Source organism: Paenibacillus lautus, assembly GCF_050482385.1.
In the GTDB taxonomy this organism is placed as follows: Bacteria; Bacillota; Bacilli; order Paenibacillales; family Paenibacillaceae; genus Paenibacillus_AQ; species Paenibacillus_AQ lautus_B.
The window spans coordinates 1-49193 of record NZ_JBCNHV010000039.1 but is presented as its reverse complement, the minus strand read 5'-3'; the positions used below and the strand labels follow the sequence as shown (position 1 = coordinate 49193).

Annotated in this window: 47 protein-coding genes and 1 pseudogene; 13 read left to right on the top strand and 35 right to left on the bottom strand. The window is 49.9% G+C overall.

Annotated elements, in window-relative coordinates:
• A partial coding sequence (locus ABEW73_RS33305) for a hypothetical protein (protein WP_430206428.1) occupies positions 1-180 on the top strand: 180 nt, incomplete at its 5' end.
• On the opposite strand, the gene smc is transcribed toward ABEW73_RS33305, so the two are convergent.
• From smc to ABEW73_RS33250, 11 genes are all read right to left on the bottom strand, one after another.
• Positions 177-3746 carry a chromosome segregation protein SMC gene (gene smc, locus ABEW73_RS33300; protein ID WP_430168479.1) on the bottom strand — a complete coding sequence of 1190 codons (3570 nt, stop codon included), beginning with the start codon at positions 3744-3746 and terminating at the stop codon, positions 177-179. The two genes, ABEW73_RS33305 and smc, sit on opposite strands and share 4 nt — an antisense overlap.
• 204 nt (positions 3747-3950) lie before the next feature.
• Positions 3951-4649 carry a ribonuclease III gene (rnc, locus tag ABEW73_RS33295; RefSeq protein WP_071220044.1) on the bottom strand — a complete coding sequence of 233 codons (699 nt, stop codon included), beginning with the start codon at positions 4647-4649 and terminating at the stop codon, positions 3951-3953.
• Between the two features lie 12 nt (positions 4650-4661).
• Entirely contained in the window at positions 4662-5900 is a 1239-nt protein-coding gene (fabF, locus tag ABEW73_RS33290) for a beta-ketoacyl-ACP synthase II (protein WP_076325026.1), read from the bottom strand.
• Between the two features lie 160 nt (positions 5901-6060).
• Positions 6061-6294: an acyl carrier protein gene (gene acpP, locus ABEW73_RS33285; RefSeq protein ID WP_006211375.1), complete on the bottom strand. Its 234-nt coding sequence runs from the start codon at positions 6292-6294 to the stop codon at positions 6061-6063.
• Between the two features lie 109 nt (positions 6295-6403).
• Complete coding sequence (gene fabG, locus ABEW73_RS33280) at positions 6404-7153, bottom strand: 3-oxoacyl-[acyl-carrier-protein] reductase (protein WP_430168482.1); 750 nt, start codon at positions 7151-7153, stop codon at positions 6404-6406.
• 46 nt (positions 7154-7199) lie between these two features.
• Positions 7200-8132 carry an ACP S-malonyltransferase gene (gene fabD / locus ABEW73_RS33275; protein ID WP_430168485.1) on the bottom strand — a complete coding sequence of 311 codons (933 nt, stop codon included), beginning with the start codon at positions 8130-8132 and terminating at the stop codon, positions 7200-7202.
• Between the two features lie 49 nt (positions 8133-8181).
• Positions 8182-9171 carry a beta-ketoacyl-ACP synthase III gene (locus ABEW73_RS33270; protein ID WP_430168487.1) on the bottom strand — a complete coding sequence of 330 codons (990 nt, stop codon included), beginning with the start codon at positions 9169-9171 and terminating at the stop codon, positions 8182-8184.
• Between the two features lie 8 nt (positions 9172-9179).
• Positions 9180-10166, bottom strand: a complete 987-nt coding sequence (gene plsX, locus ABEW73_RS33265) for a phosphate acyltransferase PlsX (RefSeq protein ID WP_430168489.1) — start codon at positions 10164-10166, stop codon at positions 9180-9182.
• Between the two features lie 24 nt (positions 10167-10190).
• Complete coding sequence (gene fapR, locus ABEW73_RS33260) at positions 10191-10802, bottom strand: transcription factor FapR (RefSeq protein WP_430168578.1); 612 nt, start codon at positions 10800-10802, stop codon at positions 10191-10193.
• A gap of 143 nt (positions 10803-10945) precedes the next feature.
• Complete coding sequence (gene rpmF, locus ABEW73_RS33255) at positions 10946-11119, bottom strand: 50S ribosomal protein L32 (protein ID WP_006211382.1); 174 nt, start codon at positions 11117-11119, stop codon at positions 10946-10948.
• A 53-nt stretch (positions 11120-11172) separates the two neighbouring features.
• Entirely contained in the window at positions 11173-11682 is a 510-nt protein-coding gene (locus ABEW73_RS33250) for a YceD family protein (RefSeq protein WP_430168492.1), read from the bottom strand.
• A 197-nt stretch (positions 11683-11879) separates the two neighbouring features.
• Here ABEW73_RS33250 and ABEW73_RS33245 point away from each other — a divergent pair, with 197 nt between their 5' ends.
• Positions 11880-13115, top strand: a complete 1236-nt coding sequence (locus ABEW73_RS33245; protein ID WP_430168495.1) for a nucleotidyltransferase — start codon at positions 11880-11882, stop codon at positions 13113-13115.
• Here the strand turns inward: ABEW73_RS33245 and ABEW73_RS33240 are convergent.
• A complete protein-coding gene (locus ABEW73_RS33240; protein ID WP_430168497.1) occupies positions 13105-14145 on the bottom strand; it encodes a SepM family pheromone-processing serine protease in 1041 nt (346 codons plus the stop codon). The genes ABEW73_RS33245 and ABEW73_RS33240 overlap by 11 nt on opposite strands.
• A gap of 113 nt (positions 14146-14258) precedes the next feature.
• On the opposite strand from ABEW73_RS33240, the gene ABEW73_RS33235 reads away from it, so the two are divergent.
• A complete protein-coding gene (locus tag ABEW73_RS33235) occupies positions 14259-15491 on the top strand; it encodes a nucleoside recognition domain-containing protein (protein ID WP_430168499.1) in 1233 nt (410 codons plus the stop codon).
• Here ABEW73_RS33235 and coaD read toward each other — a convergent pair.
• Together coaD and rsmD are read right to left on the bottom strand one after the other, a co-directional pair.
• Complete coding sequence (coaD, locus tag ABEW73_RS33230; RefSeq protein WP_430168581.1) at positions 15469-15984, bottom strand: pantetheine-phosphate adenylyltransferase; 516 nt, start codon at positions 15982-15984, stop codon at positions 15469-15471. The two genes, ABEW73_RS33235 and coaD, sit on opposite strands and share 23 nt — an antisense overlap.
• Positions 15974-16579, bottom strand: coding sequence for a 16S rRNA (guanine(966)-N(2))-methyltransferase RsmD (gene rsmD / locus ABEW73_RS33225; protein WP_430168502.1), 606 nt, complete (start codon positions 16577-16579; stop codon positions 15974-15976). Before rsmD ends, coaD begins: the two co-directional genes overlap by 11 nt.
• Before the next feature lie 452 nt (positions 16580-17031).
• Between rsmD and ABEW73_RS33220 the strand changes: the two genes are divergently transcribed.
• A complete protein-coding gene (locus ABEW73_RS33220; protein ID WP_430168505.1) occupies positions 17032-17238 on the top strand; it encodes a DUF5316 family protein in 207 nt (68 codons plus the stop codon).
• Positions 17239-17523: 285 nt separating this feature from the next.
• On the top strand, positions 17524-19497 hold the full coding sequence (locus tag ABEW73_RS33215; protein WP_430168508.1) for a stalk domain-containing protein: 1974 nt from the start codon (positions 17524-17526) through the stop codon (positions 19495-19497).
• A gap of 275 nt (positions 19498-19772) precedes the next feature.
• Here the strand turns inward: ABEW73_RS33215 and ABEW73_RS33210 are convergent, their stop codons facing one another.
• Both ABEW73_RS33210 and ABEW73_RS33205 read right to left on the bottom strand, forming a co-directional pair.
• On the bottom strand, positions 19773-19880 hold the full coding sequence (locus ABEW73_RS33210; RefSeq protein ID WP_430120129.1) for a YjcZ family sporulation protein: 108 nt from the start codon (positions 19878-19880) through the stop codon (positions 19773-19775).
• A gap of 205 nt (positions 19881-20085) precedes the next feature.
• On the bottom strand, positions 20086-20340 hold the full coding sequence (locus ABEW73_RS33205; protein ID WP_430168511.1) for a helix-turn-helix domain-containing protein: 255 nt from the start codon (positions 20338-20340) through the stop codon (positions 20086-20088).
• Positions 20341-20518: 178 nt separating this feature from the next.
• Here ABEW73_RS33205 and ABEW73_RS33200 point away from each other — a divergent pair, with 178 nt between their 5' ends.
• Positions 20519-21190, top strand: coding sequence for a tetratricopeptide repeat protein (locus ABEW73_RS33200; protein ID WP_430168514.1), 672 nt, complete (start codon positions 20519-20521; stop codon positions 21188-21190).
• An 83-nt stretch (positions 21191-21273) separates the two neighbouring features.
• On the opposite strand, the gene ABEW73_RS33195 is transcribed toward ABEW73_RS33200, so the two are convergent.
• From ABEW73_RS33195 to rpiA, 4 genes are all read right to left on the bottom strand, one after another.
• A complete protein-coding gene (locus ABEW73_RS33195; protein WP_430168516.1) occupies positions 21274-21909 on the bottom strand; it encodes a GDSL-type esterase/lipase family protein in 636 nt (211 codons plus the stop codon).
• A 128-nt stretch (positions 21910-22037) separates the two neighbouring features.
• Entirely contained in the window at positions 22038-22469 is a 432-nt protein-coding gene (locus ABEW73_RS33190) for a GNAT family N-acetyltransferase (protein WP_430168519.1), read from the bottom strand.
• A 30-nt stretch (positions 22470-22499) separates the two neighbouring features.
• On the bottom strand, positions 22500-22949 hold the full coding sequence (locus ABEW73_RS33185; protein ID WP_076325043.1) for a MarR family winged helix-turn-helix transcriptional regulator: 450 nt from the start codon (positions 22947-22949) through the stop codon (positions 22500-22502).
• A gap of 49 nt (positions 22950-22998) precedes the next feature.
• Positions 22999-23715 (bottom strand): ribose-5-phosphate isomerase RpiA, encoded by a 717-nt coding sequence (rpiA, locus tag ABEW73_RS33180; protein ID WP_430168522.1) that lies wholly within the window; start codon positions 23713-23715, stop codon positions 22999-23001.
• Positions 23716-23803: 88 nt separating this feature from the next.
• Between rpiA and ABEW73_RS33175 the strand changes: the two genes are divergently transcribed.
• Entirely contained in the window at positions 23804-24001 is a 198-nt protein-coding gene (locus ABEW73_RS33175) for a hypothetical protein (RefSeq protein WP_098747149.1), read from the top strand.
• A gap of 176 nt (positions 24002-24177) precedes the next feature.
• Here the strand turns inward: ABEW73_RS33175 and ABEW73_RS33170 are convergent, their stop codons facing one another.
• The 7 genes from ABEW73_RS33170 to ABEW73_RS33140 form a co-directional block, all read right to left on the bottom strand.
• Positions 24178-24753 carry a macro domain-containing protein gene (locus tag ABEW73_RS33170; protein ID WP_430168525.1) on the bottom strand — a complete coding sequence of 192 codons (576 nt, stop codon included), beginning with the start codon at positions 24751-24753 and terminating at the stop codon, positions 24178-24180.
• 69 nt (positions 24754-24822) lie between these two features.
• Positions 24823-25254 carry a hypothetical protein gene (locus tag ABEW73_RS33165; protein WP_430168528.1) on the bottom strand — a complete coding sequence of 144 codons (432 nt, stop codon included), beginning with the start codon at positions 25252-25254 and terminating at the stop codon, positions 24823-24825.
• A 57-nt stretch (positions 25255-25311) separates the two neighbouring features.
• Complete coding sequence (locus ABEW73_RS33160; protein WP_430168531.1) at positions 25312-25935, bottom strand: TraX family protein; 624 nt, start codon at positions 25933-25935, stop codon at positions 25312-25314.
• A gap of 230 nt (positions 25936-26165) precedes the next feature.
• Positions 26166-29390 (bottom strand): cellobiose phosphorylase, encoded by a 3225-nt coding sequence (locus ABEW73_RS33155; RefSeq protein ID WP_430168533.1) that lies wholly within the window; start codon positions 29388-29390, stop codon positions 26166-26168.
• 112 nt (positions 29391-29502) lie between these two features.
• Positions 29503-30513 (bottom strand): LacI family DNA-binding transcriptional regulator, encoded by a 1011-nt coding sequence (locus tag ABEW73_RS33150; protein WP_430168536.1) that lies wholly within the window; start codon positions 30511-30513, stop codon positions 29503-29505.
• Positions 30514-30667: 154 nt separating this feature from the next.
• Positions 30668-31876, bottom strand: a complete 1209-nt coding sequence (locus ABEW73_RS33145; protein ID WP_430168539.1) for an SLC45 family MFS transporter — start codon at positions 31874-31876, stop codon at positions 30668-30670.
• A 4-nt stretch (positions 31877-31880) separates the two neighbouring features.
• Positions 31881-32618, bottom strand: coding sequence for a glycerophosphodiester phosphodiesterase (locus tag ABEW73_RS33140; protein WP_430168541.1), 738 nt, complete (start codon positions 32616-32618; stop codon positions 31881-31883).
• A gap of 224 nt (positions 32619-32842) precedes the next feature.
• Between ABEW73_RS33140 and ABEW73_RS33135 the strand changes: the two genes are divergently transcribed.
• The gene (locus tag ABEW73_RS33135; RefSeq protein WP_430168543.1) at positions 32843-33307 is read left to right on the top strand and encodes a MarR family winged helix-turn-helix transcriptional regulator; all 465 of its coding nucleotides are present in this window, start codon (positions 32843-32845) and stop codon (positions 33305-33307) included.
• Entirely contained in the window at positions 33300-34538 is a 1239-nt protein-coding gene (locus ABEW73_RS33130; protein WP_430168546.1) for an MFS transporter, read from the top strand. The genes ABEW73_RS33135 and ABEW73_RS33130 overlap by 8 nt, the downstream gene beginning before the upstream one ends.
• A 191-nt stretch (positions 34539-34729) precedes the next feature.
• Here ABEW73_RS33130 and ABEW73_RS33125 read toward each other — a convergent pair whose 3' ends face one another.
• The 5 genes from ABEW73_RS33125 to ABEW73_RS33105 form a co-directional block, all read right to left on the bottom strand.
• Positions 34730-36010, bottom strand: a complete 1281-nt coding sequence (locus ABEW73_RS33125; protein ID WP_430168549.1) for an MFS transporter — start codon at positions 36008-36010, stop codon at positions 34730-34732.
• A gap of 110 nt (positions 36011-36120) precedes the next feature.
• Positions 36121-37824: a methyl-accepting chemotaxis protein gene (locus tag ABEW73_RS33120; protein ID WP_430168552.1), complete on the bottom strand. Its 1704-nt coding sequence runs from the start codon at positions 37822-37824 to the stop codon at positions 36121-36123.
• Between the two features lie 310 nt (positions 37825-38134).
• Positions 38135-40465 (bottom strand): RNA polymerase recycling motor HelD, encoded by a 2331-nt coding sequence (gene helD / locus ABEW73_RS33115; protein WP_430168555.1) that lies wholly within the window; start codon positions 40463-40465, stop codon positions 38135-38137.
• Positions 40466-40759: 294 nt separating this feature from the next.
• Positions 40760-41818 carry an FUSC family protein gene (locus ABEW73_RS33110; RefSeq protein WP_430168557.1) on the bottom strand — a complete coding sequence of 353 codons (1059 nt, stop codon included), beginning with the start codon at positions 41816-41818 and terminating at the stop codon, positions 40760-40762.
• A 107-nt stretch (positions 41819-41925) separates the two neighbouring features.
• Positions 41926-42615: a phosphatase PAP2 family protein gene (locus ABEW73_RS33105; protein WP_430168560.1), complete on the bottom strand. Its 690-nt coding sequence runs from the start codon at positions 42613-42615 to the stop codon at positions 41926-41928.
• 180 nt (positions 42616-42795) lie between these two features.
• Between ABEW73_RS33105 and ABEW73_RS33100 the strand changes: the two genes are divergently transcribed.
• Positions 42796-43440 carry an SDR family oxidoreductase gene (locus tag ABEW73_RS33100; protein ID WP_430168563.1) on the top strand — a complete coding sequence of 215 codons (645 nt, stop codon included), beginning with the start codon at positions 42796-42798 and terminating at the stop codon, positions 43438-43440.
• Positions 43441-43627: 187 nt separating this feature from the next.
• Here the strand turns inward: ABEW73_RS33100 and mnmH are convergent, their stop codons facing one another.
• Together mnmH and selD are read right to left on the bottom strand one after the other, a co-directional pair.
• A complete protein-coding gene (gene mnmH, locus ABEW73_RS33095; protein WP_430168566.1) occupies positions 43628-44680 on the bottom strand; it encodes a tRNA 2-selenouridine(34) synthase MnmH in 1053 nt (350 codons plus the stop codon).
• Between the two features lie 39 nt (positions 44681-44719).
• Positions 44720-45772 (bottom strand): selenide, water dikinase SelD, encoded by a 1053-nt coding sequence (gene selD / locus ABEW73_RS33090; RefSeq protein ID WP_430168569.1) that lies wholly within the window; start codon positions 45770-45772, stop codon positions 44720-44722.
• A 291-nt stretch (positions 45773-46063) separates the two neighbouring features.
• Between selD and ABEW73_RS33085 the strand changes: the two genes are divergently transcribed.
• The 3 genes from ABEW73_RS33085 (at position 46064) to ABEW73_RS33075 (ending at position 48937) form a co-directional block, all read left to right on the top strand.
• Positions 46064-47134 (top strand): permease, encoded by a 1071-nt coding sequence (locus tag ABEW73_RS33085; protein ID WP_430168572.1) that lies wholly within the window; start codon positions 46064-46066, stop codon positions 47132-47134.
• 134 nt (positions 47135-47268) lie between these two features.
• Complete coding sequence (locus ABEW73_RS33080) at positions 47269-48459, top strand: peptidyl-prolyl cis-trans isomerase (RefSeq protein WP_430168575.1); 1191 nt, start codon at positions 47269-47271, stop codon at positions 48457-48459.
• 133 nt (positions 48460-48592) lie between these two features.
• Complete coding sequence (locus tag ABEW73_RS33075) at positions 48593-48937, top strand: LytTR family transcriptional regulator DNA-binding domain-containing protein (protein WP_009590070.1); 345 nt, start codon at positions 48593-48595, stop codon at positions 48935-48937.
• 20 nt (positions 48938-48957) lie between these two features.
• Here the strand turns inward: ABEW73_RS33075 and ABEW73_RS33070 are convergent.
• Positions 48958-49193, bottom strand: a pseudogene (locus tag ABEW73_RS33070) (hypothetical protein); the annotation flags it as partial.

Sequence of the window (49193 nt, the reverse complement as noted above, 5' to 3'; positions counted from 1 at the left end):
GCCGAGTTGCTTCCTGATTCACTTCGTGTTAGATATAGAATTTATGAGTTATCAGTGGAACTGATGAAATTCTATATCGCAAGAAAACCTACCTATGCATCGCGGTCGCTCATCCTTGAAGTGGCCTCGATAGAGGTTTTCTTATCAAAAACGGGCTTTTTGAACAACCTCTTAAATTAGGCAATCTCCGCTTCCTCATTCTCAAGCTTGACGGACACCAGCTTCGACACGCCGCCTTCTTCCATCGTGACGCCGTACAGCACATCCGCCTCTTCCATCGTTCCTTTGCGGTGGGTGACCACAATAAACTGCGTTTGTTCAGAGAACTCCCGCAAATACTGGGCAAAACGGACCACGTTCGCTTCATCCAGCGCCGCTTCGACCTCATCCAGTACGCAGAACGGAACCGGCTTCACCTGCAAAATGGCAAACAGCAGCGCCATCGCGGTTAATGCACGCTCTCCGCCGGAGAGCAGCTGCAGATTTTGCAGCTTCTTGCCAGGGGGCTGTGCAACGATATCGATCCCCGTCTCAAGCAATCGATCCGGATCGATCAGGACCAGGTCGGCTCGTCCACCTCCGAACAGCTTCGTAAATACCGTGCCGAACTCGCGCCGGATCGCATCGAACGTCAGCTTGAAGCGCTTGGACATTTCATCGTCCATTTCCTTAATGACCTGGTACAGCGTTGTTTTCGCTTCAACGAGATCCGCCTTTTGCTCACTCAAGAACAGATATCTCTCATTGACACGCTGATACTCTTCAATGGCCCCAAGATTCACATCTCCGAGGGAAGTTATCGACCTTTTCAAGTCACGTACTTCGTTCTGAGCGGCAGTGATGTCTTCCGGAATCGGATAACGCTGCTTGGCAAGCTCATAACTCAGCTCATAGTCCTCGCTTAATTTCTTCAATATATTCTCAAGCTCAACATCGAGCCGGTTTACCCCAATCTCGGTCTGGCGAAGCTGATCATCCACGGACCGCAGCTGCGTGCGCTGTTCCTTGGTTTCGCTCTCTTCCAGCTCCAGCTTCCGGCTTAGCGCGGTGCGTGCAGCCCGTTTGAATTCAAGCTGCTGGGTCGCCTCTTCCTTCTTCAGCTTGTACTGATTCAGATCCTCGATCTGCTTCACGCTTTCGCTTTCGTTCTGATTCAGGTCGGCTTGAACGGAGGCCAGCATCGTGCGGTTCTGCTTCTGCTCCTTCTCATGGTTGTCGACATCCGACTGAAGGCGCTTGAGCTGTTCCTCCAGCGAGAAGGTTTCCTGATCCAGCTTTCCTTCGCGAACCTTGAGGTTCGTCAGCTGACTCTGAAGCTCTTCCTTCGCCGACTCGTTTGCTTTACGGGCAAATTCTGCAGCTTGAATCGCCAGATGGGTTGATTTCTCTTCCTCCTCCAGCTCGGTCAACAGCTTCTGGGCGCGCTCACGGCTTGCCTGAATCTCTTTGGCTTCCTTCTCTTGACTGCTCTTCTCTTCGCCTGCCAGCTCAGCTTGTTCGAGGACATGGCGCAGCTCATGCTCAAGCTGCTTGCGGTCCCCTGCAGCTTGCTGTTCCTCGATCCGCTTGTCGTCTCCAGCTTTACGAAGCTCGTCCAGCTTATCCTGAGATTCGATCATTTGATTCCGGACACTTTCAATGCCCTGCTGCAGCTTCTCCAGCTGCTTCTCGGTCTCCATGATTTCCTGATCCAGCTGCTCCAGCTGACGCTTGCGTCCCAGCAAGCTATTCGTTTTCTTGTGCTGACTACCGCCTGTCATGGATCCGCCTGCATTGACCACGTCTCCCTCGAGCGTGACTACACGGAAGCGATAGGAGAATCTTGCAGCAATCTTGTTCGCTTGCTCCAAGGTCTCGGCGATCACGACATTGCCCAGAAGGCTGCCGACGATGTTGCTGTATCTGGAATCATACTTCACCAGCTCGGAGCCAAAGCCTACAAACCCGGCTTCCCCTTCAGCCAAGTGCCGATCCGAAGCGGATACATTCCGTGGACGAATGACGTCCAAAGGCAGAAAGGTTGCCCGTCCTAACTGGCGCTGCTTCAGGAAGGCAATCGCCTGCCTGGATACGGATTCGTTCTCCATGACGATATGCTGAACCGATGCGCCAAGGGCGGTCTCCATCGCAAGCTCCAGCTTTTCCGGTACACGAATTAGCTCAGCTACCGCGCCATGGACCCCGTGGAGCACGGATTTGCGGGAAGCCTTCAGTACTTCTTTAACACCCAGCATAAATCCGTCAAAATCGTCCTGAAGCTCTTTCATGGTATCGCGGCGGGAAATTTGCGCTTCCCGCTTCTGCTCCCATTTCCGAAGGGCTCCCTGCGTCTCTTCCTGCAATTTCTGCAGGGATTGATATCGCTCGCTCTCGCTGATATAACCGCTGCGGAGGTCGGCAATCTCTTTACCGAAGCGTTCAACGCTTCGATCGATGCTCTCTTTGCGGCGGAGCAAGTCCTCTTTCAGGGCTTCCCACTTACCTGACTCTTCTTGTGCTCGATTCATCCGCCGGTCCAGCGCCTCCTGCTGCTGGTCCGCATACCGGATTTCATTCCGCGCTTGAGCCATTTGGTTCATAAGCTCCAGCAAATTCCCCTTCAAGCTCTCTTCCTGCTGCTGGCTGATTCCGCCGGTTACGCCCACCAGCTTCGCTTCTTCCGCAGACAGCTGATCCCGCACTTGGGTTAATTCCTGCTGGAGCTCTTGCAGCTTGCTCCTCATGCTCGCAAGCTCGCTTACGCGCGCTCCCAAACGGTGATCGCCGGATTGCAAACTTTCTTCCAGCTGCTCGCGCGTACGTTCCAGGTTACGGCGGCGTTCCTTGAGCACTTCGCCATAGCCTTCGCTCTTCTCAAACAGCTCGCTGAATTGAAGCAGCTGGCTCTGCAGGTCTTCAACTTCCTGCTCTAGCTGGCGCAGCGCCGATCTGTCACTCTCCAGCTTGGCATCGTGCGCAGATACAACGGTGGACAGGGCAAGCTGCTCTTCCTTCAGCTGCTCCAGCTTGGCATTGGCCTCGCTCCATGAGGTATGTATCTGTTCGATCTGATACACATACAAAGAAATTTCCTTGTGCTTCAGCTCTTCCCGAAGCTCCTTGTAGCGAATAGCCTTCTCGGACTGCTCTTTCAGCGGTCCGATCTGATCCTCTAGCTCTGTAACTAAGTCGTGGATACGAAGCAGGTTTTGCTCCGTTTCATCCAGCTTGCGCACAGACTCTTTTTTACGAGATTTATATTTAACGATCCCGGATGCTTCCTCAAAAATCCCCCGGCGATCTTCTGAACGTGTACTCAAAATCTCCTCAATACGGCCTTGTCCAATGATGGAATAGGCTTCTTTACCGATTCCGGTATCCATGAACAGCTCCGTAATATCCTTGAGTCGGCACGATTGCCTATTAATGAAATACTCGCTGTCCCCGCTGCGGTGCACCCGTCTGGTTACGGTTACCTCATTAAAATCCAGCGGCAACACATGGTCCTCGTTGTCCAGCGTAAGGGAGACTTCTCCATAATTAACCGCTTTGCGCGCATCACTCCCGGCAAAGATAATATCCTCCATCTTGCCGCCGCGAAGCGATTTGGCACTTTGCTCGCCGAGCACCCAGCGGATCCCATCGGAAATGTTGCTCTTACCGCTGCCATTCGGACCTACAACGGCTGTGATTCCCCGGACAAATTCCATCTCCGTCTTGTCGGCAAACGATTTAAATCCTGCTAACTCGATCCGTCTTAAAAACATATTCGACCTATCACCTCTCCTGCTATTGTACCACAAGTAGAATCGGCTTCACCGCCGTCTCTGGACGAGGTCCATCAACGTTATAAGCAGCTGTCCCTTTATAAAGACAGACAACGAAAAGAGCAAAAAACAGTCATCCTATCCGGGGCCGGTTATCCGCTTGACTGCTCTTTGCTCTTTGTTTGTCATCACATCAGCGAAGCTTTAGGCATCCGCACGTTTCAGCTGCTTTAAGGCTACTGCCGCTGCCTGCTGCTCGGCTTCTTTCTTGGATCTGCCGCTTCCGCGTCCAAGACATTCGCTTCCCATGTATACCTCCGAGACAAACTCCCGCTCATGTGCCGGTCCTCGCTCTTCTACGATACGATATTCCAGTGCGCCCATGCCGTGATGCTGGGTCAGTTCTTGAAGCTCGGTCTTATAATCGCTCATCTGCGGACGACCGTTGACGGTCACCGTGGGAAAGACATGGTCGCTTAAAAACCGGCGAACCGCTTCCAATCCCTGATCCAGATAAAGCGCCCCCACAAATGACTCAAATACGTCTGCCAGAAGAGCCGGGCGGGTTCGACCGCCCGTCATTTCCTCTCCTTTGCCTAGCAGAACGTAACGACCAAAATCCAGACCTACAGCGAATTGCACCAAGGAAGGCTCGCATACGATAGCGGCCCGCAGCTTGGTTAACTCACCTTCCGGACGGTCCGGAAATAGGTTGTATAAGAATTCGCTCACCGTCAGCTCCAGAACAGCATCCCCGAGAAATTCAAGACGCTCGTTGTCCTGGCTCTGACTGAAGCGATGTTCGTTTACATAAGATGCGTGGGTAAAGGCCTGCTTCAGCAGCATTGCATTGCGAAACTGGATTTGAAGTTTATGCTGTAACTGCTTCAGATCTCCACTCAACACACTGTCCCCTTACTCGGCGTATTTTTTCAGGATAATCGTAGCATTATGCCCGCCAAATCCAAACGAATTGGACATGACGATATCCAAATCGGCTTTACGCGGGTGATTCGGTACGTAGTCAAGATCGCATTCCGGATCTTGATCCTCCAGGTTAATCGTTGGTGCAATGATTTGGTTCTTCAAGCTCAGTCCGCAGATAACGGCCTCAACGCCGCCGGCAGCCCCAAGCAAATGACCTGTCATCGACTTGGTTGAACTAACGGCCACTTTATAGGCATGGTCACCAAGTGCCATCTTTACGGCCTTCGTTTCCGAGCGGTCACCCACCGGCGTTGAAGTTCCGTGAGCATTAATGTAATCCACTTCCTCCGGCGCAATGCCTGCGTCACGGATCGCCATCTTCATGCAGCGAGCTGCTCCATCTGGATCCGGCTCGGTAATATGATGGGCATCGGCACTAAGGCCATAGCCAACCACCTCGGCATAAATGTTGGCACCGCGTTTCAACGCATGCTCCAGGGATTCGATCACAAGTACGCCCGCGCCTTCACCCATTACAAAACCGTCGCGGCCGGTATCGAATGGCCGGCTGGCTTTCTCCGGCTCGTCATTGCGGGTTGACATTGCACGCATAGCGCAGAAACCAGCCATCCCTGTTGGACGAATGGTTGCCTCCGCCCCGCCGCAGATCATGACATCCGCATCACCACGCTGAATCAGACGATATGAATCGCCGATCGAATGCGTTCCGGTAGCACAAGCCGTAACCTGTGTGGTGTTTGGACCCTTGGCTCCCAGATTGATCGACATCTGGCCTGAGGCCATGTTGGCGATCATCATCGGAATAAAGAATGGGCTTACACGTTTCGGGCCCTTCTCGAGCAGGATATTATGCTGATCCTCCCAAGTTCCCAAACCGCCGATACCCGATCCGATCGATACGCCAACACGCTCTGCATCCGCATTCACGCCAATTTCAAGACCACTGTCCTCAAGCGCCTTCGAACCGGCTGCAACCGCAAGCTGTACAAATCGGTCCATCCTGCGGGCTTCTTTGCGATCCATGTAATCCTCCGGATTAAAATCCTTCATGGATGCTGCGATCTGCGTTGTGTAATCACTCACATCAAATGCTTCGATGCGGGATACGCCAGACTTGCCTTCCATCAAACTGTTCCAGAATGTATCCAGGTCTTGACCAATCGAAGTCATGACTCCCATTCCTGTTACAACGACTCTATGTTTCAAACAGACTCACCTCTATATGGACTGCCCGTCCATCATGAGGCCGCACACGCAGACTCATGATAACGAAGGCAGTAATAATCTATCACTTGTTCGTGCTAAAGCTTGGATTAAATGTGGAGAAGTCCCGTCTTGCTAAAGAACGGGACTTAACTGTAATGACTTAGGTATGAGATTGTATGTAATTTACAACTTCACCTACGGTCGTAATTTTCTCCGCATCTTCATCAGAGATCTCCATATCAAACTCATCTTCCAACTCCATCACCAATTCAACTACATCGAGAGAATCAGCTCCAAGGTCGTCTTTGAAAGATGCTTCTAATGTTACGTCGGCTTCGTCAACACCCAGGCGGTCGATAACGATGCGTTTCACGCGTTCCAATACATCGGACATCCGGCTCACCTCCTCTTGGTAATTATACGAGATATGACTTCAAATTGCCATAGAAGGCATTTGAAAACGATTTAATGCCCGGCGGCCAGCGCCGGAACAGTAGCGGCGTCTACATATACATGCCGCCATCCACATGCAGCACTTGTCCAGTCATATAGGATGCACTGGAAGATGCTAGAAAAGTTACCACGCCGGCAATCTCCTCCGGCTGACCCAGTCGGGCGAGCGGAATTCCGCCAAGCAGGCCTTCCCGCATGTCCTCAGGAAGTTCCCGGGTCATATCGGTATCGATAAAACCAGGAGCCACGGCGTTCACCGTAATTCCGCGGGAAGCCAATTCACGTGCGGCTGATTTAGTCAGACCGATGACTCCGGCTTTGGCCGCAACATAGTTGGCCTGCCCCGGGTTACCAAGCGCTCCGACAACGGAGGATATATTGATAATGCGTCCATAACGTTGTTTCATCATGGGACGCGTCACCGCCTTAAGACAATTGAATACCCCTTTAAGATTCGTTTCGATCACCTGATCGAACTCCTCTTCCTTCATCCGCATGATTAGATTATCTCTAGTAATCCCTGCATTATTCACCAGGATATCAATTCGACCAAAAGTCTCCAACACCTGCTTTACCATGGCATCGGCTTCTACGGTCCGTCCAACGTTGGATTTAACCGCGATGGCCGAGACGCCCTTTGCGCGAATCGCTTCCACAACCTCGGCTGCTGCCGCTTCGCTTCCTGCATAATTGACAGCAACGTTAGCGCCCAGATCAGCAAGTCCGAGAGCAATGCTCCGGCCAATGCCGCGGGAAGCACCCGTAACAAGCGCAGTCTGTCCTTTTAGAGCTTCACTCATACCTATTCCTCCTTTCCAGAGTGATCTGGTTTTTATCCATCGTTATTTATACGGCCGTCTCCAAACTGCTGACGCTGTCCAGACTATTTACATTAATGACTTTGACGGATTTGTCAATCTTCTTGATCAAACCGCTGAGTACACTGCCAGGACCAATCTCGACGAAGGTATCCACGCCTTGAGCGATCATCCATTCCACGCTGTCATGCCATAACACGGGGGAGTATACCTGTTCCACCAGCAAACCGCGGATGGCAGCGGCATCTTCCACCGAACGCGCCGTCACATTGGCAACTACCGGCACGGAAGGGGTATTAAATACAGCCTGCTCCAGTTTGCCAGCCAGCCGGTCAGCCGCCTCCTTCATCAAGGTCGAATGGAAAGGTCCGCTAACCTCCAGGGGGATGGCCCGCTTGCCGCCAGCTTCCTTCACTCTTTCTGCAGCAGCTGCGACGCCTTGAGCGGAACCCGAGATGACGATTTGCCCCGGACAGTTCATGTTCGCAAGTTCTACAACATGTCCCTCTGCCGTAATGCTCTTGCACAGTTCGGACAAAGCCTCACGGTCTGCGCCAAGCACGGCTGCCATTGCGCCTTGACCTCCGGGAACGGCTGCCTCCATGTATTCTCCGCGGGCTCTAACGATCGACACAGCTTCTTCGAACGAAAGCACGCCTGCACATACAAGTGCACTGTATTCGCCAAGGGAATGGCCCGCAACGTAATCCGGTTCGATCCCCTTGCCGCGAATGGCTTCCAGGTAAGCCATGCTGGTTGCGAGTAGAGCTGGCTGTGTGTTTACCGTTTGTTTCAAATCTTCATCAGGACCATCAAATATAATAGAGCTGAGCTGAAATCCAAGCTGATCATCCGCGGCTAGAAAAAGATCCCTTGCGGCAGGAACCGCATCATAGGCATCCTTACCCATTCCGACGGACTGCGCGCCTTGACCAGGAAATATAAATGCTGTTTTACCCAAAATCGTGAGCTCCCTTCTCTTATTTCACTAGGCCTAAAAGCTGTTCTGTTTACCAGATAAGTACGGAGGAACCCCATGTTAATCCGCCACCAAACCCAACCATCAACACCTTGTCTCCTTCTTTCAGGCGGCCGGACTCCTGTGCTTCGACAAGAGCTAGCGGCACGGAAGCGGCTGAGGTATTGGCGTATTTATCTACATTGATCATGACCTTCTCTTCCGGAAGCTCCAATCGCTCCATGGCAGATTTAATAATCCGGATGTTGGCTTGATGAGGAATGAATAAGTCGATATCCTTTTTGTCGATGCCTGCTTTGGATAATACAGCTTCCGTGGCAGATCCCATTACCCGTACCGCAAATTTGAACACTTCGCGACCGTTCATATAAATAAAGTGTTTATTCGTGTTAATTGTTTCAGCAGAAGCCGGCAATCTCGAACCGCCTGCCTCAATGTACAGATGCGCTCCACCTGCACCTTCTGCACCAAGATCAAAGGCTTGGAACCCGCGGCCTTCCGGCACTTCGCCGACAATCGCTGCTCCGGCACCGTCGCCGAACAGAACGCAGGTATTACGGTCGGTATAGTCCGTAATGCGGGACAAGCAGTCCACCCCGATCACCAAAGCATTGTTGTACATGCCCGTCTTCACGAAATTTGTAGCTGTAGCCAGACCGTATACAAATCCCGAGCAAGCAGCCGACAGGTCAAATGCCGCCGCTTTTTTGGCTCCAAGCCGATCCTGAAGCAAACATGCGGTCGATGGAAAGAACATATCCGGCGTAATGGTTGCCACAATAATCAAGTCCAGATCCTCGGCGTTCATTCCGGCTGATTTCAATGCGTTCACAGCAGCGTGGTAAGCCAAATCTGACGTCGCTTCATGCGGAGCGGCAATATGCCGTTCCCGGATTCCCGTCATGGAGACAATCCATTCATCGCTTGTATCTACCATTTCTTCTAAATCACGATTTGACAATATTTTCTCAGGTACGTATTTGCCTGTGCCAATAATACCGACTGGGCGCAAATTGTTCATTTCCTCACTCACTTCCCGCTGATTTCATTCGAAATACTCTCTACCAATCGGTTCTGCAGCGCCGTCCGCGCTTGGCGAACCCCGTTCTTGATGGCGTTCGCATCCGATGAACCATGGCTCTTAACGACCAGACCGCCCAGACCAAGCAGGGGCGCTCCGCCATGCTCTTTATAATCAAGCGTCGATTTCAGGCTGCGAAGCTCCGGCATCATCAAGGCGGCAGCCATCTTGGTCTTAAGGGACTTGCTGAACTGCTCCTTCAACAGCGAAAAGAGTGCACCAGCTGTTCCTTCAATCGATTTCAACAAAATATTGCCCGAGAACCCGTCACATACGAGCACATCACAAACCCCGTTCATGACATCGCGGGACTCCACGTTGCCAACAAAATGAATAGGCAGTTCCTCCAGCAACGGATAAGCATGCTTCGTCAATTCATTGCCCTTGCCCGGCTCGGTACCGACATTTAACAGCCCGACCCGCGGTTTGGTGATTCCATGCACCTTCTCGCGATACAGGCTGCCCATTAATGCGTACTGCTGCAGATGCTCAGGCTTCGAATCCATATTCGCTCCAAGATCCAAGGCAAGCATCCCTTTGCCATCGAGAGTAGGAATCATTGGCGCAAGCGCAGGCCGCTCAATCCCCTTCATCCTGCCCACGACAAGCAGCCCCGTCGTCATGAGGGCCCCCGTATTGCCTGCCGAGATCATGGCATCGGCTTCACCTTCGCGAATCATGCGTCCCGCCACAACCATCGAAGCATCCTTCTTCCGGCGGACAGCCTTTACCGGCTCATCCTCCGCTTCTATGACTTCACTTGCATGAACCATCTTCAGATTGGACGGTTTGTCCTTCAGCAGCACTCCAATCTTCGCTTCATCCCCCACGAGAATGATCTCAATATCGCTCCATTCCCGCGCGGCCATGAGCGCACCCTCGACGTTACTCTGGGGGGCGTTGTCGCCGCCCATAGCATCAATCGCAATTCTCATGCCAAACTTCCTCCTTTACTTATGTCATTCTCCTGCAGATCGGTAGATTACGAAATTCCCCTGAAACACCATTTCATCAGCGACATAAGTAAACACTTCCACCTTGGCCTTTCCCTTCTGGCCGGCAATGGACCTAACATAGGCTTTGGCAATGCATTTCTCGCCGAGACGCACCTGTCTCAAAAACCGTATATCCGCTGAAGACGTCAACGCGATTTCTTCATTGATTACGGCGATGGCAAGTGAATTGGCTTGGGCGAACACGTAATGGCCGCGGGCAATTCGCGTTTTGCTGAATACATGTTCCTCACGGATTTCAAATATCGATATTCCGCTCTTGTCCAACTGCAAGTCAACGACATCCCCGATCACCTCTTCGAGCGACAAGGAACGAACCTGGTCATAGGAATGCTCCGCCATCTGCTTCATACGCTCACGAAGCTCCGGGATGCCAAGTTCCATACGGTCAAGGCGTATCGTCTGAATGCTCACTTTAAGCTGGCGAGTCAACTCGCGGTCGGTAACAAAGGGATTCTCGTCGATCAGCTGAATCAGCCGCTGGTGACGCTCTTTCTTGGATAAACGATCGATGACGAAACAACTCCTTCTGCCGCTATGAAAGCCGCCATTCTTCAAACATACATATATGTAAATTAGTCGCAAATATTAGAACCTGGTACTAATGTTAAGTATAAATCATGTTACGTTAAAAAGAAAGGGGGGACTTCAGACAAAAAAAATAGCACCTCACCAAAGATGAAGTACTACTTATTTAAAAATTATTGTTTGATGATCTCTCTTGCCTTATACGTTCCGCATACTTTACATACGCGATGAGCAAGTTTCAATTCTCCACATTGCTCGCATTTCACCATGCCTGGCACAGCCAGCTTAAAATGAGTACGACGCTTGTCACGACGTGTTTTGGACGTTCTACGTTGAGGTACTGCCATGTTCCCACCTCCTTATCAATTCAACCCGCTGAACACGGGTGCCAAATCCATCATCATTTAAAGAAGTCCTTCAGTCCGGCTAGCCTAGGATCGATCACTTCCGTATCGCAGTTGCACGTGCCTTCATTCAGGTCCTTGCCGCAATTCGGGCAGAGTCCCTTGCAGTCGGCTTTGCACACCGGAGCTAGCGGCAGGTGGAGCAAAAATGCTTCTTCTACATAGGGAGTGAGATCCACACTCTCACCTTGCACGTATGTAGTGTCATCATTCTCATCCTGAATCGATTCAGGATCTTCCACCGGCTGGAATACTTCATGAAAAGGGATGTGCACATGTTCGCTGATCGGCTTCAGACAGCGGGAGCAATTCATCTCCAGCTCGCCTTGCAACCTTCCACGAACATCCACCGTACCAGATATCGATGAGGCTGCTGTCAAATCCACGTCTAATGGCTGAACAGCAATAATGTCCTTCCGATCCTTAACGGCATTGCTTACATCCACGGTTTGATGGAACTGTAACGGTTGATCGCTGGTTGTCAATTTACGAAATTGAATTAGCATATCCATCACTCCAAACAAACAAAGATTATTATACCGATTCCCAAAGACTTTTGTCAACAGGATAACCCTAAAGAACCATGATTGTTTCCCGATATTTCTCACGCTACAACGAGATTATCACCCATATTTGGCGATGAGCTTATTGTTGCAGGAACGTCCTGTAATTATGTTATATTATTATCAAGGAGTTGAAACTAATGAAGACGGTTGGCATTGTCGTTGAATATAATCCCTTACATAACGGTCATGTGCTGCATTATAGAAAATCCAAAGAAGTAACAGGGGCGGATGCCGTTGTTGCCGTGATGAGCGGTCCTTTTCTCCAACGCGGCGAACCTGCTATTGCAGGCAAACGCGCACGGGCCGAAATGGCCCTTGCCATGGGAGTAGATCTGTGCATCGAGCTGCCGGTAACCTATGCCGTGCAGCCTGCAGAATGGTTCGCATACGGTGCGATAGCCATTCTGGAAGCTACAGGGGTGGTGGACTGTCTTTCCTTCGGATCGGAGAGCGGTACGCTGGAGCAGATTCTACCGCTGTCCCGTTCGCTTGCCAGCGAATCCGGCGAGCTCCAATCCGAAATTGAAAGGCACCTCCGTGAAGGCATGAACTTCCCGTCCGCTTACGGTGCCGCCGCTGCAGCCCTATTCGGCGAGTCGGGACCTGCAGTTGCCCATTTGCAAGAGCTGCTCACGCAGCCGAACAATTCCTTGGGCCTGCACTATCTGATTGCCCTCCACCGCCTGGGCAGCCGCATTACACCCTACACCATTCCGAGAGAAAACGCACACTACCACGATCCCTTGCCGGGAGCGTCGTCCATTGCCAGTGCTACCGCCATCCGTAACCTCATCCTTTCACAGGGCTTGGAAGCAGCCAGACCTTACATCCCCGAATTCACGCACAGCATCATGGAGCGGGAAATGGAGAGTGGACTGGCCCCCGTCCACTGGGAACAGTTTCGTCAGCCGCTGTTTCAATCCCTGCTCACGCATACTCCCGCGCAGCTTGAAGGCTTCCTTGAAGTTACCGAAGGCTTGGAATATCGTGTTCAGCGCATGCTTGGGCAGTTGAAGCAGCCTACGGTTGGGGCTCTCCTCGAAGCGTTGAAGACCAAACGCTATACCCGCACCAAGCTTCAGCGTATGCTCCTGCACATCATGCTCAATCATGACAAGGCATCCATGAATCGCGAGGAACTGGCCAAAGGTCCGGGATATATCAGGGTCCTTGGCTTCAGCGACACCGGGCGTTCTTTGCTGAAACGAATGAAGCAGAGCGCCTCGCTGCCTGTCATCCAAAAGCCGACGACGCTGGAGCATCCTCAACTGGAGAGGGATCTGATGGCAGCCGCCGTATACGCCAACGGACACCCTAAGCCGGATATCCGCCATTATTACAGTGACTACCTGCTGCCGCCACTCACCCCTTAGGCGGCAGCTGCTCCAGATAATCTACTGCATCCTGCAGATCGTCAACCGGGACCAGCTTCATTTCCGTTTTGATTCGGTCCGCCCGCTTCTTGGCTTCATCGTAATTTTTTTTCGGCACAAAAAAGATATCCGCTTCCTTCCGGTCAGCCGCCACGATCTTGTGCTTCACGCCGCCAATGGGACCTACGGCGCCTGATTTGTCAATGGTACCCGTTCCCGCTACCCGGTAACCCCTGCTTAAATCACCATCGGTGAGCTGGTTATAAATTTCAAGGGTGAAAATCAGTCCGGCTGACGGCCCACCGATATTGGTATCCGCAAAATGAATGGTGTGATCGGGATTCGCCGGCTCCACGCTTTGCATTGTCGCAATCATGACGCCAAGACCCGGACGCTCCGCCCCAGTCTTTTCATCCTTAATGCTAACAAGCTGAACCTGTTCCTTAACGGTTTTCCCCTTGCGTTCAAGCTCCACGGACACCACTTCTCCGATAGTTTTCTCGCTTAACAGGCTGGCAATTTTCTCATTATCCTCTGCCGGCTGCCCATTAATCTTGATCAATTTATCCCCAGGCCGAAAATGCTCGGCATTAGCAGAATTCTCGGAGATCGACATCACGAATACATAAGCAGGCTCGATACTGTAGTCAATACCTGCTTCTTGATAAGCGGCTTCCATTGCAGCGGACTGGGAAGAATTCATGTAATACACTTGTGTGGCTGCATACTCGTCCTTACTCTGATCGCCCATTTTTTCGGCCTTTTTTACAACCTCCGAATTGGGATTAAACGCAGACATCATTAACAAAGCCATATTGGCATAGCTTGCCGACACGGTTGTCATCATAAATGTGCCCTCTTCCGCCGGATCGCCCTTCTCGACATTGATCATGGGGCGAACCTCCTCGGCGCTCCCCGGCTGGTATACAAGATAAGGGGTCGGCATATAAACGACAACGTACAGCATGACCCCAACCATTAATAAATACAGCGCAATTTTTAAGCCATTCGGTTTTACAGACTTCTTCATGTAGTTTCCTTCCCTCCGCCTTATATATCCAGCCTTCCACCAAGTTTGGTCTGACGGTTGTCTCCTTTGCATAAAGTTGTACTAGCCATGTTTACGCTGAAAGGAGATTCCTTATGAATAAAGACAACGCCGTCAAGTCATCAAACGGGCTGTGGAACACCATTCTGCTTGGAGCTGCCGCTTTCCTGCTTGTACTGGCTGTCGTCAGCGCGCCCGAACCTGCCTTCCAAGCCACTCTGCAAGCACTTAAGCTATGGTGGAATATCGTATTTCCCGCTTTGCTGCCGTTTCTCGTTCTGGTGGAAATACTCATCGCCTATGGCTGGGCCCATGGGGTTGGCGTACTGCTGGACCCTTTGATGAAAAAACTATTCAAACTTCCCGGTGCTGGCGGCTGGGTTCTTATAACAGGAATGACGGCCGGGTTCCCGGCAGGAGCGCAGGCCGCCTCCGGAATGTATAGACAAGGCGAGCTTCGTGCCGATGAGACCGGAAGGCTCGCCGCTTTATCCCACTTCTGCAATCCTATGACCATTCTCGTTGTCATCGGAACTGGTCTGCTGCATCAACCGGAAGCTGGTTATCTGCTGCTGATCATTCATTGGATTTCCGGACTGCTGGCTGCTTGGATATTCGGCCTCTTCCATAAACCGGCTTCTTCAGAAGGAACACGGCAGTTTACAGCATCTTTAAATAAAGTCCGACCAAGCAAGTTTGCCCAACGTCCCCTCTTAAAAAGGGCAGCGACTGCTGCTCTGGAGGCCCATCAGCGGGATGGACGGAGCTTTGGCAAGTTACTGGGCGATTCCGTTACACGTTCGGTCCAAACCTTAATGATGACAGGCGGTTTTATCTTGTTCTTCGCCGTCCTGACCAGAGTATTGACCGGTCACCTGCTGCCGCAGCTTCCGCCCTATCTTGTATCTGGACTATTGGAGGCCCATCTGGCAGCCCAATCCATCAGCTCATCGGCATTCCAATCCGGCATTTTGCAGCTGGCTGTGCTGTCCGCCGCACTGGCATGGAGCGGAATCAGCGCTCAGCTGCAGAGCCTGTCGCTGATGCAGGAGACCGGTCTCTCTTGGCGTTACTTTATGGTGAAGCGAGCCTTGCATTCGGTGCTCGCCTTTGCGATTACACTGGCTATGTGGAAGCCGGTTAGCGCCCTTTCAGCAGGCATCGTACCAGCCTTCCGAACGGAACCGCTGGATCACGCCAACGTGGATCAGCACTTCAATTTTTGGAGCGGATTGCCTTCATTCTTGCAGGTTCAAGGCGTAATCTGTTTATTATTGATAGCGGCGTTTGGGCTGTGTTCCCGTCTTATTGACCGTTACCGCCGCTAAATTTACGGCGCATCGCGGCATGGACCTCGGGGCTGACCAGATCCGTTGTATCTCCATTAAAATGCGCGATTTCCTTAACCAGACTTGAGCTCAGGAACGAATATTTCGGGTGTGTCATCATAAAGATCGTCTCCGCATCCGGATTCAGCTTATGATTGGTGGATGCCAGTTGAAGTTCATATTCAAAGTCGGTCACCGAGCGGATCCCCCTTACGATGACCTGGGCATTCTTCTGGCGGACATAATTCGCCAGAAGGTCACGGAAGCCGTCGATTTCCACATTCGGAAGATGCGCAGTTTCCTGTCTCAAGAGGTCCTTGCGCTCTTCAATCGTGAATAGCGGGTTCTTGCTTAAATTATTCAACACGGCCACAATCAGCAGATCAAACTGCTTGGAAGCGCGTGTGATGATATCCATATGTCCCATGGTTACCGGATCAAAACTTCCCGGGTATACGGCAACACGGTATGTACTAGTATTCTCATTTCTCATCATGTAATTCCTCCTCATCAAGCTCTGACGCTTGATCTTGCGCTGTGTTGTAACGGTAGATCGATATGGCGGCTTCTCCGTACTTCGCAGTCCGGAAACAACAAAAACCACCAAATTTCTCAGGGTAATTGTAACTTGATTCGTATTCCAATACCACCACAGCTGAATCTTGCAGCAAACCTCGTTCTGCCATATCCAGCATCAGCTCATCGCCATTCTTAAACTTGTATGGCGGGTCCAAAAAGACCAGATCGAAGCTGTAGCCGCGCTTTTCTAGCGCTTTAAGCGCTCGTGCCGCATCATTGCGGTACACCTCAGCGCTTTCTTCAAGCCTGGCCGCCTTCAAATTATCCTTGATCGTACTGATGCTCTTCGGCTCCACATCAATAAAAACAGCACGTTCCATCCCCCGGCTTAATGCCTCAATGCCAAGGCCTCCCGTGCCTGCGAACAGGTCAAGCAGGGCGCCCCCCTCAAAGTAAGGACCGATCATACTGAATATGGATTCTTTCACTTTATCCGTCGTCGGACGGGTGCTTGTACCAGGCACACTTTTGAGCGGCCGGCCCTTCGCACTTCCGGATACTACTCTCACTGCTTCATTCACCCGTTTCATTATCTATAAATTCATTGCCAAGACAACGTCATTGACAGTGATTATCGTAACACAATCATCCCATATATGAAAAACGAAACATACGTCTCTCCATTTTTTTTCAAAGTCAGGTATATTTCTACCGCAGCCGGGCATCCTTGAAATATCGACATCAATGAATGTCGTAGACAACCGCGGAGAAGACTTACGTTTCCCCATAAGCTCTTCGTCCGGTTTCTCCTCTCCCATGAGGGAATCTCTTCGGAGGTTCCCGAACTAAATCCCTGTAACGGCAACGTTTATTACAGGGATTTAGTTCTTTTTTTATGCCTTTTTTTCACATCAATATTCACCTTCTAGTCTGGCGATTCACCTAACCTTATGTGAAAAGCATAACCAATCCCTCTCAGCCAACGTTCTAACGATAAAGGGCATGATGGGAGGAACACGTGATGAACCTGTTTTTATATGCAGGATTGGGTTGCCTGCTGGTTGCAGGGCTTCTATCCGGAGCGTTCACTACGGGATACCAACAAAGAAGCAACTTCTATACTGAATCCAAGGACGACCGCGCATCCAGAGAGAGAGTAGCCAACTGGTTCTTATTAGCCGGTTTCGTATTTCTTGCGGCCGCCGGTGTTATGTATTTGTTCCGCTAAGTGGACACTGTGAACATTTTCTCTATACTGATATTACTTAATCAGGGTTCTGTCACCGATGATCTCCTTGGCAATCCCCTTAACTTAACACCGTTAGCTCGATGCAGTTCTTCGAACAATCGCGAGTTTAACCGGCAAGACGTCCCCGGATATCGGAGGGCGTTTTTTGTCCCCTTTTTTAGCCATGGCACCACGCGACAATGGCAGGAATAACGCCGATTTTGTCGAATCAATATAGCTGTTTGAAAAATATTCCTAATTGTATAGTGAAGAGAGGTCATGTAAGTGAGAAGAACGTTGTATGTTCTCGTATTGTTTACCATGCTCGCGGGACTTGGTTTTGGAGGCACGACGCACGGGATCGCTTCTGCCGAAGAGTCCAGGCTCCAGATCAGCGACATTGCGGGAAGGAACACCTACCTGATGAGCGATGGCTCCATGTGGTCCCTGATTGACGGACGACATGCCATTCGGACGCCGGGTAAAGTTGCAGCCATCAGCGGTTATGAATACGAAGGCATCGGTATGACGCAGGATGGGCGATTAGTGGAATGGGATATCGGCAAGGGACCCGAAGTCGTTCCGGGAACAAGCGGCGTGAAGCAGATAGCGGGTTACTACTGGCTGAAGTCAGATGGTACCGTATGGGGCGGCTCGAAAAAAGCAAAAAACCTCAGCGGCATTTTGCTGATCGCCAATGCCGATCAAGAATTTGCCGCCTTATCCTCAAACGGGGAGCTGCTATTAGAGGATAACTACAAAAAGGGACAATTCAAGAAACTCGGCATCGTGGAAAACCCGGCAGGGGTCAAATCCATGACGGTTCACAGCGGGCGTGTAGCCCTATTGCGTGACAACGGTGACGTGGTTGTATACGAAACGTCCAACTTTGACGATAACGGGCGCATCATACCGGTTACCGTCGCTCAGAATGCAGCTCATATCGTTTATGCATCCAATGAGCCGACGGATCTTCTGATTGTGACGCTCCAAGACGGAACCGTATGGACAACGGGAGTGTATAAAGACCGCTGGAAGCTCAAGGAGCAGGTCTCCGGACTGAGCGGGATCGCAAGAACCTCCATTTACGGAAATGCCAAGGATCTGTCGGAGGGGTTCTATGCGCAGCGCTCTGACGGAAGCTGGATCCATCACAAGGACGGACAGAACAAATCGGTAGATGTGCCTGTCGTTAAGGCCATATCGGTTTCGGTATCCGATGCCAACCCTTATGTAGGGGATACCCTGGAAGTCAGTATCCAGGAGACTTACACGAACGGGGCCAAAATCAAAGTACCGGTTAAAGATGCCCAGATCGATATAGAGAAGCCTTATTTGATGAACATGCAGAAGAATGGAACACTGAAGTCTGCGGGCGTTGGCAAGACACAGATTACGGTAACTTCGGGTGGTCTGTCCAAATCGATAACGGTATCGTCCAGCCTGCGCAACAATTTGAAATACGCAAAACAGATCAACGGGAATATCATGGTGCCGGCGAAATCCGTCATTCAGGCACTGGGCGGCACCTACTCGGCCAAAAACGCAGCCGTGGAGGCCAAGTTCGGAGAGACCGTGCTCTCGCTTACGGCAGGCAGCAACCAGGCCAAGCTGGATGATAGTCCGCTGCACCTAAAAGCAGCACCGATGACCGACAAAGGCGAGCTGTTGATTCCGGCCGCCGTATTATCCGATGTTCTGGGTGCGAAAATCAGCTGGGATACCAAGTGGAAACAAGCGAATATCTCCTTCGGAAGCGATGCAGAGATGACCATTGTCTCCAACGAAACGGCTGGCTTGATCAAAAAAGCAATGCAGGGCAATTTGGTTAAATTTATCGGCCGAACGTATTGGGTGAATGATTTCGAAGACTTGGAACGCTTCTCGAAATTATCGGTTACCGACATTTTGCCGGACGACAAAGGCGAATTCAACGTGATCTTCAAAACGGCATCAGGAAAAACAGTGAAAAGCTATCCTATGCGGTCTTCGGAAGTGATACAGCTGTTTGCAGACCGTTCTTCTTTATTAAATTACGACCCTTATCAAAAATACAAATGGTCCGCATCGGTCTGGAAACAGATTAAGGCAGGCCAGGTTTCCCTCGGCATGACAAAAGAACAGGTGCAGCTCTCATGGGGGAACCCGGCAGCCAAGGACATTACCACTGGCGGCGGCAAAACCATTGAAACCTGGGGGTACTCGAATTTCGATATCGTATCTTTCGTAAACGGTAAAGTGATATTGATTATAATGTAACATGAGTACAGACCGGGGCAAGACCTCTGACCGGATAATATTCGTTCCCCCAAGAACAGACCACTCTTCTCGAGCGGTCTGTTTTTATTAGGGATGTTCTGATAGGCGGTTAAAACGATGATCCATGACAAGTCATTAAAGCCGATTCTTGCTTCACAAAAACAGGACCGCCCTAAGAAGAGGCCCTGCCTCTTTTGGACGGTCTGTAGTTGTGACTGCTCATGGTGCTCGGTATCACTTATTGATTCAATTGGTTTGTTCGCTCAAAAGATGGATTAGATAAATGCGCGAGTAATGATAACCAACAAGATGAAAAGTACCAAAATAGCACCTACAGAAGAGCCATATCCATAGCCACCATAACCTTCTGCTACTCCGCTCACATGAATCCCTCCTTTTTTGAACATACCACATGTTATGTTGGTTCCGCTCAAATGAACTGGGCTGCCGCCTGTTCGGGCTAAGAATAATGAATCAGCCCATGCCTTCGAATCTGCCAGATTTGGATTGAACATTTCCTTTGATTCCGATATGAAAGAGGCATGGTTTAACCGTCGTTCCACCACGCCTCATGCGATCACTAATTGTCTATACCTGCGAAAGTTGTTCTTTTTCTTCCCGATCGGTGTCAGGATCTGAACCTATAATTTTTCTGCGGCGATCAACCAAACCTTCTTCGCCCAACTCACGGTATTTGCGCATCCATACTTTCAGCCGTCCGATATCTGATATTTGTAAGGCGGATGCCACTTCTTTCTTAGTCATACCTTCCAGCCGCATGGCGACTGCTTTTTTCTTCGTTTCGAAACTGTAATGATGGAATGTCTGTCCCTTTTTCGCCATGATTATCACCTCTTTACTACCTTTATCGGCTATCATCGACCTTCTTTCAATACCTAGGGCCTATTCCGACATGCGCATGCCTTCAAGGTCTATAGAACCGATGCTATTTCCGCCTAAATAAATCCATGTTATGGTATAATTTGTGTTACAACTTTACATGGAAATTGAGGGATCGATTTTGTTAAAACTCATCATTTTTGGATTTCTATTCTACATCTTCGGCAATCCGATTACGGCGATCCTGGTGCTGCTTCTCATCGTGTATGTGCTGGACCGCCGTTTTGTCGGGGTATTTCCCAGTTTGACAAAACCAATCAAGCGTGCACGGAATATTTCCAAGCTGCGCAGACAGATTGCAGTTAGCCCCAGCGACGTTTCATCAAGACACGAGCTTGCCAGATTGCTTTTGGAGCGCCGTAAGTATGGGGAAGCCCTGAAGCTGCTGGAATCCATAACATCCAGTCTAGAGGACTCCGCCGAATTCTGGGACGATATCGGAACCGCACGCCTGCATACCGGCAGCATCCCGCAAGGGGAAGCGAATATTATCCGGGCCCTGGAGATCAACCCAAGGGTCAAATATGGCCGGCCTTTTCTTCGGCTTGCTGATGCATTTCGGGATTCGGATCGGGAGAAGGCGCTCCATTATTTGGAACAGTTCCATTCCATTCACTCTTCCTCCAGCGAAGCCTATTATTTACTGGGTTATATGTATCAATCGCTCGGAAGGACCGAGGATGCCAAGAAGTCCTATCAGGAATCGCTGGATGTGTATCGCTCACTGCCAAAATATAAAAAACGGCAAGAACGCAAATGGGCGGTGCGAAGTTTTTTTAGGAAATTATTATAAATCATAAGTGATTATATAAACCAAAGGGCGTCCACACGGTCAAGAGACCACGGGACACCCTTTTTTCTTGATCATTGGTTTTTCTATGCAAGTGGCTTGTACCCAAGTCGATTTAATTGTTCCGCGATCACCCGGTACCCTCGGCCATTGGGGTGTAAACCGTCCACCGACATCAGTTCTTTCTCTCGGCCAGAAAATTGTGTGTAAATATCAGCTACGCGAAAATAGCCGTCGCTTAACCCCATCAAATGCCGATTGAACCGAATCACGTATTCCGTTGCCTCCGTCCAGCCCGGGTATGGATTATACAGACCGATAGCGCGAATAAAATAAGGTTTGCTGACCGGTGACTTTATTTTACGGATATGTTTGACGATATTTGCCACATGATTCTGACATCGATACAAGGCAGCGTCCAGCACCTCCCGATTCGGTCGGCCTCCCGTGGACTTTACCGCACGTATCAAGTCATTGCCTCCGATCGAAATCGTAATGATCTGAGCCTGCTGCAGATGATAGCGAAACGTAGGAAGCTGAACGACCCGATCGTATAACTCATCCGAGGTTAATCCATTGACCCCGAGATTCTCATGGGCCACGAACTGGCGAAGTTTCTCCTCCGCCATCCGACGGTATAACGGAACAAAACCGCTGCCAGGCATCGCCCCAAACCCAAAGGTCAAGGAATCGCCGACAGCGGTATAATGGTACACCAACATGTTCACCCCCTGCCCCGCTCGTTACGATATTATATGAGGGATGCCTCCATTGCGAAACGGGGTTATTGTCTTGAATGGCAATTTTAATTCCACTCCAAGACGGTAAACATGCTTTTAATATGAATCGCTTATTCTTCGGATTCCTCCACCTCGTAAATGCAGCGGAATCTTTCAACGCCCGGATACTTCTCTCCCAGACTGTATACCTCAAAGCCGATACTGCGATAGAAGTTTACGGCTTCTTCGTCCGTTTCCGCAATCACTCGGGCCGGTTTAGGCTGAACGTCAAGGAGCAGCTCCAAAATCAATCCGCGTCCATATCCCTTTCCCCGATTCTCCGGAAGAACGGCAAGATGCCGAATGGTAAGCTCGTCCTGATCGATATCAAAACCGATGACTCCTAAGAGAAGTCCATCCTCTTCATATCCAAACAACCGGCTGCGGCCCGTTTGATATGAAGCTGCCGCCTGATCCACCGCTTCCGGATCCGGAAATACCGAGTAACTGAGCAGTTCCTTTACTTCGGGTTGTATCGCTTGCATCGTAATATCTTTAAGCATACGTATCTCCAATCTAAAACTTGTATAGGTCTACAACATCTTCTCTGCACTGATTCCCAGCTTGCGCAGCAGCATCGCTGCCTGCGCTCTCTCGTCCTCCGACAAACCGCTAAGCACCTTAACCATTAATTCCTGATGCTGAGGAAAAATGGCTTCAAAGAATTCTTGTCCCTCTGCGGTAAGCTCGGCATAAATAACCCGGCGGTCCTCAGCAGAAGCCCGGCGAACCAGCAGGTTTTTCTTTTGAAGCTTATCCACCACATATGTAATGTTACCGCTGGAGATGAGCACCTTCTCCCCAATTTTCTGCAGCGGCTGCGGTCCTTTGTGATAAAGTACATCCAATACACCGAATTCGGTGGAGTTCAATCCGTGACTATTGATGCTGCGATTCGAATGTGTCATGACTGCGTTATAAGCTCTGGCAAGGACAACCAGCAAATGTAACGGGGTATCCTCGTGTTCTTGAATATCCGACATATTTCACCCTCCGAGAGATATCATGTTATTAAGGTTAATGAACGCCGGATCAACTGTCAAATGTATTCTTTGCTTCTATGCTCCCGGAATGCAGTATCCGCACCGTTCCATCCTGGCAGCCTATGATCGCTTGGTCGGCCATACCGATAAACAGCCCATGTTCAACCACGCCCGGAATGACGCCTAGCCGAGAGCTCAATTCCTCAGGACGGGCAATATGCTGAAACCGGCAATCAGCAATATAATTCCCGTTATCCGTAACATAAAACCCTTCATCTTGCTTACGACGGATTTGCACCGAACAGCCAAGCTGGGCCAGTGACCGAACTGTCCACTCATAAGCAAAAGGGACAATCTCAACCGGCAGCGGGAAAGCGCCGAGTTGAGCTACTGCTTTCGCTTCATCCGCCACAATGACGAGCCGTTCGCTGTGAAAAGCAGTGATCTTCTCGCGGAGAAGCGCTCCGCCCCCTCCCTTGATTAACCGCAGCTGGTCGTCGAGCTCATCAGCCCCGTCAATCGTCAGATCCAAACGATCGATCTGATGTATGGGCGTCAGGGGTATTCCTTGTTCCATAGCCAGCTTCTGCGAAGCTTCAGAGGTAGCCACGGCCTGGATCGAGAGTCCGGATCGGACCATCTCGCCGATTTTGAGAATGGCGTAATAAGCGGTTGAGCCTGTGCCCAGCCCAATCTTCATTCCATCCTGCACATACTTGGCGGCATGCTCCGCCGCCATTTTCTTCATATTATATTCACTCGTCATTTGAACCCCTCTTTCGTCTTAAGCTGAATCAAATGCTATAATATGGGGTAATTTGATGGATTTCATACCATAATGAAAGGATTATACCATGCGAACAGAGAACCAGATCAAATCCAAGATCAATGAACTTACGATGCAGAAGAAAAAGCTGCAAACCCGCTTGGCCGCTCTCGAAGAGAACAGTCCGGAGCGAGCTTCCCTTCTCAATCAAGAAGCCCGCCTCGACGATATGATCACGATGCTGGAATGGGTACTGTTTGAGCCAAGCGGCTCCTATCATATGTAAAGTCGACTGACAAACAGCAGGGGCGCTAACTGCGCCCCTGACTTTCATTAAGATAACCTACCCTATGAATCGCGGTCGCTCATCCTTGAAGGCCTCGATAGAGGTTTGTTTTTGGGGGTCCCCGTAAAGTATTTGGAATAAGCATCGAAGCATAGGCCCCACTTTGTGGGGTTATTTTATAATTGCGCCTCCTTCTCCTGGGTGAACTGCTCAAGCCAATGAACATAGAGCTCTTCATTATCAGGAGAAAAACAAACGAAGTCGATCCGATCCAAGCGGTTATCCGGCAAATCTTCCTCAAGCAACTTCGTAACCGCCTTTAACGCAACATCACATGCCGGAGCCTTAGGATACTCATAGATACCCGTGCTTATATTAGGAAAGGCGATGCTTCTGGCACCCACCTCGATTGCAAGCAGGAGACTGTTGCGGTAGCATTCCGCCAGCGTATGCTCCTCACGCCGTCCACCGCCCTCCCATATCGGGCCGACCGTATGAATGATATGCTGGGCAGGCAGCCGGCCTGCACCGGTAATCACGGCATTGCCTGGCGGGCAGCCGCCTTGCTGCTTGCGAATTTCCATGCATTGCTCCATGATCTCCGGACCGCCGGCGCTATGAATTGCGCCGTCCACGCCTTTTCCGCCCAGCAGTCCTGAGTTTGCAGCATTGACGATAATGTCGCCCGTCCATGTCGTAATATCGCCTATAAAGACGGAGACCGATGTCCTTCCGATTTTAAATGTTTTCATTTCGGAAAATCTCCTTTCGGTCTTTTATTTCTCTATTACCCCGCAAGTGGGTGGATTGACCCTGTTTGCCTATTCTGTTCTCGGCTTTTTTTTCGCAGCTGCAGACAGTCGATCGGTCAACCCCTTCTCTTCCGCTCCGTGCAGCGCTTCCTCCACCGTACGGTAGAACATCAGCGTGCCGGTATCCCTGGCCTTCGTCAAATGATGAAGAAACACATTGCCGGCTTGTTCCAGCTTCAAATCCTCGGATTCATTCTTGACCCGGCAAAGATATACCTTCATCATGCCTTGAGGATCGCGAAATTCCATGACGCCGATGGGACTCATCGATCTTTTGTCCTCCTCCGTGAACTGAGGCGTCATATAAACGGTATATTCCGAAGCAGGCGGAGGAATGTATGCTTCCCGTTTTTTATCCGCAATTAATTTGGAATTCATGAATGCGATGTAACCCGCCGCCGCGAACAAAAGGATGCAGGCAGCAATTGCGATATTGAACATGTATGACTCTCCTTGTATATAATCAATCCATCGGGCTTTAACCTAAAGAGTTCTTCTCTATAAAAACACCCGTAATAACGCAATAATCAGTAAATGCAGAGGATAAAATGAACGCCATACCCAGCGGCTCACCCGGATAGACTCCAGCTTCCTCCATACATGCGGGCCATAGGCTATCACGGCCGTCGGGATGACGCTCCACATCTGAAGCTCCCAGTTATTAAGGAACCAGAACAACAGGTTCAAGACAATATGAAGCGGTACAAGCCAGCTGGCCGTGGCATATCGAAAAATCAAGATCAACAGCAGGCCGTAAGCTCCGTAATCAAACGGAAATTCACTCATTAACGCACAGGCAGCAACAACAATCATCCATGATAACAGCTGGGAGTCCGACCGTTCCAGCACATACAAAACGATGGCTCCAGCTACCAGGGTAATGACCACGTTCAACCCTTTAGGATTCAACGCAAGCTGATAGGGAATTTGGGAAACCGCCGCAATAACGGCCAGCCGAATGATATACTTGGGTCTCGAAGAAGTGTAGCGGTGCCCCTGAACGAGAGCATAGACGTAGATTGGGAAAGCAATGCGGCCGATGATTCTCCAAATCTCCTGATGCGGAAAAAACACAAGCCCAACATGATCAATCAGCATCGTCAGCATGGCGATCCACTGCATGATAACCCCCTCCTCGCACTCGAAGATGTTGAATCCATATGTACTTGAAATTTGATATATCTATTATGGGTTGCAACACTGAGACTTGCAAGCGAAGAAAACATGCAGGAGCTCAGCCATGACAAGGGATAATGAAAAGCCCCCCTAATGAATAATCAAAACTTCAATTCAAATAACAATAAATAGACCACCCGATATTTCCCGGGTAGTCTATTTGGGGCAAGTGACATCTATTTCATTACAGCATGAATTTCCCGGATGTTCCCGTTACGGACTTCATGAGCCAACTCTCCTGTAAGGAGGGGGCCATCCACCTTGATCGAATCCCCTCCCACCGTGATGAGAGTTAATCGCTGAATCTTAACGCCATCCTGCCCATACGTATTGGCTGCGCGCTCGCTGCGATACGTCACCTTAACGGAACCAAGGAAGGTGAACGACACTTCTTGATTCTCGTCAAACAGCCAAGCCGGAAGCACGGGGTTCAGATGCAGCTGAAGCTGGCTGCCTTCGTAACGAAACACCTTTTTCCCTGCCATCATCGTAATCCACATGCTTAGGAATTCGGCCGTCGATCCGCTAAGCCTTGCCACAAAACCTCGTCCATGCACGTGGGGATCCGGATTGACACTGCTGGCAATGAACGAGGAATTCTCCAGCGTGCTGCGTCCATAAACCGCCGGGTCCAGAAAAGGTACAAGGGAAGTTTTGATTTCCGAGAAAAACTCGTCATACAAACCGACTTTTAATAATGAAAGCAAGTATTTATAGGTCATATGCAAAAATACGGATTCCCGCTCCAGCCACCCGGCTGTAAATGCACGGATGCGTCCGATTTCATCGGTTTCGCCTGCCAGGCTGACGGACGTTTTATACATCCCCAGCGCGGGATCATACAGATTGGAAGCCTTGATCCGATCATACATCGTTCTCGCCTGGCCTTCATCAGCGAGTTTCATTCCGCGGGCCGGTGCCTCCAGGAAATGCGGGAGCGCATAAGCCTTGAATTCAAGCACTTTTGCCGCGGGCAAACCATAGCGGGTGATCACCGGGTTCCCCGCAGCATCCCGAACCTCTTCAAATCGCTCGGCTTCAAAGCGGAAATACGTTGGCACGATTCCGCCTCCCATCTGTTCGGCACGCTGAATCCCTTCTTCGATTTTGTCCAGGAATGCCGCGTACATAACCTTCACGCTCTTCACCGAAATTTCAACCTCCTGGCCGCTGATCCCGTACCGGACCGATGCACGATAGAATTCACGCTGCCCAGCTACCAAGTCCCAATAACCGAATGAGTCCAATGAGCCGGACTGATATTGCTGTACGGCATCGTATACACTACCTAAGTAAGACGCGATCTCCTCCGGCACCTGAATGGCTTGATGGCCGAACCGCTCGGCGGCTTCCACGATAAATGCGACCAAACGCTTCAATTCCATCGTTTCGCTCATCCCCGACCCAAACAGGCCTGGCAAGCCGTTCATCGCGTCATTCCAGCCCGGCTTGTTCGCCTCCATTTCTACCCCCATCCCGTAAGGATCGAGTGTCGCCATTTTATTGAGGGACAATGAGATCATTTTGACAAACAGATTCGTGCGGTACATGCCGCCTAGTCCGCCATCTACCCGCAGCCATTCCGCCGCGTTCCGTTTTCTGCCGAGCTTATTCAGCTTCTCCTCGTCCTCCAGCAGCGCACCGTATTGCCGAACCTTGCCTCCTCGGCTGATCACGACCTTCTCACTCCGCGGAAGGACGTACACCGGGCTGTCAAAGAACGTATACGTATTCTCGCCAAACAATAGTTCCTCATAACGGTCGGGATAAATATCCAAGTAGGTATCAACCAAATCCATATTATACGTCCAATGATCCGACCAGAACCCTTCCCCGAACGAAGCTGCAAAATGTTGATCGGATATCGTCAACAGTCCGGATAAGAACTGTTCCTCGCTAATCTCCAGCCCGATGCCTTGATCTGAAATCGCGTTGATGATTTTACCTGGCGTATAGTCCCCGGCGCATGCCTTTGCCAGCTTCTCATAATCTTCCTCAGCCGCGGAGGCGCGCAGCAGTTTCTCCAGCTCTTCCTCCTTCCCTTCACTCACGCGGAATTTCGTTCCTTCTACACTAAGCGGGTTATAACCGTCGGCTTGTATGAGACTAAAAAACATCCGGATGTTGAATGTGCCCACCTTCGGGTTGAAAAACACGTCATTTCGCCGGTTCTGATTCATATCCCGGAAATTCCCGTTCCCTTGTGAATAGTACTCTGGCGCAAGGGAGAAGAAGTTATAATCCCGCTCCAGATCCCCATGCTTGCGGGAGTATAGGTGTACAACGGCCCCTTCCTTCCCGTTATCGAATAGGAATGGATATCCGCCCCGCAGAAAGTTGTCTAGATAGGACTGACGGCTATATTCGTCAAATAGGGGCAATCCCGTTTTGGTGGCCACATCCTCGGTTAATTTCCGGGTCAACGCCGAGGCTTCCTCGCGTTTATGGAGGATATAGGCAGGAGAACACAAATCTTTGGAGCGCTTATTGATTTTACCGATATCGTTCACATGACCAACCAGTGTATAAACGGTCGCCGTCTCTCCAGGCTTAAGCTGAGTCGATAATCCGCTGAATCCGCATGGCACTTTGTTCACGGCATACGGCGTGGCGTTCCGCAAAGCTTCCATCGAACTCACAGCAAATCGATCAGGATGGATTAATGATGTGTTACCGCCAAAGATCAGCTCAAAGTCTACCAGAGGTTGGAGCAGCTTCCCGTGCTGATCAAACGACAGATAGAAGTGACCGCTCGTCACTTGGCTGACTTCCGCCTCGTCGTGCGTACTGGAGCGAACTTTATAGAACGGGATCCCCTGATCCAGGTTCTCCACTTCCATCCAGCTCCGCAGCAGATTGCCGACCTCCTTGTACCCGCTATTCTCGACACCGTAAGGCAGAATCTCCGGCATGCCGTCCAGCAGTTCAAGCGATACAGTCCCAGCTCCGATATTCGTTACACTGACTTCGCGAACAAGCGCGGCAAAATCCTCACCGGGCAGCTGAAAATACGACACCGAAGTGCGAAGTCCGTTACCGGCATGCTCCTCCTCGATGACCAGCTCATTCTGACGGATCAGCATCGTTCTCTTTGCTTTGGAATCCGGCTGAAAGGATTGGAACGGCTCATAAACGGGCGCTGTCCCCGCCATCTTGATAAACGTGCGGAAGCCGGTAGTCGAGACGTTCTTATACGAGATATTCGCCGGGGAAAACTCCATGATTGGCGAGTTCTTATCGCGTATGCCGAAGCTGCAAATCCCCTGACCCCGATTCACATAAAAGGTCCACATCGGAATCCCTTTCAAGCCTACGATTCCCGGCAGGAAGCTGGAAAAGGGTTTGGCAAGATGGTACTGCTCGATAACAAAGGTATCCTTCTCAAAACGATAATTTGACATGGTTCAGATCCTCCTTAAATGGGTTCAATAATCGTTTCAACTCTAGAGTCCGATCAGATTTCGAAACCGGTTTCGAAATGCGGCAAAAATGAGTCCTGCCTTGATGTTTCACCTAGGTGACCGGGCGGCAGGATTCCCGGATAATCAATTGAACTGGCAGCATAACCGACTTTACTGTTGCGTCTTGCTCTTCGATGGAAGAAAGAAGGATCTCCGCCGCAACGGTGCCCAGCTGCTCTGTATCCTGACGTATGGTCGTTAACGCAGGGGTGATGTAACGGGACATTTCAATATCATCAAAACCAATGATGGACACATCTCCCGGTACATGCAGGCCATGTTCCTGAACGGCACGAATCGCTCCAAGCGCGAGTAGATCACCTGCCGCATAAACAGCAGTCGGCCTCTCTCTAAGCCCCAGCAGCTTCTTCATGGCTTCGTATCCGCTCTCGGTGGAGAAAAAATCGCTGCCGGTTATGTACTCTTCCCTTAGATCCAGATCAAGCTCCCGGAGGGCTTGCTCATAGCCTTGTTGGCGCTGCTCGCCTGCAAACGTATTCAATCCGCCCGATATATGGGCAATGCCGCGATGTCCGAGCGAATGCAAATACCGAAGTGCCTGGAAGCTCCCTCCGATATTGTCGGAGTATACCGAATGCACATGCTCCGGTGACGAGTCCAGAATGACGCACGGAATGCCGCTATCCAGCAGCTCCTGGAAATCGGGATCCTCGCTGCTCGACAGAATGACGACCACACCGTCGACGCCCCGGATTTTGCAATGCTCCACATAACTGCTTCTTCGGCCGCCGACATCCTTGGAGATGAACATCAGATCATACCCTTTGGATACGGCAATTTTCTTAAAGCTTTCGATAACGGCTCCAAAATAGGGGTGACGAATCCCTGCTCCAGTGGCTTCTACAAAAAGAATACCAATGGTCCAGGATCGCTTCGTTGTAAGCGATCTGGCGTTTGCGTTTGGAAGATAGCCCATTTCCTTCGCGGTTGCCAGGATCTTGGCTCTTGTCTTCTCCCGAACATCCGGATAGTTGTTGAAGACTTTGGACACCGTCGTAGGCGAATAACCTGTTTTCTTGGCAATATCATAAATCGTTGTCAACCTTGGAATCAACTCCTGCACCTTCGCCGGCATATTCTAATTCAAATCTATCTGATATTAGATTCTACCTGTGCTGACAGGCTCTCGTCAATGTTATTCCGCACGTACTGACTAGCAGGAACCGAACCTCTGGTTATCCAAAAAAACAAATCGGCTACGACAAGCTGGCGGAAGCGGTCTGCGACTTTGCAGGACTTTCCGTTTCCTGATGGCGAATCATCAGAACGCAGATCAGTGCGAGCAGCATGCTGCCTGCGGCACAATAAAACAGAATCGAATATCCCATACCATCAATGAGCTTGCCCAGAAGAGGCGGTGACGAGATCGCCGCCAGCGAGGATACCAAGTAGTACATTCCTGTCCGCGTCCCAATGCTGTCCTCCGATCCGGTAGATACGATAAACGGATAGGAGTTAATATTGATGCAAGCCCAGAATAATCCGCCAACAGTCAGCAATACACGGAGCAACAGCATTGATTCAACCCATGGTACAAGCGCGAAGACAATCAACAGCCCGCTGACGCCGATCAGAATCATCCGTTTCTTGCCGAATTTACCGCCAAGCCATCCGCTTGGAATGGCGAATAGAACAAAGGCGAGTGAAAAAAACGTTAAGGAAAAGGATGCCTGCGATTCCGTTAGCCCCATCTCGTTCTTCCCGTACAACGTAAACAGCGTCTCAACTCCTTGATAAGCGACAAACCAGAAAAATATAGCCGCCAAGAGCAGCACGGTCGTCCGATTGAGCTGACTCTTAAAGGAAACTTTAGCCTTGGCAGCAGTCTGAGCCTGATAGCCTGGAGCGTCGCGCTTCTCCTGGATAAACGTTCTCAAAATGAACAACGACACCAGCGTTATGCCGGCCGCGGCAATAAAGGGCAAGGACTGATGAGCGCTATACAGTATCGAGCCCACGCCAAAAGCCAATATGGACCCAATGCCGCCCATAAAGTTAATGATGCCGTTGGCTCTCGTACGTCGTTTCTCCTCCGTAATATCCGGCATTAGTGAAACGGTAGGCGAACGATACAGGCTCATGGCCAGGTTCATGAGGACCATGAACAGTATCAAGGTTGCCATCCCGGTGTGAAACGGAATGATTGCGGTAAACAGAGCGCCAAGCGGCATTCCGATGAGCAGGTAAGGCATTCTTCTGCCATACCGAGTATGAGTACGGTCGCTTCGACTTCCAATCCATGGCTGCAAGAACAAGGCAAAGTAATTGTCGATCGTCATAAAAAAACCGATCAGTGCGACACTGGATATGTAACCCTCCAGAAAATAGGGCACAAACGCATTGTAGAGCGCCCAGGTAATGCTAATGCTGAAAAAGCCAAAGCCCAGCAGCCATGTTTTTTTCACAAAGTCACGCTCCCTTGGTTTGTAGCAATCCCCCGAGTACATCCGGATAATCCGTAATAATGCCCGCCACGCCTGCATCGATCAAGACTTTCATTTGTTCCTCGTCATTGACGGTCCACGGGTGATAGACAACGCCATGCTGCTTCGCTTCCGCTACCCATTCAGGCAGAACTGCGCGATGGTATGCATGAAGCGCATCCGCTTTAGCCAATTTGGCATACTCCCACGGTTTGTATAACCCTTCCCCATACAGCAGGCCGGTACGGATTTCAGGATCAATATGTTTGCACTCCACCAGGGAATAGTGATTGAAACTTGAGATGACGATTTGCTCTGACATATTGTAGTGTCTTACGGTCTCGATTACGCGTTTTTCCAGCTCAGGATATTGAATCGATCCGTTCTTCAGCTCAATGTTCACGATCGTGCCACGGTTTTTCGTTAATTCCAGCAATTCTTCCAGCAGCGGGATCCTTTCCCCTTGAAAAGCCGATCCAAACCATGCGCCTGCGTCCAACTTTGCCAGTTCTTCGTATGTATAATCCTTGACTAGCCCCTCAGCTCCCGTGGTACGGGCGACACTTTCATCATGGATCAGTACCAGCCTTCCATCCTTCGTCATCTGAACATCGGTTTCAATTCCGGTAGCTCCCTGCTCCAAGCCTTTGGCAAAGGCAGCCATCGTATTCTCGGGGCATATAGCCGATGACCCGCGGTGTGCAAAATTAATCAATTGTGACATTTGTACTTCCTCCTGAGTGGTTAGAAATTGGTTTGTACTATAAATATAGCTCGCAATTGTTAGAGCTATGTTATCATTCCATTTTTCATATTCCACATCGTTTTACGAAACCCTGTCAGGCAGTCAATTAATTTTTTGAATGGTTTGACTGATTTGCATGTCAGGCATATAATTGTTTAGACAACTATTTTCGAAAACTTGAAATGAAAGGTGTGACTTGTTTCTTGAAAGTACCTAAACGCAATCCCTCCATCGGTTTTCATCTGGGTTACACCTATCGCCGCGCATCCCATTTGTTTGCTAACGCCTTGAAGCCCTATGATATCACCCCTGAGCAATGGCTGGTGCTGTACCACATCGGAGAGCACGAAGGGTTAAATCAAAAGGAAGTTGCCGCCAAAGCGGACAAGGATCAACCGACCACTACCCGCATTTTGGATCTGCTTGAGAAAAAAGGATACACCCGCAAATCCGTATCAGTAAACGACCGAAGAGCTTTCCAGCTCTATTTAACGGATACAGGCAAAGAATTGATCGAGACAACCACAACGATCGAAAGTCAATGCGGGAGCCAGTTAATCGAAGGCATTGACGATCATCAATTAGAGATGTTCTGGGACACACTCTCACGTATCAATACCAACATACACAACTTAGAGAATAACAGGAGTGATGTTTCACATGAATGAAATACATTCGAAACAACGATTATGGACCAAAGAATTCATCACCTTGATGGTCAGCAACCTGTTTCTGTTTCTGACCCTGCAGATGATGCTGACCACGCTGCCCGCATACGCCAAGGCGGCGTTCATGGCAAGCCCACTTCAGGTCAGCCTGATAACCAGCCTGTTCGCCTTCAGTGCGATCGCTTCCCGCTTCGTGTCAAGCAAAGCGCTGGAAAAAGGAAAACTGCGCCTGCTTCTGTACGTCGGGCTGTTGATATCGCTGGCAGCCACGCTCGGCTATTACTGGGCATCGGGCATCGCCTTTCTGCTATTAATGCGCGTTTTGTTTGGCATCGGCTTTGGCATGACTAGCACCTCGTTTCCTACGATGGCTTCAGACGTCATTCCTATCAAACGACTGGGCGAGGGCATGGGGTATTTCGGATTATCTACCACACTCGCCATGTCGATCGGCCCGATGATCGGTTTGACGCTCCTGCAAGACGGGGGTTTCACACCGCTTGTGGTCATCACCGTCATTATCAATGTACTTATCTTCCCACTCGCTTACGTCCTGACGTCAAGATCGGCAAAACGGAACCCGGAGCGTCCCGCAGCAGTTCAACCTCGAGCGGAGGAACAACCGAAGGGCTCATTCAATAAAAAGCTGATTCTACCCAGCGTCCTTAACTTTTTGATGTCCATTACGTACGGCGGGCTGCTGAGCTTCATGGCTTTGTTCGGCGCCGAGGCTCACCTCCGGAATCCCCAGTATTTCTTCTTGTTCAATGCCATTGCCATTATACTGGTACGGCCGTTCTCCGGCAGAATCTATGACCGGTATGGACACAAGGCGCTCGTTATACCTGCTGCTGTTCTGATGGTTACCGGTTTGCTGTTGCTGACCATCGCCTCATCGACGGGAACTATGCTGTTATCGGCATTATGTTACGGCCTTGGCTTCGGTGCGATGCAGCCGTCCATCCAGACCTGGATGATCCAGGAGGTTCATCCGCTCCAGCGCGGCATGGCCAACGGCATGTTCTTCAACTCCCTGGATTTCGGTGTCGCTATTGGCTCTATCGCGCTCGGCTCCATCGCCAAATCCACTTCGTACGCTATCATGTACCGATATTCAGCCATTGCGCTAGTTCTGTTGATCCTGATTTATATCGTCATGCAGACCACCGGCAAATCACGCACTAAAGCTGCATCAAAGCTTGAGGATACCGAACCCACCGTTGCAGGATAACGGAGATTCGAAAGCAAAAGCCAATTCTTTGGCATCTCTTCGATTTCATCCGAATGTTTTGCACGCATAGCTCTAACCTCCCGCACCGAACCGGATGGATCATGCGGAGCTCGTTTACTTGATTATACGAGTGGACCTCCGTTCCCTATGCTCCCGAGCCGTATCCGAATATGAGAAAAAGGTCTTGTCCATTATTTCTGGACAAGACCTTTCTTTTTCAAGCCCTGCGGTTTCTTGAAATCCACTCGGTATGAATTCCCTCCGGTATCGTCTTCCTTCGCCTCCGGCTTCACGGCGAATAATGTGAGCAGGCCGCCTACAGCCGCGACGGCTGCCAACGTGCCGAACAGCACCCAATGATTCGCCCCGAGCAGCAGTGAAACAACTGGCGGACCGAGCGATACGCCGATAAAACGCATACTGCTGTAGAGAGAGGTAATGGTGCCGCGCTGCTCCTTCTCTATGCCTTCCGTCAGCAGCGTGTCCATGCATGGCAGTACCATCCCGATCCCGATGCCACCAAGCGTCATCATGCCGACGACAAAATAGATCTGTGCACTAAATCCGGTAACGATCAAGGAAGCCGTCAAAATGGCCATGCCCGCGAAACCGGTCCACTTCTTAGCCGCTTTATTTTTGCCCGTAAATTTACCGGCTAAATAAGATGAAAGACATAACAAAGCTAGCGGAATCGCAAGCACCAGCCCTTTCACCACACCGTGTAAATGGTATGTGCTTTCAAGCGTTTCCGACAAATAGAAAAGTACGCCGAACACGCCAAACATCGCGATGCCGCCGATGGCAAATATCGCATACAGCCATCTTCCCTTCTCGTGCAAAACCTGCTTGGTTGTTTTCAAAAACTCGCGAATGGATTGTTTATCGTTATGGTTTGACTTTGGCGTCTTCACAAGAAAAATGACAAGCACGATAGAGATCAAGCACAGAATCGGAATAGCTATAAAGGGCAAGAACCAAATAAAACTTCCGAGCAGGGCACCCAGTATCGGACTGACTACCTTGCCAAACGTATTGGAGGTTTCGATAATACCCAAACTCTTACTAACCTCTTCTTCCTCTTTAAACATGTCACCGACAAGCGGAATAACAATGGGGAATGCCCCGGCAGCACCAATTCCCTGCAGAAACCGACCCGCCAGAATAACGTAATATGCCGCCGTCCCACTCAGCATCCAAGCTGCTACAGCCGAGACTGCTCCGCCTAACGCCGCAATAATTAAGCTTGGGATGATGATTTTCTTTCGTCCATACCGATCCGATAAATAACCGGCAATCGGAATCAGTAAGATGGCTACAACAGCATATACCGTTATAAGCATACTGACTTTGAAGGAACTGATCCCCAGAGCTTTTGAAATCTGCGGCAAGATGGGAATCAGCATGGAATTTCCCAACGTCATGATAAGTGGTATGGATGCAAGGGCAACCAGATCCCATTTTTTGTTTTCCATGAGAGAAAGACCACCTTTGCGTTATCTGTCATCCATATTGTAGGTTCTTTTACCCGGAATATGCATGATTGCAAGGTGGCCGCTTTTTCCCATATGCGATTTTTCCTTATTTATACTTTAAATCCGGACATCAACTGCCGCAGCTTGCTGGACATTACGTTCAGATCCTCAACGGAATTTGTAATTTCCTCCATAGAGGCCAGCTGCTCTTCCGTGGCTGCACTGACGCTTTGGGTTCCACCTGCCGTTGTCTCCGTGACCTCCTGAATTCTGCGGATTGCATGAACAAGCTCCCCGGCTCCGGAGTCCATCTGTTTAGTTGCAGCAGTGACACTCTGAATTTGTTCGTTCAATTCGCCGACGGATTGCTCAATGTCCTTAAAAGCTCTCTCGGCGCCTTGTGCCACGTTCATGCCCTCGGTCACTTCCCGGGTGCCCCGCTCCATCACGCCGGCCAAATCAACAATATCCTGCTGAAGCTCATGGACGAATTGTCTGATTTCAACGGAGGAGTTTGAGGCCTGATCAGCCAATTTCCGGACCTCAGCCGCTACAACCGCAAAACCTCTGCCATGCTCGCCCGCCCGAGCGGCCTCAATGGAGGCATTCAAGGCAAGCAGTGATGTCTGCTCTGCAATTTCGATAATGATTTGTCCCATCGCTCCAATGTTGGAGGCCTTTTCGCCGAGCGCCCGCACCGATTGCGCGGATTGATCCACACTGGTGCGTATGCCTTCCATTTGAGCCAGCGTATGTATAAGTGCCTGTTCCCCTCCAGCCGCAAGTTGGTTCGTCGTTGCTGCCAATCCGGAGACGTCTTGGGCGGCATGCGCGATATGTTTCATGCCTTCCGCCATGTCCGTTACCGTAGCTGTCGTTTCCTCCGTATCCTGAAGCTGGTTCTCTACCCCGGCCGCCAGCTCTTCCATAATCCCAGAGGTTTGCTGAGAAGCTTGACGAATTTCCTCGGTCGTGGAGTGCAGCGTCGAAGCTGCGACACCGACTTTGCCGGCCGTATCCTGCACCTGTACGACCAGTTCCCTGAAGCCATCGACCAATTTATTATAAGCGTCGGCTACATCCCTGATTTCGTCTTTTGTTGTGATATGTAATCGGGTAACCAGATCACCGCCACCTTCGGCAATCTTCAAGAGTTGTTCGCTCATTTGATTCAAAGGACGAATCGAGCGAATAAGAAGATATCCCTGTATAGCAAAATAAACAACGGCTGCAACTCCGATCAGCATAATGATCAAATTCTGAAATCGGCTGCTGGCCGCAATCTGATCAGCCTGTTTAGCCAGGGCTTCATTTTTATCCACCGTAAATTGGGCGACAAGCGTACTGAAGGAATTGCGCACTTCCCGTTCCTTGCTAAACGCAGCCTCATATACCCGGAACGGTACAGCCTTGTAAAAACCGGTGTCATACCCCAATTTGTTTAACACCTCAGTCACGGCCTCGGTGTAGATGACATACCCGGTTTCGATCTCGTTAAATACCTTTTGGTCTTCCTCAGCAGTCATCAAGCCTTTGGTTTCAGCCATGAGTTTGGCGACGGACTCCTGTTTCGCTTTCAATGAATCTGCAAAGGTCGAATCCCCGGTCAATAAGTAGCCCCGCTCATCATTAGAGACGCCCGTCAATAGGGTCTCCAATTGGGTCAGGTTATAAATGACCTTCTGATCCACTTCAATAATTTCGCTGAACCTCTTCTCCGTCATGTTCGAAGTGATGAATGCGATGATTACGATAACTACCGTAACCGTTGCAAGAATCGTAGACGAAAGAATTAATTTTGTTTTTATCTTCATCCGCAAGCACCCGACCTTTGATAAGTAATATACCCCCAATCCTTTTTTCGTCAAATTTGTGTCCAAAATGAATAGACTCGGCGGTCGAGAAAGCACTTATCCCGAAAATTATTGAAAAAAATTATTAATCACCGGTCAAATCATGATAAATATTGGATAACTCCCTCCTTATGGTATAACGTATATTCCCTAGCTCTCCCTAGATTCACTTCCGTTTTTTTCCTCTGTTATGAAACATGGTTTGGTTTTCATATATCAATTATGAAAAAAAGGTCTGCCTGAGTCGTTGCTCAGACAGACCTTTACTCATTTAATCTTGATCCGGGATAAAGTGGCTCTTTTCCCCGATATGATATACATGAAGTTTGTGCATGGCACGCGTGCATGCCGTGTAGAACAGCTTGCGGTCGCTTTCGCGGTGGTACACATCCTCAGAGCCGTTGTATATGATCACCGCGTCGAATTCCACGCCCTTGGCCAAATAGGCAGGAACGACAAGCGTTCCTTTCTCAAAAGCCGGAGTAGTTTTCGTAATTAACCGCGCAGGTATATCTGCTGACAGCTGCTCGTGTACGCGTCTGCTCTCCTCTTCTGTTCGGCAGATCACCGCCACGTACTGGAATCCCTGTTCATGAAGCTCACGGATATCAGAGACTATCGTTCCATGCAGGTGTTCTTCATCGTTCACCGCAACCACACGCGGAGCTTCGCCGCTCCGGTTAAATGGAACGATCCGCTCCCCGCCCGGTATCATCTTCCGCGTGAAATCAACGATTTCATACGTGGACCGGTAACTTTGCGTCAGATTGATAACCTCCGTATCCTCCTTGCCGTACAGACTCACCAGATTTTCGAGATTGCCGAGCGCCTCTCCATGTGCGTAAATCGCTTGATTAAGGTCACCCAGCACCGTCATTTTCGCTCGCGGGAACAATCGCTTCAGGAATTCTAGCTGAAATCCGGAATAGTCCTGTACTTCATCAACAATGACGTGACGAATCGACGTGTTTGTGCGGAAGCCTTGAAGCAGCTCCTTCAGATAGAGGAACGGAGTCGCATCCTCATACAACAGCGATTTGTTGTCCAGTGACGTTACGGTAAGATTGCAGATTTCTTCCCAATAGTCCGGGAGCGTCTCCAAATTTCCGGCCGCCCGTCGAAATAACGATTCATCCGTATATAGTTTTCGATACATGCCTTTCACATCCACATAACGGAACCGCTTGATCCAGCGTCTGACCGGCTTGAGCCGAGTACTGATGACCATTTTAGCAAGGACGTCCCTTTCCTTATCGAAATCGTCAAACGTGTCTGCCTTCCGGTTTTGCTTACGTCTCATCGTTTGAAAGGCCCGTTGGTAATCATCCGTATCCAGGAGCTGAATTTGCTCCTCCACCCACGGGGCGTCTTTTTCGCTCTGGGCAAACTCCGACAGTCGTTTCAGCATCCACTCTTTCATGAGGTCGATCCGGCCAGCAAGCTTAACCGCCGCATCATAACCGTAGAACTGCGCGGACATTTCATCGGAGCTGACGATAACCTTACCTTGGAATACGACCGGCTTAAAGAGCATCCCGCCCTGTTCCAGCAGCTCCTTGTATCGTCTGATGGTGTCCAGATAAGCACCCGAGGATTTATAGGATATACTCTGAAGCCGTGCCCGGTAATGCGGCGTATCGTCCGCATTCAGCAAGGTTTCCGTCTGCGTGAACACGTCTTCAAGCTCAAACTCTTTGCCAAGCCGGTGCTCCAGATAGGACTGAAAGGTCGTCTGCTGCATATTGTCCTCACCAAGCTCCGGAAGCACCGTGGATACATAACTGTTGAACAGCGGGTTCGGTGAGAACAGAATCATCTGATCGGCCCGAAGCGTCTCCCGGTACTTATACAGCAGATAGGCCACTCGCTGCAGTGCCGCTGAGGTTTTGCCGCTGCCGGCAGCGCCCTGAACGATCAGCATGCGAGTTTTGTCGTTTCGGATGACGGCATTCTGTTCCTTCTGAATTGTAGCTACGATGCTCTTCATCCGATCATCCGCGCTATGGCTGAGGACCTGCTGCAGCAACTCATCTCCGATCGTCACCCCGGTATCAAACAATACCTTGATCTCGCCGTCATGGATGACGAATTGGCGCTTAAGCAGCATTTCGCCTTTAACCGTACCCGAAGGCGTTTCATATTGGGTCTGCCCCGGTGCCCCGTCATAATACAAGCTTGATATCGGAGCCCGCCAGTCGTAAACCAGAAACGTCTCCATATGTTCATCCAAAAAAGATCCTGTCCCCAAATAAATGGTTTCCGTCTCCGTGGTTCCATCCTCTTGAAAATCAATGCGTCCAAAGTAAGGGGATTCCACAAGTTTTCTATACTTTTTAAGCAGCTTGCTGGATTGCAGATGAGCATGCTCACGTTCCGCGAGCACCTGCGACTGCTGTCTCAGGTTGGTCGACGTTTCACCCAAATCGTCCGGGTTGCTGAAGTTGACCGTTACTTCGTCCCAAAAGTCTTTCCGCATATCAATAACGACTTCACGGATATCTCCGACGCTCGCTTCCAGCTGAGATATTTTATTACCGATTTTCGTTGTCACTTCCGTTACCCGTGCCTGTTCTTCTTTCCAATCCTGTTCGCTGATAGCCATTTGTTCATCCCCCTAATATACTGGTTGACAGCGCAAGTTGCCTGTGTTATAATACAATTGTGATATTCTAACCATGAATTTGAGTTTTAATGACAAACCATTGCTAATTATAACAATGTGCTTCATATAATTCAACATCGAAATCCAGAACCGACCCACCGGGCGGTTTTTTTGCGTTCATATACAATACCATTCCCAAGGCTCACTGCCAAGAGGAATCATCCTAAATCCTGGTGCATGAAAACAGCCGATCAAATGTGGCATCTTGATCGGCACCCTCATGGTGAACTTCACTTATTTACGCAGCCATGAGAACAAGGCTTCATCCTGCTCTTTATCATCCGCGACGCGGCTGATATGATCCGCTACCCGGTTCAGCCGGTCAAGCTGATATCCGTAATCATACATGGATGCGGCCACCACCGACAGCCGAAGCCCCCCGGAATTGGCGCCTGGCCCGCACATCACCTGCTCCATGAACGCTTCATTGTTCTCCGCCATGGTCTCGGCTTCGTCTTCATTCGGTTTCAGTTTATCTTCGAATTTCCACAAGATATGCTCATGGTACTTCATTAACCGTTCCAGATTGTGATCAAACTGCTCGTCGATTTCTTCGGATCGTTCCGCCTGAAAATAGTGGTTCTCCACCGCATCTAGCACTTCATACCCCTTACGTAGGGATTGGAGCAATTGCTTATACACCACGAGCTGCCTTGCTTGACTGTACTTGGCCCGCTTTAGCTTCCTCTGCTCTTCCTCAAACAAATTGTATTTGTCGGACAACGATTTGATCGCCGATTCCAGCTCCTTCTTCTCCGCACGGTACACCGAATCCTTCATTTCGTGAGAGATGGCCGTGCGCAGCAGCAGTGACATTTTGCCAAATACAATATGAATCCGCGTGATGTACTGTTCCTTGGGCTTCGGGGGAAACACAAGAATATTGATAAGAAATGCAGATATGATACCGATAATCGTCAGAATAAAGCGATTGAGCGCAAAATCCCATTGACCTGAAGCTTCCATCACAGATATTACTGTGACAAGCGTAAGTCCGATGGTCTCACCCATATTCAGCTTCATACAAATCATAATCACTAGAATACACACCAAACCGACGGAAATCGGCTGATTCGATAAAAAGTATCCTCCGAGCATCGCCAGAATCGCACCGAGCGTACTGGTCTGCAGCTGGTCCAGGAAATATCTCCACGACCTGTATATGGATGGCTGCATCGCAAAAATCGCGGCTATGGCGGCAACAACAGGGGATTTAAAGTCAAAGAGCATGGCTAAATAAAGAGCCAGCGTCACGGCTAAGCCGGTTTTGAACATTCTTGCTCCAAACGCCACAGACAGCCCTCCTTACCGAACCCAATTTCACATCTATGGATACACATCATGATACATACTCCTCCGTTTGAACCGCTATTACATGAATTACCCTTACGCTTCCAATGTTATGCAGTTTCCGATTCAATCACATCTTCCGGGTTGGCGCGCTTCCCCATCCTCTTCTCGTAAGATCGGACCAAAAATCCAAGCCAAGCGCAAGCAGCCAAATATCCGCCAAGAATATCGCTTGGATAATGGACCCCAAGATAGACTCTGCTTAGTCCGATGCCCAGAATCATGACGACGGAGATGGATATTAAAGTCCCTCTCCCCGCCCTGCTGTCAATATGTCTCCACAGCAAGTAAGCCAACACGCTGTAGAACGAGAAGGCAGCCATGGAATGTCCGCTGGGATAACTATATCCCGTAATTTCAATTAAGCGGTGGATGTCAGGCCTCGCCCGTTGAAAGACCCATTTTAATAATACATTCAGAATAGATGAACCAAAGACGACCACAATAAGGAGAAGGATCTCCACGCGGTGCCCCAGTACCCAATATAGCACGGCGATTACAATCAGACATAACATAATCACCGGTCCGATAGAACCTATAAACGACAGCCCGATGGCGATATCCGTGATAAGCGGCTGCTCCCAGGCTTGTACCGTTGTTATGATCGCCATGTCAAACGTTTCCAGGCCTTGCCGCTTTACCAAAGCTGCCAGCGTGACAAATCCTATGAGACTGATCATCGATATGAGAAAAATCCAGCGTTGTCTTCCTGAAGTCGGGTGTAGCTTCTGTCCGCTCAACTCTCTTTTCTCCTTTGCCTTTGTTTCGAACCCGTGTCAATTGGTGAAAACAAGATAATATCATTTTCCCGAGATAAAGGAAAGTACATTTGGGATATACATGAAATATCCCGTAGTCTATGTCAAAATCGCAATGATTACTCTTTCAAGGAAATTTTTACCGTAAAGGAGCATGTCCACATGAAGATTCTCGTTGTCGGTGCCAACGGCCAAATCGGCAAACAGCTTACACATCTGTTGCAAGACCATGAAGGCTATACCGTGAGAGCAATGGTAAGAAAAGAGGAGCAGGCCGCCCCATATCAAGCTGCCGGAATAGAGTGTGTTCTTGCAAACCTGGAAGGATCGGTCGAGGAGCTTGCTGATGCGGCGAAGAATTGCCAGGCGGTGGTATTCGCTGCCGGCTCAGGCGGAGCTACCGGATACGACAAAACCCTGTTAATCGATCTGGACGGAGCCGCAAAAATGATTGAAGCCGCCGAGCAAGCATCTGTTTCGCGTTTTGTAATGGTAAGTGCGATGGGGGCCCATCATCGGGAATTTTGGAATGAGGAGATCAAACCGTATTATGCCGCCAAGCATTACGCGGATCGCATGCTTCGTCAGAGCAGCCTCACGTACACCATCATTCGTCCAGGAGGACTTACGAATAAACCCGGTACCGGTCGTATTACCGCTGCGGAGGATATCCAGGGCGGATCCATTCCGCGCGAGGATGTAGCACGAACGATTCTGTTATCTTTGGACGAAGAAAATACCTTCCGTCGTTCCTTCGACCTGATCTCAGGGGATACTCCTATATCCGAAGCTTTATCCTCTATTTAAAGAGAATGCCTTTGCCATAAAAAAAATCGCCCCTTAGTATAAGCGGTACGGTTGTATCCGCTCATACTTCAGGGGCGATCTTCCGTTCTGGTTAAATTATAACCAACTCACAATAAAAGCGGTCCATGCCAACGCAACGCACATAGATCGTGAATTGCTTCGTCAAATTAGCTTTTGTTTTGTTACCTTACGCGCCTGTCTTCTGCAGCATTTGATTCCGCAATATATCTTTTACCGCATCCACAGCTTCTTCCACCCGGTCTACCGCCACAACGATGGGCGTGCTTCCCTCATATTGACTGAAAGAGTGATTATACTTGGGATCATAATAATGCTCGAGCAGCAGCTGTATTCCCTGAGCAAATCGCCCCTCTTCCAACGACTTGCCGATTTCCGCAGCGATAGGCGTGTGGATCCTGCTTTTGATTAACTGAAAGGCTGCTAAATATTGCTCTTTAAAAGCGGCAGGGTTGTAATCCTCCAGGATCTGCCGAACACGCTCGGCCATCGGCAGTTCCAATACGATGGCTACCCCAGACTCCTTCTTCCTCATGATGAAATCGGGAACGACGATTTTCCCAATCCGTTTGCTCTCCGCCTCAAATAATAAATACGGCGCAGATTCCAGTTGCTTCAGCCGCTCAACTAATCCCGAATCAAACGTCTTCTGATTATTCGCCTGGAGACCGATATGTCCAAAGATCGAGCCGCGATGTCCTGCCAGCCCTTCCAGGTCCACGACCGGGTAGCCTTCCTGCTGAAGCTGTTTAAGCACTGCCGTCTTGCCTGTGCCTGTCAATCCATGAAGGACAAATGCCTCTGCGTCCAGACTTTTATGCTCCAGCGTATCCAGCACATACTTCCGGTAAGCCTTAATCCCGCCCGTAATCCGGTTGACATGGATATCCATTAAAGAGAGAACGGTTGCGGCGGTCCGGCTGCGCATGCCGCCCCGCCAACAATAGACCGCCTTATCCCCTTCGATCTCCTTGAATTGCTTCACAAAGCTCGGGAGCTTGGCCGACATAATGGCAAGTCCACGCTCTTTAGCCGCATCCACGCTCACCTGTTTATAAATTGTCCCGATCTCCGCCCGTTCTTCATCATTGAAGACCGGAATGTTCAGACTTCCCGGAATGGTGGAATCCCTGTACTCCGAAGGGGAACGGACATCAATCAAAGTAATCTTTTTCTTGCTTTGCAATTCCATTAGTTCTTTTACGGTGATGTCTTGAAACATGTCTGTTCGCTCCTTTATTGATACAAAACCCGATTCCCTTTATAACTCAACGACAATGCGATTCGGATGGTTATCCACGACCTCACCGATTCTTCCAGCTTCCAGACCGGCATGGCGAAGCTCTGACAGAAGCTGATCGGCCTGCGAGCCATCAACCGCAATGAGGAGTCCTCCGGAAGTAACGGCATCGCACAATATCCACTTATCGATCTGGTCCATGCCGTCCGGGAAATCCACGTCGTCCTTCACGTGATCATAGTTGTTTTTTGTACCGCCTGGAATAACACCGATATCGGCCATCTCTCGAACCCGCTCCAAAATGGGAACAGAAGGTTTAGAAATCCGGATCCCCGTGCCGCTTCCTTTCGCCATTTCAAGCGCATGACCAAGGAGACCGAAACCCGTCACATCCGTGCACGCATGCACCTCATATGGTTCCATGAGCTCGGCAGCCGTTTTGTTCAATGCCGCCATCACAGCGGTAACTCGGCGAATCTCCTCATCGCTTAACAGATCCTTCTTGATGGAACTCGTCAGGATACCCACGCCGATTGGCTTGGTCAAAATCAATGCATCGCCTGGCTTAGCGCCGGCATTGGTTCTTACTCTGTCGGGATGGACAGTACCTGTAACGGCAAGGCCGAATTTAGGTTCTTTATCATCGATGGAGTGCCCGCCAACGAGGGTTACCCCCGCTTCCTTCAATTTATCCCCCGCACCTCTCAAAATATCCGTCAATACCTGCTTGTCCAGCGTTGAGATCGGAAATGCCACGATATTCAAGGCAGTCAACGGCTTGCCTCCCATGGCATAAATATCGCTGATGGCATTCGCTGCTGCCACTTGTCCAAAATCATAGGGATCATCCACAATCGGCGTAAAGAAATCGACGGTCTGAACCATTGCCAACTCATCCGTAAGGCGGTATACGCCTGCATCATCACTTGTATCCAAACCAACCAATAAATTGGGATTCGGCTCGGCTTGCGGGAGTTTGCGAATGACCTGTGCCAGGTCTGCAGGTCCGATCTTGCATCCGCATCCTCCTTTAGAGGAATACGAGGTTAATTTTATTTTCTCCGATTGACTCATCACGGGTCTTCCCTTCGTCTTAAGAGTTAATTTTAACAAAACACATGCAACAACCCCGGCGTGGATGCATAAAAAACGTCTCATCTACCCCGGGGATAATCTGATATTCGTCCGTTTACTAACACTTGTGATCACACACAATATCTATATTATAAGAAATCGGCCGCTCCAAGTCTAATCGTCTTCCTATTTCTTGCAATTACCGGGAATATCTTTCTTCGTTCCACAATGTGATATACTAATTGATTGGATATGTAAATCATTTCACAACGCATCGGGGGAGTATAGATCATGAATCACTCAAGCGACGGCAGAATGGCCTTTGATCATTCGGATCGCAGAAGAACCATCTGGTTCATCACCATCTTCATCATCATTGCAGCAACAGGGCTAACCTATGTAAAATGGTGGCCTTATTACGATAAAGCGCTCAAAGCCATAATGGAGCACAGCATTGGCTCCTCCATATTAGGCATGGACCCGGGCAATGTCGCGCCTTCTTGGCAAGCAGCCTGGGAATATGCGGTCACGTATTTTAAAGCCGTTTGGAAAGCGGCGGTGCTTGGTATCCTGCTCGGGACCTTGATCCAGTCGCTGCTGCCCTCCCAGTGGCTGCTCCGCGTACTTGGCAAAACCACCTTCGGCAGCACGGCGATTGGAGGAATCGCCTCCATTCCGGGCATGATGTGCTCCTGCTGCGCAGCACCAATCGCGATCGGTCTGCGCAAGAAAAAGGTGTCCGTAGGCTCCGCCCTCGCGTTCTGGATCGGTAACCCGACCATCAATCCGGCAACACTCGTGTTTATGACGTTTGTTTTGTCATGGAAATTCACCGCGCTGCGGTTGGTCTTCGGCATCATTCTGACCTTTGGCGTCAGTTATCTGGCTAACCGCTTTGCCAAAGAGGCGAATCCAGTAGAGATTGACGCGCCGGTGAGCACTGAACAACTCGATGAACGTCCGCTGTGGAAACGCTGGTTCGCCAGCATCGGTCATATGATGATTCGGGTGGTTCCGGTTTATTTTATCGCCGTGCTTCTCCTTGGCGCCCTGCAAGTGTGGATGTTCCCGCATTTGGGGGCTGCTGCTGGAAACACGCTGCTGGCCGTCATTTTCTTCTCCGTGATGGGAATGCTGTTTGTCATTCCAACCGCAGCGGAAATCCCGATCATTCAGGCCTTTATGGCAGCGGGCCTCGGAGCGGGCCCGGCCGCAGCGCTGCTTCTGACCCTGCCGGCCATCAGTCTTCCATCCCTTCTCATGGTGAGACGCTCGTTCCCGAGGAACGTCATGTGGTTTGTTGTTGCTGCCGTGGTCCTGCTTGGAATTATCTGCGGTATAGCGGGAATGTTGATCCTGTAGGCCAAGCTCCAACTTTTTCGATTATCTTTTCAATTTTTATTTTTTCTTAAGGTAAACCCTTAGCTTATCTGGTAAAGTGATTAAAGAATAAACCAACTCATTATTACATGCAGTCGAAGGGAGTCAATCATTAAATGAAAGATAACGATTTGCAGCCATACCATCCGGGGCAACCCGAGGATGAACAAGGACAAGCCCAAGAGAAAGAGAATAACCAACAAGATCCGGGCAGCTTGTCTAATGAAGAAGAAAGAATAGATTCAACCGATCCGGAGCCGATCAAGCTTCACAAGGATGAGAACGAGAACGAACAGCCTGCACTCATGCATCCAGCAGGGGATCAACAGCTTTACGATGAACTGCCCCCTGAAGGTGGCGGCGGCAACGGAAGCAAAGGTTGGATGATCGCTTCGCTGGTATTGGCGGCAGCGTTAATCGTCGTCCTGATTGTCCCTCCATTTGCCAAGGGATCCGGCAATGAAGCTATAGCTAAAGTCAATGACGTTAACATTACCAAGGATAATCTATACAATGAGCTTGTCAGCGCAGGCGGTAAACAAACACTCAATTCCATGATCACAGAGGAATTGATCCAGCAGGAGCTGAAGAAGAAATCCATCACAGTGACTGATGCTGACGTTAATAAAGAAGTGGATACCTTGAAGGCAACTTTCCCGTCCGAGGATCAATTCAATTCGGCTCTTCAGCAAAATGGCATGACGCTTGACGACCTGAAAAAGCAAACCAAAACCCAGGTTGAGCTCAAAAAACTGATGGCCGACAAAATCAAAGTCACCGATGAAGAAATTAAAGAAATCTATGACCAATACAAAGACAGCTTCGCGACGCCTGAGCAAGTTCGCGCATCCCACATCCTGGTTGAAACCAAGGAAGAGGCCGAAGCCATCGAGAAGCAGCTGAAGGAAGGCGCCGACTTTGCAGCGATTGCCAAAGAGAAGAACCAAGATGCTACGAAGGAGACCGGCGGCGATCTTAACTTCTTCGGACGCGGTGAGATGGACCCTGCATTTGAAGAAGCAGCATTCAAATTGAAAAAGGACGAAATCAGCGCCCCGGTGAAGAGTTCCTTCGGTTATCACATCATCAAGGTTACTGATCGTAAAGCTGCCACGAAACCTACCCTGGAAGATAAGAAGGAAGAGATCCGCAGTCAGCTTGAGAGCCAGAAGGTTTATTCCGAATCCACAGCCTATATTCAAGAGCTGAAAGATAAAGCAACCATCACCAATACGCTGGAAGAAACACCGGCTAAAACGCCAGCAGATCCTGCAGCTGAAACACCAGAAGCACCTGCTGCACCTTAAATGTTAGTCCAAGCCCCTACCCTTGCGGTATGGGCTTTTTTTAATGCGAAATAAAAAGTTCTTTAAACCCCAGGGAAAACATGTTAGAATGTAAGCGTTATCAAATGTTGATCTTGGAAAAGGGGGCAGCAGAATGATGAAGCACGTATCGGAATCCCGCAACATGTATGAGGACTTCGTGGTGGAGACAGACATTCTGTTCTTTAAAACCGGATCGCACGGTTTGGTCAGCTTTCACGGCAGAAACTATAATATTAAAAAGAGAATGACTGCCGAAAAAATCGCATCCCTGCTCTCCGGTAAACAGTTCTATCATGTCGGCGGAAACTGCTACGTTAACGTAGACAAAATCACGACGGTAGAACAAGGCATCGTTTACTTTGGGGAGAAGGCACCTTCTGCTAAACATCTTCGGATTCCGAGATGGAAGCAAGAGTCACTCAAGCGCCTTGTCGCTGAAGTAAAACAGCCTGTTTGAGAGCAGCGATCTCTTCAGAATCAGGCGCAAAACCCAGAAGATCCCGTATCCGTTAACCGGAGGCGGGATCTTTTGGTATGCAGGATTGTACTCAGCGGAATTTTATACACATTTTTGCCGGACGCCACCCATAGATGTTTTTTGCTAACCGCAAGCCCTCCGACATGACCGGTATGCTTTTTGCTGCCGCTCTCGTACAAATAAAGTGTTTTGATACGTTTGCCGGTTTTGCTGCTTTTGAGACTCCCACGGCTAA

Coding starts and splice junctions, on each gene's coding strand:
- ABEW73_RS33155 (WP_430168533.1), bottom strand. CDS start 29,390: ATGTCAAATTATCGTTTTGAGAAGGATACCTTTGTTATCGAGCAGTAC.
- ABEW73_RS33195 (WP_430168516.1), bottom strand. CDS start 21,909: ATGTTGGTGTACCATTATACCGCTGTCGGCGATTCCTTGACCTTTGGG.
- ABEW73_RS33170 (WP_430168525.1), bottom strand. CDS start 24,753: ATGAAAACATTTAAAATCGGAAGGACATCGGTCTCCGTCTTTATAGGC.
- ABEW73_RS33220 (WP_430168505.1), top strand. CDS start 17,032: ATGAACCTGTTTTTATATGCAGGATTGGGTTGCCTGCTGGTTGCAGGG.
- acpP (WP_006211375.1), bottom strand. CDS start 6,294: ATGTCCGATGTATTGGAACGCGTGAAACGCATCGTTATCGACCGCCTG.
- ABEW73_RS33185 (WP_076325043.1), bottom strand. CDS start 22,949: ATGTCGGATATTCAAGAACACGAGGATACCCCGTTACATTTGCTGGTT.
- ABEW73_RS33130 (WP_430168546.1), top strand. CDS start 33,300: ATGAATGAAATACATTCGAAACAACGATTATGGACCAAAGAATTCATC.
- ABEW73_RS33165 (WP_430168528.1), bottom strand. CDS start 25,254: ATGTTCAATATCGCAATTGCTGCCTGCATCCTTTTGTTCGCGGCGGCG.
- plsX (WP_430168489.1), bottom strand. CDS start 10,166: ATGAGAATTGCGATTGATGCTATGGGCGGCGACAACGCCCCCCAGAGT.
- ABEW73_RS33240 (WP_430168497.1), bottom strand. CDS start 14,145: ATGAAGAAGTCTGTAAAACCGAATGGCTTAAAAATTGCGCTGTATTTA.
- ABEW73_RS33085 (WP_430168572.1), top strand. CDS start 46,064: ATGAATCACTCAAGCGACGGCAGAATGGCCTTTGATCATTCGGATCGC.
- mnmH (WP_430168566.1), bottom strand. CDS start 44,680: ATGTTTCAAGACATCACCGTAAAAGAACTAATGGAATTGCAAAGCAAG.
- fabG (WP_430168482.1), bottom strand. CDS start 7,153: ATGAGTGAAGCTCTAAAAGGACAGACTGCGCTTGTTACGGGTGCTTCC.
- ABEW73_RS33175 (WP_098747149.1), top strand. CDS start 23,804: ATGCGAACAGAGAACCAGATCAAATCCAAGATCAATGAACTTACGATG.
- ABEW73_RS33125 (WP_430168549.1), bottom strand. CDS start 36,010: ATGGAAAACAAAAAATGGGATCTGGTTGCCCTTGCATCCATACCACTT.
- rpmF (WP_006211382.1), bottom strand. CDS start 11,119: ATGGCAGTACCTCAACGTAGAACGTCCAAAACACGTCGTGACAAGCGT.
- ABEW73_RS33120 (WP_430168552.1), bottom strand. CDS start 37,824: ATGAAGATAAAAACAAAATTAATTCTTTCGTCTACGATTCTTGCAACG.
- ABEW73_RS33160 (WP_430168531.1), bottom strand. CDS start 25,935: ATGCAGTGGATCGCCATGCTGACGATGCTGATTGATCATGTTGGGCTT.
- ABEW73_RS33100 (WP_430168563.1), top strand. CDS start 42,796: ATGAAGATTCTCGTTGTCGGTGCCAACGGCCAAATCGGCAAACAGCTT.
- ABEW73_RS33245 (WP_430168495.1), top strand. CDS start 11,880: ATGAAGACGGTTGGCATTGTCGTTGAATATAATCCCTTACATAACGGT.
- ABEW73_RS33075 (WP_009590070.1), top strand. CDS start 48,593: ATGATGAAGCACGTATCGGAATCCCGCAACATGTATGAGGACTTCGTG.
- helD (WP_430168555.1), bottom strand. CDS start 40,465: ATGGCTATCAGCGAACAGGATTGGAAAGAAGAACAGGCACGGGTAACG.
- ABEW73_RS33205 (WP_430168511.1), bottom strand. CDS start 20,340: ATGGCGAAAAAGGGACAGACATTCCATCATTACAGTTTCGAAACGAAG.
- selD (WP_430168569.1), bottom strand. CDS start 45,772: ATGAGTCAATCGGAGAAAATAAAATTAACCTCGTATTCCTCTAAAGGA.
- coaD (WP_430168581.1), bottom strand. CDS start 15,984: ATGAGAAATGAGAATACTAGTACATACCGTGTTGCCGTATACCCGGGA.
- rpiA (WP_430168522.1), bottom strand. CDS start 23,715: ATGACGAGTGAATATAATATGAAGAAAATGGCGGCGGAGCATGCCGCC.
- ABEW73_RS33270 (WP_430168487.1), bottom strand. CDS start 9,171: ATGAACAATTTGCGCCCAGTCGGTATTATTGGCACAGGCAAATACGTA.
- ABEW73_RS33080 (WP_430168575.1), top strand. CDS start 47,269: ATGAAAGATAACGATTTGCAGCCATACCATCCGGGGCAACCCGAGGAT.
- ABEW73_RS33235 (WP_430168499.1), top strand. CDS start 14,259: ATGAATAAAGACAACGCCGTCAAGTCATCAAACGGGCTGTGGAACACC.
- smc (WP_430168479.1), bottom strand. CDS start 3,746: ATGTTTTTAAGACGGATCGAGTTAGCAGGATTTAAATCGTTTGCCGAC.
- ABEW73_RS33250 (WP_430168492.1), bottom strand. CDS start 11,682: ATGCTAATTCAATTTCGTAAATTGACAACCAGCGATCAACCGTTACAG.
- ABEW73_RS33190 (WP_430168519.1), bottom strand. CDS start 22,469: ATGCTTAAAGATATTACGATGCAAGCGATACAACCCGAAGTAAAGGAA.
- ABEW73_RS33140 (WP_430168541.1), bottom strand. CDS start 32,618: ATGTCACAATTGATTAATTTTGCACACCGCGGGTCATCGGCTATATGC.